Source organism: Streptomyces showdoensis, assembly GCF_039535475.1.
GTDB lineage: Bacteria > Actinomycetota > Actinomycetes > Streptomycetales > Streptomycetaceae > Streptomyces > Streptomyces showdoensis.
This window is the reverse complement of the sequence record NZ_BAAAXG010000029.1, coordinates 115,344-168,676: the sequence shown is the minus strand read 5'-3', so window position 1 is coordinate 168,676 and position 53,333 is coordinate 115,344. Positions and strand designations below refer to the sequence as shown.

The 53,333-nt window shown below is 72.8% G+C and carries 49 protein-coding genes and 8 pseudogenes (1 of these 57 only partly in view); 31 read left to right on the top strand and 26 right to left on the bottom strand.

Annotated features, from left to right (window positions below; translation table 11 throughout):
• Window positions 1–62 precede the first annotated feature (62 nt).
• Both ABD981_RS38710 and ABD981_RS38705 read right to left on the bottom strand, forming a co-directional pair.
• A complete protein-coding gene (locus tag ABD981_RS38710) occupies window positions 63–434 on the bottom strand; it encodes a PadR family transcriptional regulator (protein WP_046907819.1) in 372 nt (123 codons plus the stop codon).
• 98 nt (window positions 435–532) lie between these two features.
• Window positions 533–876, bottom strand: a pseudogene (locus ABD981_RS38705) (ArsR/SmtB family transcription factor).
• A gap of 215 nt (window positions 877–1,091) precedes the next feature.
• Here ABD981_RS38705 and ABD981_RS38700 point away from each other — a divergent pair.
• Window positions 1,092–2,291: pseudogene (locus ABD981_RS38700) on the top strand (hypothetical protein).
• 11 nt (window positions 2,292–2,302) lie between these two features.
• Here the strand turns inward: ABD981_RS38700 and ABD981_RS38695 are convergent.
• Window positions 2,303–2,875: an antibiotic biosynthesis monooxygenase gene (locus tag ABD981_RS38695; protein ID WP_046907817.1), complete on the bottom strand. Its 573-nt coding sequence runs from the start codon at window positions 2,873–2,875 to the stop codon at window positions 2,303–2,305.
• 91 nt (window positions 2,876–2,966) lie between these two features.
• Window positions 2,967–3,377, bottom strand: a complete 411-nt coding sequence (locus tag ABD981_RS38690; RefSeq protein WP_240495218.1) for a PLL family lectin — start codon at window positions 3,375–3,377, stop codon at window positions 2,967–2,969.
• 249 nt (window positions 3,378–3,626) lie between these two features.
• On the opposite strand from ABD981_RS38690, the gene ABD981_RS38685 reads away from it, so the two are divergent.
• Window positions 3,627–3,995, top strand: a complete 369-nt coding sequence (locus ABD981_RS38685) for a BlaI/MecI/CopY family transcriptional regulator (RefSeq protein ID WP_046907815.1) — start codon at window positions 3,627–3,629, stop codon at window positions 3,993–3,995.
• On the top strand, window positions 3,992–4,918 hold the full coding sequence (locus ABD981_RS38680; protein ID WP_046907814.1) for a M56 family metallopeptidase: 927 nt from the start codon (window positions 3,992–3,994) through the stop codon (window positions 4,916–4,918). Before ABD981_RS38685 ends, ABD981_RS38680 begins: the two co-directional genes overlap by 4 nt.
• Before the next feature lie 25 nt (window positions 4,919–4,943).
• Here ABD981_RS38680 and ABD981_RS38675 read toward each other — a convergent pair whose 3' ends face one another.
• Entirely contained in the window at window positions 4,944–5,981 is a 1,038-nt protein-coding gene (locus tag ABD981_RS38675) for a C40 family peptidase (protein ID WP_046907813.1), read from the bottom strand.
• Between the two features lie 258 nt (window positions 5,982–6,239).
• Between ABD981_RS38675 and ABD981_RS38670 the strand changes: the two genes are divergently transcribed.
• Window positions 6,240–6,671 carry a DUF6153 family protein gene (locus tag ABD981_RS38670; RefSeq protein WP_131723865.1) on the top strand — a complete coding sequence of 144 codons (432 nt, stop codon included), beginning with the start codon at window positions 6,240–6,242 and terminating at the stop codon, window positions 6,669–6,671.
• Between the two features lie 113 nt (window positions 6,672–6,784).
• A complete protein-coding gene (locus ABD981_RS38665) occupies window positions 6,785–8,398 on the top strand; it encodes a multicopper oxidase family protein (protein WP_046907811.1) in 1,614 nt (537 codons plus the stop codon).
• Window positions 8,399–8,462: 64 nt separating this feature from the next.
• Here ABD981_RS38665 and ABD981_RS38660 read toward each other — a convergent pair whose 3' ends face one another.
• On the bottom strand, window positions 8,463–9,839 hold the full coding sequence (locus ABD981_RS38660) for an MFS transporter (protein ID WP_205628164.1): 1,377 nt from the start codon (window positions 9,837–9,839) through the stop codon (window positions 8,463–8,465).
• A 218-nt stretch (window positions 9,840–10,057) separates the two neighbouring features.
• Here ABD981_RS38660 and ABD981_RS38655 point away from each other — a divergent pair, with 218 nt between their 5' ends.
• The 8 genes from ABD981_RS38655 (at window position 10,058) to ABD981_RS38620 (ending at window position 16,980) form a co-directional block, all read left to right on the top strand.
• Window positions 10,058–11,446, top strand: a complete 1,389-nt coding sequence (locus ABD981_RS38655; protein WP_046907810.1) for an MBL fold metallo-hydrolase — start codon at window positions 10,058–10,060, stop codon at window positions 11,444–11,446.
• A 159-nt stretch (window positions 11,447–11,605) separates the two neighbouring features.
• Window positions 11,606–12,271, top strand: coding sequence for a rhodanese-like domain-containing protein (locus ABD981_RS38650; protein ID WP_123954474.1), 666 nt, complete (start codon window positions 11,606–11,608; stop codon window positions 12,269–12,271).
• A complete protein-coding gene (locus tag ABD981_RS38645) occupies window positions 12,268–13,110 on the top strand; it encodes a sulfite exporter TauE/SafE family protein (protein WP_046907809.1) in 843 nt (280 codons plus the stop codon). Before ABD981_RS38650 ends, ABD981_RS38645 begins: the two co-directional genes overlap by 4 nt.
• Before the next feature lie 49 nt (window positions 13,111–13,159).
• Window positions 13,160–13,426 (top strand): metal-sensitive transcriptional regulator, encoded by a 267-nt coding sequence (locus ABD981_RS38640; protein ID WP_046907860.1) that lies wholly within the window; start codon window positions 13,160–13,162, stop codon window positions 13,424–13,426.
• Between the two features lie 302 nt (window positions 13,427–13,728).
• Window positions 13,729–13,932, top strand: a complete 204-nt coding sequence (locus ABD981_RS38635) for a helix-turn-helix domain-containing protein (protein WP_046907808.1) — start codon at window positions 13,729–13,731, stop codon at window positions 13,930–13,932.
• A gap of 5 nt (window positions 13,933–13,937) precedes the next feature.
• Window positions 13,938–14,405 (top strand): Clp protease N-terminal domain-containing protein, encoded by a 468-nt coding sequence (locus ABD981_RS38630; RefSeq protein ID WP_205628163.1) that lies wholly within the window; start codon window positions 13,938–13,940, stop codon window positions 14,403–14,405.
• 273 nt (window positions 14,406–14,678) lie between these two features.
• On the top strand, window positions 14,679–15,134 hold the full coding sequence (locus ABD981_RS38625) for a DUF7144 family membrane protein (RefSeq protein WP_046907807.1): 456 nt from the start codon (window positions 14,679–14,681) through the stop codon (window positions 15,132–15,134).
• 442 nt (window positions 15,135–15,576) lie between these two features.
• Window positions 15,577–16,980: a sulfatase family protein gene (locus ABD981_RS38620; protein ID WP_046907858.1), complete on the top strand. Its 1,404-nt coding sequence runs from the start codon at window positions 15,577–15,579 to the stop codon at window positions 16,978–16,980.
• Window positions 16,981–17,203: 223 nt separating this feature from the next.
• Here the strand turns inward: ABD981_RS38620 and ABD981_RS38615 are convergent, their stop codons facing one another.
• Window positions 17,204–17,809, bottom strand: coding sequence for a CGNR zinc finger domain-containing protein (locus ABD981_RS38615; RefSeq protein WP_046907806.1), 606 nt, complete (start codon window positions 17,807–17,809; stop codon window positions 17,204–17,206).
• A 72-nt stretch (window positions 17,810–17,881) separates the two neighbouring features.
• On the opposite strand from ABD981_RS38615, the gene ABD981_RS38610 reads away from it, so the two are divergent.
• Window positions 17,882–18,670: an MBL fold metallo-hydrolase gene (locus ABD981_RS38610; protein WP_046907805.1), complete on the top strand. Its 789-nt coding sequence runs from the start codon at window positions 17,882–17,884 to the stop codon at window positions 18,668–18,670.
• Between the two features lie 266 nt (window positions 18,671–18,936).
• On the opposite strand, the gene ABD981_RS38605 is transcribed toward ABD981_RS38610, so the two are convergent.
• Entirely contained in the window at window positions 18,937–19,575 is a 639-nt protein-coding gene (locus tag ABD981_RS38605) for a response regulator (RefSeq protein ID WP_046907857.1), read from the bottom strand.
• 8 nt (window positions 19,576–19,583) lie between these two features.
• Window positions 19,584–20,846: a sensor histidine kinase gene (locus ABD981_RS38600; protein ID WP_046907804.1), complete on the bottom strand. Its 1,263-nt coding sequence runs from the start codon at window positions 20,844–20,846 to the stop codon at window positions 19,584–19,586.
• A 260-nt stretch (window positions 20,847–21,106) separates the two neighbouring features.
• Here ABD981_RS38600 and ABD981_RS38595 point away from each other — a divergent pair, with 260 nt between their 5' ends.
• Window positions 21,107–21,523, top strand: coding sequence for a hypothetical protein (locus tag ABD981_RS38595; protein WP_046907803.1), 417 nt, complete (start codon window positions 21,107–21,109; stop codon window positions 21,521–21,523).
• 67 nt (window positions 21,524–21,590) lie between these two features.
• Here ABD981_RS38595 and ABD981_RS38590 read toward each other — a convergent pair whose 3' ends face one another.
• Both ABD981_RS38590 and ABD981_RS38585 read right to left on the bottom strand, forming a co-directional pair.
• Window positions 21,591–22,373 carry an oxidoreductase gene (locus tag ABD981_RS38590; protein WP_046907802.1) on the bottom strand — a complete coding sequence of 261 codons (783 nt, stop codon included), beginning with the start codon at window positions 22,371–22,373 and terminating at the stop codon, window positions 21,591–21,593.
• 155 nt (window positions 22,374–22,528) lie between these two features.
• Window positions 22,529–23,107, bottom strand: a complete 579-nt coding sequence (locus ABD981_RS38585) for a TetR/AcrR family transcriptional regulator (protein ID WP_046907801.1) — start codon at window positions 23,105–23,107, stop codon at window positions 22,529–22,531.
• A gap of 80 nt (window positions 23,108–23,187) precedes the next feature.
• Here ABD981_RS38585 and thpR point away from each other — a divergent pair, with 80 nt between their 5' ends.
• Window positions 23,188–23,793: an RNA 2',3'-cyclic phosphodiesterase gene (gene thpR / locus ABD981_RS38580; protein WP_046907800.1), complete on the top strand. Its 606-nt coding sequence runs from the start codon at window positions 23,188–23,190 to the stop codon at window positions 23,791–23,793.
• Between the two features lie 66 nt (window positions 23,794–23,859).
• Here thpR and ABD981_RS38575 read toward each other — a convergent pair whose 3' ends face one another.
• Window positions 23,860–24,450 carry a TetR/AcrR family transcriptional regulator gene (locus tag ABD981_RS38575; RefSeq protein WP_046907799.1) on the bottom strand — a complete coding sequence of 197 codons (591 nt, stop codon included), beginning with the start codon at window positions 24,448–24,450 and terminating at the stop codon, window positions 23,860–23,862.
• 52 nt (window positions 24,451–24,502) lie between these two features.
• Between ABD981_RS38575 and ABD981_RS38570 the strand changes: the two genes are divergently transcribed.
• Window positions 24,503–25,270, top strand: a complete 768-nt coding sequence (locus tag ABD981_RS38570; RefSeq protein WP_046907798.1) for a class I SAM-dependent methyltransferase — start codon at window positions 24,503–24,505, stop codon at window positions 25,268–25,270.
• A 15-nt stretch (window positions 25,271–25,285) separates the two neighbouring features.
• Here ABD981_RS38570 and ABD981_RS38565 read toward each other — a convergent pair whose 3' ends face one another.
• Window positions 25,286–25,870 (bottom strand): hypothetical protein, encoded by a 585-nt coding sequence (locus ABD981_RS38565; RefSeq protein WP_131723864.1) that lies wholly within the window; start codon window positions 25,868–25,870, stop codon window positions 25,286–25,288.
• A gap of 183 nt (window positions 25,871–26,053) precedes the next feature.
• A complete protein-coding gene (locus ABD981_RS38560) occupies window positions 26,054–26,545 on the bottom strand; it encodes a DUF4279 domain-containing protein (RefSeq protein ID WP_046907796.1) in 492 nt (163 codons plus the stop codon).
• A gap of 474 nt (window positions 26,546–27,019) precedes the next feature.
• Here ABD981_RS38560 and ABD981_RS38555 point away from each other — a divergent pair, with 474 nt between their 5' ends.
• Window positions 27,020–27,421, top strand: a complete 402-nt coding sequence (locus ABD981_RS38555; RefSeq protein ID WP_046907795.1) for a RidA family protein — start codon at window positions 27,020–27,022, stop codon at window positions 27,419–27,421.
• Between the two features lie 5 nt (window positions 27,422–27,426).
• Here the strand turns inward: ABD981_RS38555 and ABD981_RS38550 are convergent.
• A pseudogene (locus tag ABD981_RS38550) lies at window positions 27,427–27,904 on the bottom strand (transposase family protein); the annotation flags it as partial.
• A 148-nt stretch (window positions 27,905–28,052) separates the two neighbouring features.
• On the bottom strand, window positions 28,053–28,766 hold the full coding sequence (locus ABD981_RS38545) for a hypothetical protein (protein WP_131723863.1): 714 nt from the start codon (window positions 28,764–28,766) through the stop codon (window positions 28,053–28,055).
• 69 nt (window positions 28,767–28,835) lie between these two features.
• Between ABD981_RS38545 and ABD981_RS38540 the strand changes: the two are divergent.
• The 3 genes and pseudogenes from ABD981_RS38540 to ABD981_RS38530 form a co-directional block, all read left to right on the top strand.
• Window positions 28,836–29,246 (top strand): annotated as a pseudogene (locus ABD981_RS38540) (helix-turn-helix domain-containing protein); the annotation flags it as partial.
• 43 nt (window positions 29,247–29,289) lie between these two features.
• A protein-coding gene (locus tag ABD981_RS38535; RefSeq protein WP_123954483.1) for an IS5 family transposase occupies window positions 29,290–30,098 on the top strand; the annotation gives its coding sequence in 2 pieces (ribosomal slippage) (window positions 29,290–29,629 and window positions 29,629–30,098; 810 coding nt in all).
• Window positions 30,099–30,857: 759 nt separating this feature from the next.
• Window positions 30,858–31,027: pseudogene (locus ABD981_RS38530) on the top strand (IS5/IS1182 family transposase); the annotation flags it as partial.
• Here ABD981_RS38530 and ABD981_RS38525 read toward each other — a convergent pair.
• Window positions 31,017–31,400, bottom strand: coding sequence for a DUF7677 family protein (locus ABD981_RS38525; RefSeq protein ID WP_205628161.1), 384 nt, complete (start codon window positions 31,398–31,400; stop codon window positions 31,017–31,019). The pseudogene ABD981_RS38530 and the gene ABD981_RS38525 sit on opposite strands and share 11 nt — an antisense overlap.
• Before the next feature lie 247 nt (window positions 31,401–31,647).
• On the opposite strand from ABD981_RS38525, the gene ABD981_RS38520 reads away from it, so the two are divergent.
• Window positions 31,648–31,989, top strand: coding sequence for a hypothetical protein (locus ABD981_RS38520; protein ID WP_046907794.1), 342 nt, complete (start codon window positions 31,648–31,650; stop codon window positions 31,987–31,989).
• Window positions 31,990–32,076: 87 nt separating this feature from the next.
• Here the strand turns inward: ABD981_RS38520 and ABD981_RS38515 are convergent.
• Window positions 32,077–32,630: pseudogene (locus ABD981_RS38515) on the bottom strand (transposase family protein).
• A gap of 352 nt (window positions 32,631–32,982) precedes the next feature.
• Here ABD981_RS38515 and ABD981_RS38510 point away from each other — a divergent pair.
• On the top strand, window positions 32,983–33,501 hold the full coding sequence (locus ABD981_RS38510) for a hypothetical protein (protein WP_131723862.1): 519 nt from the start codon (window positions 32,983–32,985) through the stop codon (window positions 33,499–33,501).
• A 239-nt stretch (window positions 33,502–33,740) separates the two neighbouring features.
• Here the strand turns inward: ABD981_RS38510 and ABD981_RS38505 are convergent, their stop codons facing one another.
• Entirely contained in the window at window positions 33,741–34,454 is a 714-nt protein-coding gene (locus ABD981_RS38505) for an alpha/beta fold hydrolase (protein WP_046907792.1), read from the bottom strand.
• A 193-nt stretch (window positions 34,455–34,647) separates the two neighbouring features.
• A pseudogene (locus tag ABD981_RS38500) lies at window positions 34,648–35,584 on the bottom strand (GNAT family N-acetyltransferase); the annotation flags it as partial.
• A gap of 217 nt (window positions 35,585–35,801) precedes the next feature.
• On the opposite strand from ABD981_RS38500, the gene ABD981_RS38495 reads away from it, so the two are divergent.
• From ABD981_RS38495 to ABD981_RS38480, 4 genes are all read left to right on the top strand, one after another.
• Window positions 35,802–36,932, top strand: a complete 1,131-nt coding sequence (locus tag ABD981_RS38495; protein ID WP_046907791.1) for an FtsX-like permease family protein — start codon at window positions 35,802–35,804, stop codon at window positions 36,930–36,932.
• Window positions 36,929–37,612 carry an ABC transporter ATP-binding protein gene (locus ABD981_RS38490; protein WP_046907790.1) on the top strand — a complete coding sequence of 228 codons (684 nt, stop codon included), beginning with the start codon at window positions 36,929–36,931 and terminating at the stop codon, window positions 37,610–37,612. Before ABD981_RS38495 ends, ABD981_RS38490 begins: the two co-directional genes overlap by 4 nt.
• 262 nt (window positions 37,613–37,874) lie before the next feature.
• A complete protein-coding gene (locus tag ABD981_RS38485) occupies window positions 37,875–39,398 on the top strand; it encodes an alpha/beta fold hydrolase (RefSeq protein ID WP_123954471.1) in 1,524 nt (507 codons plus the stop codon).
• A gap of 57 nt (window positions 39,399–39,455) precedes the next feature.
• Window positions 39,456–40,379: a crotonase/enoyl-CoA hydratase family protein gene (locus tag ABD981_RS38480; RefSeq protein WP_240495216.1), complete on the top strand. Its 924-nt coding sequence runs from the start codon at window positions 39,456–39,458 to the stop codon at window positions 40,377–40,379.
• A gap of 200 nt (window positions 40,380–40,579) precedes the next feature.
• Here the strand turns inward: ABD981_RS38480 and ABD981_RS38475 are convergent, their stop codons facing one another.
• From ABD981_RS38475 to ABD981_RS38450, 6 genes are all read right to left on the bottom strand, one after another.
• Window positions 40,580–41,122, bottom strand: coding sequence for a GNAT family N-acetyltransferase (locus ABD981_RS38475; protein ID WP_046907789.1), 543 nt, complete (start codon window positions 41,120–41,122; stop codon window positions 40,580–40,582).
• A 66-nt stretch (window positions 41,123–41,188) separates the two neighbouring features.
• Window positions 41,189–42,823 (bottom strand): hypothetical protein, encoded by a 1,635-nt coding sequence (locus ABD981_RS38470; RefSeq protein ID WP_123954470.1) that lies wholly within the window; start codon window positions 42,821–42,823, stop codon window positions 41,189–41,191.
• A gap of 49 nt (window positions 42,824–42,872) precedes the next feature.
• Entirely contained in the window at window positions 42,873–44,519 is a 1,647-nt protein-coding gene (locus ABD981_RS38465; protein WP_240495215.1) for a serine/threonine-protein kinase, read from the bottom strand.
• The gene (locus tag ABD981_RS38460; RefSeq protein ID WP_165590933.1) at window positions 44,516–46,423 is read right to left on the bottom strand and encodes an FHA domain-containing protein; all 1,908 of its coding nucleotides are present in this window, start codon (window positions 46,421–46,423) and stop codon (window positions 44,516–44,518) included. The genes ABD981_RS38465 and ABD981_RS38460 overlap by 4 nt, the downstream gene beginning before the upstream one ends.
• Before the next feature lie 39 nt (window positions 46,424–46,462).
• Complete coding sequence (locus ABD981_RS38455) at window positions 46,463–48,052, bottom strand: hypothetical protein (RefSeq protein WP_165590932.1); 1,590 nt, start codon at window positions 48,050–48,052, stop codon at window positions 46,463–46,465.
• A gap of 243 nt (window positions 48,053–48,295) precedes the next feature.
• Window positions 48,296–49,207 carry a LysR family transcriptional regulator gene (locus ABD981_RS38450; protein WP_046907787.1) on the bottom strand — a complete coding sequence of 304 codons (912 nt, stop codon included), beginning with the start codon at window positions 49,205–49,207 and terminating at the stop codon, window positions 48,296–48,298.
• 317 nt (window positions 49,208–49,524) lie between these two features.
• On the opposite strand from ABD981_RS38450, the gene ABD981_RS38445 reads away from it, so the two are divergent.
• The 4 genes and pseudogenes from ABD981_RS38445 to ABD981_RS38425 all read left to right on the top strand — a co-directional run.
• Window positions 49,525–50,901, top strand: coding sequence for an MFS transporter (locus ABD981_RS38445; RefSeq protein ID WP_046907786.1), 1,377 nt, complete (start codon window positions 49,525–49,527; stop codon window positions 50,899–50,901).
• A gap of 144 nt (window positions 50,902–51,045) precedes the next feature.
• Window positions 51,046–51,657 carry an NUDIX domain-containing protein gene (locus ABD981_RS38440; protein ID WP_123954468.1) on the top strand — a complete coding sequence of 204 codons (612 nt, stop codon included), beginning with the start codon at window positions 51,046–51,048 and terminating at the stop codon, window positions 51,655–51,657.
• 108 nt (window positions 51,658–51,765) lie between these two features.
• A pseudogene (locus tag ABD981_RS38435) lies at window positions 51,766–52,647 on the top strand (pentapeptide repeat-containing protein); the annotation flags it as partial.
• A gap of 336 nt (window positions 52,648–52,983) precedes the next feature.
• A protein-coding gene (locus tag ABD981_RS38425; RefSeq protein WP_046907785.1) for a hypothetical protein crosses the window boundary here: on the top strand, window positions 52,984–53,333 show its 5' portion. It continues 187 nt past the right edge of the window; 350 of the gene's 537 nt are visible here — the first part of the coding sequence; it begins with the start codon at window positions 52,984–52,986; its stop codon lies off the right edge, out of view.

Sequence of the window (53,333 nt, the reverse complement as noted above, 5' to 3'; positions counted from 1 at the left end):
TCCGGCGGTCTCGCGGGCGACGCTGTCGAGATAGGCGGTCACCAGCGGGTGGTCGATGGCGTTCATGCGGATTCCCCCTGCGGGTCGTTGAGAAAGTGGTCGACGGCGTCCCGGAACGACGGCCACGCCTGCGTGAACTCGGTGAGGGCCGCACGGCCGAGGCCCGTGAGCGTGTAGTAGCGGCGCGGCGGCCCGCTGGGGGATTCGCGCAGCTCGGTGTCGACGAGCCCCTCGCGGCGCAGCCTCGACAGCAGGGGGTAGATCGTGCCCTGACTGGTGGTCATGACGCTGACCGCGGAGAGTTCGGTGAGCAGCTCGACGCCGTACCTCGGCCCGTCCCTGAGCAGTGCGAGGACGCAGTGCTCCAGCACCCCCTTGCGGAGCTGGCTGGGGACCCTGCCTCCCGCCTCGTTCTTTGCGTTACCAGGAACCATGCAATGCAAGATAGTGCGGCCGCACGTCCTTCCGCAAGGCGGGGCGGCTGGCACGACTGCCCGCCCGCCCGGCCGGCCGCGCGGTCCGCGCGGGTGGGTCAGTCGCGCGGGCGGGCCGTCGACGCCCGCAGGTCGGCGAGGAGTTCGGCCTGACCGGCCAGCACGCCGGAGAGGATCGAGCGGGCGACCGCGAGCAGGTCCGCGACCTCCGGTCCACCAGGGAGTAGTGCACGGTCGCCCCGTCACGCCGGGCGACGACCAGATTGGCCCGGCGCAGCACCGCGAGCTGCTGGGAGAGGTGCGCCGGCTCGACACCGACCTCGGGCAGCATCTCCGCCACCGCGTGCTCGCGCTCGCTGAGCAGCTCCAGCACGCGGATCCGCACCGGATGCCCCAGCGTCTTGAAGAACTCGGCCTTCAGTCGGTACAGCGGCGCACTCACCCGCGCCACCCCCGCCGCGCCCGAGCCGTGCACCGTGTCCGTCGTGCTCTCATCGCCATGGCTCCATCCTCGCGCCCGGACGCCGACAGGACGACATCGGGAACTTCCGCGACGGGCCGTGCGTCGAGTTCGCCGGCCGGGTCCGGGCAGAGGTGGGCGTACCCTCCACTGACCAGGCGCATCGCGAGACGCGCGCTCATCACGGGGGACGGCACATGACATACCGGCGCGCGGCGATACCGGCACTGGTCGGGGGACTTCTGCTCACGGCCCTTCTCTGGTGGGCGGGTGCGAGCGCCGACGCGCTCCACCTGCCGGGCAGCGGAAGCGTCCTCGGCGGACAGGCCGTCACCGAACTCGAACGCTGGCTCGCCCCCTTGGGCGTACGACCCGCCGGCCGCGCTCCGGCCGGGCGCCGGGACGTACGACGGGACCGGCGACGCGGCCGTCACCGACGGCGGGCGCTACCTCTCGCTCCACACCACCGCCCTGCAGATCCGCTTCTGCGCGGTCTTCGCCTTCTTCGTGCCCGGAGCCCTGTTCCTCGTCCGCCGGCTGCCGCCGGTGCACGGACGGATGCCCGCCGCCCTGCTCACGCTCTGGGCCTGGGGGATGGTGGCGGGGACCCTCGCGGTGGGCGTCTCCACCCCGTGGCTGATCGCCGCGGGGGGGCCACGGCAGTTACCGCTTCCTGCCGCAGCTCGCCGGCCTGATCTCCTCCGGCCGCCAGATGCTCGTGGTGACCGCCCTCGTCGCGGCGACCGTGACCGCCCTCGTCGCCCGCGCGACCGCCCAGGGCGCCGGCCCCCTCCCGCGCACCCCCGTCCCGGCCCGCCCCGCGCGCCTGGCCGCCACCGCCGGGACGGCCGCCGTCGGATTCTCGCTGCTGGTCCTCTCGTACGAGACGGTGGCCGCCGCCATCCAGACGCTGCCGTCCCCCGGCGGCCTCCTCGACGAACCGGGCGACCTCCTGCGCCAGTGGCTGCTCCTCGGCGCCGTGACGAACCCCGCCGGCGCGCCCCTGGGGGGACTGGCTCCTCTACCGCGCCGTCGACGTGCTGGTCCTCGTCCTCGTCTGGTGGGCCCTGCGCCTGCTGCCCGGCCTGCTCACCCGGGTCACCGTCCCGGCGATGGCGGCGGGCGCGGTGAGCGCGACGGTGCTGGGACTGCTGGTGAGCCAGGTGCTGAGGATCGCGCTGGACGCCCAGGGCATGCGGTACGGGCTGCTGTACGCCTCCGGCAACCTCGGCAACGGCGTGCCGGCCGCGCTGACCTGGGGCGTCGTGGCGGGGCTGGTGGCGACGGCGACGCTGCGGGCGGCGACGAGCGGGGAGGAGCCCGCGCAGCCCGCGGAGTCGTCCGAGGCGGGTGGGTTCCCCGAGCCCGCGTCCGCGACGCCCCCGGTCGAGCCGTGACCCCGGACCGACTACCTCCCGAGCCAGCCGCGCAGCAGCCTGCTCACCGTCGGCATCGTCACGTACGTCATGAGGACGTTGAACACGCAGGCGGTGACGAGGGCGCTCACCGCGAGGGGCAGTGCGGTGAGGCGGGGCACGAGGAACACGCCGCCGAGCAGGGACACCGGATAGATCGCCACGGTCGCGCTGATCGCCATCTTCCACCGGGGCGGCGCCGGACGGGTGGAGCCCGGCTTGGCGAACCAGGTCTCCATGCCGGTGAGCTTCCGGCGCGCGATCTCGGTGTGGTGGTGCCCCTCGCAGTGCGCGAACCAGGCCGCCCGCTCCGGCGACTCCTGCCACACCCGGCAGGCCTCGGCGTCGCGGAAGCGGTGCACGAGGAACCAGGGGGCGTCGCCGCCGGACGAGCGGAACAGCCCGTAGCCGAGATGGCCGGGGAACGCGGCCGCGCTGTCGAGGATGCCCCTCGCCCACTCCTCGAAGGCGGCTTCGTAGCCGGGCTCCACCCGCCGGGCTATCAGCAGCGTCACCTCGCCGGCGTCGGCGGGGACGGTCGCGTGCTCAAGGCTCACCGCGGTCACTGCTACTCCTGAAGATCACGCCGCGCCGCCCGCCACCTTACGCGCTGTGGAAAAGCCCCCGCCGGAGCGGGGGTCCGGCGTCCCGGGGCGGTCAGCGCGGGTCGCGGTTGCGGGCCCAGTCGCTCCAGGAGCCGTCGGCGCCCCGCTCGCGGAACCATCCGTAGCCGTCCCGGCCGATGACGTGGATCGAGAACTCCCAGGGCCTCGAGTTGTCCCAGACGGTGGTCTGGACGGCGCTCATCGCGACGCCGCCCATCGACACCCAGCGGCTCCAGTCGCCGTCGGAGTCGGTCCAGCGCGTCCACACGCTGCGGTCGGCGGCGTCGACGAGGAAGACCTGCTTCGTGCCGTCCGGGAGCACCTTGGTGGTGACGCCGAACTCGCACATGTAGGCGTGACCGCCGGTCTTGCAGCCGTTCGCGGCCTGGGCGGTGGACGGGACCGCCACACCGAGACCCGCGACCGCGGCGAGGGTGAGGATGCCGGCCTTGAGCTTGTTCATGAGGGAGAGATGTCCTGACATGGGTGGGGGAATGGCAACAACACCGATCTTGCGTCACCCCTCTAACGCCCCGCTCACGTTCCGCTCACGTCTCACCGCCACCTCCCGGAGCGGTCCACGGCGCCCGCGTCCACCGGCGCCGGCGCCGGCACGGAGGCGGGCCTCGGCGCCCGGGGCCCGGTGGTCCCGCCGCTACGATGGGGGGACCGCGGCCCGACGGTGCGGCCGCCGGTGTCGAAGGGAGCGGGCGTGCGTCAGTTGGGTGAGCTGGAGGCCGAGATCATGGACCGCCTGTGGTCCTGGGGCCGCCCCGCCACCGCGCGCGAGGTGCTCAACGACCTGAACAAACAGCGGCCCCTCGCGTACAGCACCGTCAAGACCGTCGCCGACATCCTCTACGGCAAGGGCATGCTGACCCGCGAGAAGGACGGCCGGGCCTGGCTCTACCGACCGACCTGCACCCGGCAGCAGTACACGGCCGCGCGGATGCAGGACGCCCTGGAGGGCAGCCCCGACACGGCCGGAGTGATGGCGAGCTTCGTCGAGCAGATCTCGCCCGACGAGGTGGAGGCACTGCGCGCCGCGCTCCGCGCCGCCAAGCGCCGGACCGAGTCGTGATCACCTCCGCCCTCCTGGCGGGCTACGCGCTGCTCGTCGGCGCTGTCGTGCCCCGCTTCCTGGCCCGCGCGCCCTGGCCGCACCGCGCGCCCGCCCTGGCCGTCGCCGTCTGGCTGCTCCTGATGCTGACCTTCGTGGTCTCGGCCGCGCTCGCCGCCCACCACCTGGTGATGACGGACCGTCATGTGCACGAAGGTCTCGTCGGTCTGCTCAGCGCCTGCGGGCTCCTCGCCGACGCCACGGGCGCCACGGAAACCGTCGTCGTCGCGGACCCGACGCTCTGGGACGCCGCCGGACTCGCCGCGGCGGGGTCCGTCGTCGCGCTGCCCCTGTTCTGGCTGCTGCGCACGGCATGGACCGCGCGGGCCGAGCGCCGCCGGCAGCTCGACACCCTGCGTCTGATCGGGCGCCCCTCACCCGCGTACGGGGCGACGGTCGTCGAGCACCCGGTGGCCGCCGTGTACTGCCTCCCGGCCCGGCCGGCCCGCGTCGTCGTCACGCGGGGCGCCCTCGACGCCCTGGACGACGAGCAGCTGCGCGCCGCCCTCGCACACGAGCGCGCGCACATCGACGGCCGCCACCACCTGGTCCAGATGCTCCTGCGCGCCTTCGCCCGTGCGTTCCCGAAGCTGCCGCTCGCCCGGCACGCACAGGAACAGTCGCTGCTCCTGCTGGAGATGGCCGCCGACGACACCGCCCTGCGCCTCCACTCGCGGGACGCCCTCGCGACCGCCCTGTGCGAGGTGGCGGCGGGACGCGTGCCGCGGCCGGCCCTCGGGATGGGCGGCCCCAGCGCCCTGATCCGGCTCCGCCGGGTCCTCACCCCGCAGCCGAGGCCGCACGGCGCGACCCGGTTCGGCGTCGCCCTGGCCGCGGCGGGCGCCCCGCTGTTCCCCCTGCTGCTCGGCTGCGGCCCGTTCTGAACCACGCGGGGGAGCGGGGGCGGGGTCAGATCCGGACGCCCCACATGAACGGCATGCCGCTGCGCGCGATCGACTCGTAGCGCACCTGCGCCCCCGGCTTGGGCGAGTGCAGGATCTGCCCGTTGCCCGCGTAGAAGCCCACGTGGCTGAGGTCGGTCCGCATGATGACGAGGTCGCCGGGCCGCAGGTCGCCGAGCGAGTCGATCCGGGTGCCCGCGCTCGCCTGCGCCTGGGACGTACGGGGTATGTTCACGTTCGCCTGCCGGAAGGCCCAGGACGTCAGCCCCGAGCAGTCGAAGGACCCCGGGCCGCTCGCCCCCCACACGTACGGCAGCCCCACCCGGCTCTGGGCCGCGGCGAACGCGGCGGCGGCGCGCGAGGAGGCGCTCTTCTCGTCGCCGAGGTCCGCGCGGGCGCCGGCCCGGTTGGCCCGGTCCGCCTCCTGGGAGATCCGGGCGCGCTCCTTGGCGCTGAGGCTGTTCAGCAGCTTCTGCGCCTTCGCCAGCTTGCCCTGCACCTCCGCCTTCTTGCGGCGCTGCTCCCCGCGGGTCTCCTCCAGCTCGGCGAGCTTCCGCGCGGCCTCCGTCCGCTGCTGCTGGAGGTCCCGGCGCTGCGCCTCGAAGAGCTGGAGGGTGTTCACGTCCCGCTCGCTGAGCCGCTGCTGCAGGCTCGCGCGCTCCAGGAACGAATCGGGGTCGGCGGAGAGCATCAGCTGCATCGACGGTTCGAGTCCGCCGCCCCGGTACTGCGCGGCGGCCAGCGAACCGACCCGGTCGCGCAGCCTGTTGAGCTCGCCCTGCTTGCGGGCGGTGGCGTTCTGGAGGGAGTCCACCTGCTTCTGGAGGGCGTCGGCCTTCTCCTTGGCGCCGTTGAACTTCTCCGTCGCCTGCGTGGCCGCCTCGTAGAGCCGGTCGATCTCGGCCTGGACGCCCTTCTTCCGGGGATCGGGCGCGGGGTCGGCCCACGCGGACTGCGCGGACAGCGCCACGGCCGCCGCCGCGGTCGTCGTGAGAACGCCCGCGTAGCGGGGGCGCGAGGGCTTGGGACGGCGGTGGGACGCCACGATGGGCCAGCTCCTTCTTCCTCGGGAGGGCTCCCCCGGCCGGGGCCGGGGCACGGGCCCGGCAGGCGGCCGGAGGAGCGATCGAATACTAAGCGTCTTAGCTGAAGAGTGACAACCGTCGATCTTCGTGCGGCGGCGCGGCCCGCTGTCGTCCTCCGAACCCCGGTTCATGGAAGCTCGCATGCCGGCGAGGACCTCACTCGTGGACGGGCGAGGTAGCCTACGGATCGGTACACCAATGTGAATCCACTTAGCGGCTTGGCTTTCAACGTGAACGGCCAAGGGGAGACGGCCGATGGCCGACGGTCAGGGGAGGAGGTCGACGTGGTGGAGCGTGGTGGAGCCGGGCGAAGGCTCGGTGTGCTGTTCATGCTGCTCGTCGCCTTCGCCGTGCTCGTCCACCACGAGGCCGCGCCGGCGGCGGCAACCCCCGCCCGGGGCATGACCCACGCCATGCCGAGTGACGCCTCCTCGGCCGAGGAGGCGAAGGCGGCCATGGGGGTCTGCCCGAGTCCCGGCGCGGGACACTGTTCGGCCCCGGTCGTCGATCCGCCCACGGTCGCCGCGAAGGCGCTCGGGGAAGCCGACCGCACCCGTCGTGTCTCCGGTCCGAGCGCACGGCCGGTGCTCGGCGCGACGCTCGGGCGCGCGCCACCCGATCTGTCGATCCTGTCTCAGCTGCGCATATAGGCCCCGCCTTCGGACGGCGACCGCCGTGCCCCCCCCGGCCCTGCCGAGGCGCCGACCGCCGCCGCGCACGCGCACACCTCCACGTCGCCCGCTTCTGAGACGAGGCTCCCCAGATGACCCGCAAGCCCCCCATCGCCCGCCGCTCCCTCCTGCTCGCCGGGCTCGGCGCGGCCGGCGCCGGCGCGCTCACCGCGTGCTCCGGCTCCGGCTCCGGTTCCGGTTCCGGTACGAGCGGCGGCCCGACGCTCGTCGGCGCCTCGGGCCCCGAGGTGGCCAGGGCGGAGAAGGCCCGAGCCGACACCCGTACCGGCACCGGCAAGGAGCGGAAGCACACCCTCACGGCGGCGTCGGCCAAGGCCGACCTCGGAGCCGGGATCACCGTCAGGACCTGGGCGTTCGACGGCCGGGCCCCCGGCAAGGAGATCAGGATCGACGCCGGCGACACCCTGGTCGCGTCGCTCGCCAACCAACTCCCGGACCGCACCACCACCTCCCTCCACTGGCACGGGATCGCCCTGCGCGGCGACATGGACGGCGTGCCGCCCGCCACGCAGACCGCCGTCCGTCCGGGATCCACGTTCACCTACCGGTTCATCGCCCCCGACCCGGGCACGTACTTCTTCCACCCGCACGTCGGGGTCCAGCTTGACCGCGGCCTGTACGCGCCGCTGATCGTGGAGGACCCCAAGGAGCCGCTGGCGTACGACGCGGAGTGGGTCGTCGTCCTGGACGACTGGCTCGACGGCGTCACCGGCACCCCGGATCAGGCCTTCGCGGAACTCTCCAAGGGGATGGGCCCGCACGCGGGCATGGACATGGGGGACGGAGGAACCGGCGGGAGCGGCATGCCCGGACATGACATGGGCGGCGGGTCCGCCCCTCCGTCCAGGGGGTTCACGCTGATGGGCGCGCGGAGCGAGCTGCTGGGCGGTGACGCCGGGGACGTGGCGTACCCGCACCACCTCGTCAACGGCCGCGTCCCCGCCGACCCCGACGTCCACCGCGGCGAGCCGGGCCGGAAGGTGCGCCTGCGCATCGTCAACGCAGGGTCCGACACCGCGTACCGGGTGGCGCTCGGCGGCCACCGGATGACGATCACCCACACCGACGGATTCCCCGTGCGGCACGAGGAGGTCGACGCGCTGCTCGTCGGCATGGGGGAGCGGTACGACGTGCTGGTCACCCTCGCCGACGGCGTGTTCCCGCTCGTCGCGCTGGCCGAGGGCAAGAACGCCACCGGCATGGCGCTGGTGCGGACCGGTTCCGGCGCCGCACCGGCCCCGACCGTGCGGCCGAAGGAGCTGGACGGGCGGCTGCTGACGGCGACGCAGCTGCGCGCCGCCGACGCCGTACGCCTGGAGGCGGCGAAGCCGGACATCGTGCACCGCGTCGACATCAGCGGCACGATGGCTGCCTACGACTGGGCCCTGAACGGCAGGCGCTTCGACATGGACGACCCGACGGCGAACCCCCTGCTGATCGAGGAAGGCCGCCGCGTCCGCCTGGAGTTCGTCAACCGCACCGAGATGTGGCACCCGATGCACCTGCACGGCCACACCTACCAGCTCGGCGCCGCCGGCCCCCGCAAGGACACCGCCATCGTCCTGCCCGGCAGGACCCTGTCGGTGGACTTCGACGCCGACAACCCCGGCCAGTGGATGCTCCACTGCCACAACGCGTATCACGGCGAGGCCGGGATGATGGCGCTGGTCGCCTATCGCTCCTGACGGCCGCGCCGGGCGTCAGGACCGGCAGGGCTACGGTGCCTTGCCGGTCCTGGTCGGCCACCGCTCATCGCGGTCGTCGGTCGGGGTCGCTCACCCAGCGCGCCGCCAGCAGGCCGGAGGCGGCGGTCAGGGTGGCGGCCGTCAGGATCGTCGCGTTCAGGCCGATCGCGTCGGCCAGTACGCCCGCCAGGAGTGCGCCGGCCGCGTAGCCGAGGTCGCGCCAGAAGCGGTACGTGCCGAGGGCGTTCGCCCGCCAGGACGGGTGGGCCCGGTCGGAGACGGCGGCGATGAGGGCGGGGTACACCAGCGCGGTGCCGATGCCCAGGCCCACGGCGGAGAGCAGTCCGGCGAACAGGGGGCGGTCGAGGAGGGCGACGGCGGCGAGGAGGCCGGCGGCCTGGACCAGCATGCCGGAGACGATCAGCGGCTTGCGGCCGATCCGGTCGGCCAGGTGGCCGGCCGGGATCTGGCCGAAGCCCCACAGGAGCGGGTAGAGCCCCTTGATCAGGCCGATCGCGGCGATGCCGAGCCCGTGGTCGGCGAAGAGCAGCGGGAAGACGCCCCAGGTCAGGCCGTCGTTGAGGTTGTTCACCAGGCCCGCCTGGCTCGCCCCGCGCAGGGAGCGGTCACGCCACGAGGTGCGGGCGAAGGCGGCGGCGAACGGGACCTCGCCCGCATCAGGCCCGACGGCTCCCGCCGGGGCGGGGTGCCGGGCGAGTTCCAGTGCCAGGTGGGCGGCCGTGTCCTTGGCGAGGAGGGAGAGGACCAGCCCCGCCCCCACGAAGACCGCGCCGATGAGTTCCGGTGCCGGACGGAGCCCGTAGTGGGTCGCCAGCCAGCCCGTGAGCAGGGCGGACGCCCCGACCGCCACGTAGCCGGCGGCCTCGTTCAGGCCCGTGGCCAGGCCGCGGCGGGCCGGCCCCACGAGGTCGATCTTCATGTTCACGGTCATCGACCAGGTCAGACCCTGGTTCACGCCGAGGAGCACGTTCGCCGCGACGATCCACCACCAGGACGGCGCCCACGCCAGCACGAAAGGCACCGGCACGCCCGCGAGCCAGCCCGCGAGCAGCAGCTGCCTGCGCCGGAAGCGGGCCGTCAGGGCGCCGGCCGCGAGGTTGGTGAGGGCCTTGGTCAGGCCGAAGGCCACGATGAAGGAGAAGACCGCCAGGTTGCTGGTGAGCCCGAAGGCCTCGACCCCGATGAGCGGCACCGTGGTGCGCTCCAGGCCGACGAGTGCGCCGACCGCGACCGTGACGACGACGAGCAGCGCGAACTGCGCCCGGTTCTCCCGCAGCCCCAGTCGCACCGCGCCGGGGGCTGCGGCGGGGATGGCGGCGGCGGGGATGGGGACGGCGGGGATGGGGACGGATCCGGGCGCGGTCTCGGTCTCGGGTGTCGTGGTGTCCGACACCGCCCTCGGCTTCGTCCGCTCGGTCATCTTTCCGTCCCGTCCCGTCCGCCCCGTCCTCGTTTCAGCTGGCCAATATACCCCCATGGGTATTGTGGGGATGTGATCCAGGATACCCAGGGGGGTATTTGACTCGCGAGGGTCGACCTGTTTACGGTCGGATGCATCGATACCCAGGGGGGTATCCAGAATCGGCGCGTCCGCCCTTCGTAACCGACCGGACGCGCGTCCCCGATGGAGGAATCGCCGTGTTCTTCGCCCAGTACTACCTCGACTGCCTCTCCCAGGCGTCGTACATGATCGCCGACGAGACGACGGGCCAGGCCGTCGTCGTCGACCCCCGCCGCGACGTGTCCGAGTACCTCGCCGACGCCGCCGCGCACGGCTTCTCCGTCGTCGGCGTGATCAACACCCACTTCCACGCCGACTTCGTCGCCGGCCACCTGGAGATGGCCGACCGCACCGGCGCCTGGATCGGCTACGGCAGCGGGGCCGAGACCGAGTACCCCATCCGCACGCTCGCCGAGGGCGAGCGCATCGTGCTCGGCGACGTCACCCTCCGGATCCTGGCGACGCCCGGCCACACCCCCGAGTCGATCAGCGTCCTCGTGTACGAGCGCGCCGCCGACGCCGTGCCGTACGGCGTGCTCACCGGCGACGCGCTGTTCATCGGCGACGTCGGCCGACCCGACCTGCTCGCCTCCGTGGGCGTGACCGCCGAGGAGCTCGGCGCCATGCTCCACGACAGCGTCCAGAACAAGCTCATGGCCCTCCCCGACGAGGTGCGGGTCTTCCCCGCCCACGGGGCCGGCTCCGCCTGCGGCAAGAACCTCTCCACGGAGAAGCAGTCCACCATCGGCGAGCAGCGCGCCACCAACTACGCCTGCGCCCCGATGGGCCGGGAGGAGTTCGTCGCCCTCGTCACCGCCGGACAGTCCGCCGCGCCCGGCTACTTCGCCTACGACGCCGAACTGAACCGCAAGGAGCGGCTCCTGTACGACGCGGCGGCGGCGCCGCGACCGCTCTCCCTGGACGAGTTCGCCGAACTGCGGCGCTCCGGCGCGGTCGTGGTGGACGCCCGTTCGCCGCAGGACTTCGCCAACGGGCACCTGCGGGGCGCGGTCAACGTGCCCGCCGAGGGACGGTTCGCCGAACAGGCCGGCACCGTCCTCGACCCGGCCGACGAACTGATCGTCATGGCGCCGGAGAACCGCGAGGAAGAGGTCGTCACCCGCCTCGCCCGCATCGGCTTCGACCGGGCCGTCGGCTACCTGCGCAACCCGGAGGACGCCCTGACCGCCCTCGCCGACGAGGTCGCCCCCGCGAGCCGTCTGACCGCCGCCCGCCTGCGCGCCGCCCTCGCCGGCGACGAACCCCCGCTCGTCGTCGACGTCCGCACCTGCGGCGAACGCGGAGCGAACGGCTTCATCGAGAGCGCCCTGCACATCCCGCTGAGCGAACTCCCCGCCCGGACCGACGAGCTGCCCACGGATCGTCCCCTGGTGCTGCACTGCGCCGGCGGCCACCGGTCGTCCATCGCGGCGAGCCTCCTGCGCCACCGCGGCTTCGGCGACGTCTCCGACATCCTCGGCGGCTACGCCGCCTGGGCCCTGTCGACGGAACCCGCCGACGCCTGACCGGCCGTCGGGAGGGGGACGCCTGATCCCCGTCCCGTACCGCCCCCTTCCGTTGATCCCCGTCCCGTACCGCCCCCTTCCTCGCCCACGGGATCCCGGGGCCCCCTACACCCCCGGAAATACCCCCCTGGGTATTTCCCCTCTGAACAGGAGCCACGCATGACCGAGAGCCGCGCGAACCCCGCGAGCCCTGCGAACCCCGCGAACCCTGCGAAGCCCGAGAGCCCCCAGGGCTCCGCGAGCCGAGAGGAGCCCGGGAGGAACTCCTCGATCGCCCCCGCCGTCCTCCACGCGCTCGTCCGTGAAGGGCGTGCGCCGCGCCTGCTCGACGTGCGGACCCCAGGCGAGTTCCGGACCGTGCACATACCCGGCTCGTACAACGTGCCCCTCGCCACCCTGCGCGAGCACCGCGCCGAGCTGCTGTCCCACCTCGACGAGGAGGTCGTGCTCGTCTGCCGCTCCGGCGCCCGTGCCGCCCAGGCCGAGAAGGCCCTCGCCGAGGCGGGCCTGCCGAACCTCCGCGTGCTCGAAGGCGGCATGAACGCCTGGGAGGCGGCCGGAGGCCCCGCGAACCGGGGTGCCGAGCGGTGGGACATGGAGCGCCAGGTCCGGCTGGTCGCCGGCTCGATCGTGCTCGTCACCGGTCTCGTCGGCGTGTTCGTGCCCGGCGCGCACCTGGTCGGCACCGCGATCGGCGCCGGCCTGACGTACGCGGCGCTCAGCAACTCCTGCGCCATGGGCGTCCTGCTCTCCAAGCTCCCCTACAACCGGGGGCCGCGCACCGACATCCGCACGGTCATCGCGGAACTGCGGAGCACCCCGTGACCGCCCTCGTCATCGCGGCCTCCCTGCTCGTCGGCGTCAGCCTCGGCATCCTCGGCGGCGGAGGGTCGATCCTGACCGTGCCGATCCTGGTCTACCTGGCCGGGCAGGACACGAAGGAGGCGATCGCGACCTCCCTCTTCGTCGTCGGCGTCACCAGCCTGGCCGCGCTCGTACCGCACGCCCGTGCCCGCCGGGTCCGGTGGAGGACCGGCCTGCTCTTCGGCGCCTTCAGCATGGTCGGCGCCTACGGCGGCGGACGGATCGCCGAGTACGTGCCCGGTACGGCGCTCCTCGTCGCGTTCGCCCTGATGATGCTCGCCACGGCGGTCGCGATGCTCCGCAAGCCGCGGCGCGGCGGCGAGCCGAAGATCCGGCACCGCGACCTGCCGCTCAAGCACATCGCGGTCGAGGGTCTGGTCGTCGGCGCCGTCACCGGCCTGGTCGGCTCCGGCGGAGGGTTCCTCGTGGTCCCGGCGCTCGCCATCCTCGGCGGCCTGCCCATGGGCATCGCCGTCGGCACCTCGCTCCTGGTCATCGCCATGAAGTCGTTCGCCGGCCTGGCCGGACACCTCTCGGGCGTGCAGATCGACTGGGGCCTGGCCCTGATGGTGACCGCGGCGGCGGTGGCGGGCAGCGTCATCGGCGCCCGCTTCGCGGGGCGCATCCCGCAGGACGCCCTGCGCAAGGCCTTCGGGTGGTTCGTCGTGGTGATGGGCGTCTTCGTCCTGGCCCAGCAACTGGACACCGGCCTGTGGGCCCACCCGGCGACCTGGGGCGTCCTCGGCGCCGCGGTGCTCGCCGCGACAGCTGCCCGATTGCGAACGAAAAGTAGTGGTTAATACCCCTAGGGGTATCCTGGTTGAGGGGGTGAGAGTGGAGGAGATCTCCGTGCAGGTGGAAGAAGGGGCCGTGCGCCCCGTACTGAATCGGCTGCGCCGCGCCCAGGGGCAGCTCGCCGCCGTCATCGCCATGATCGAGGCGGGTCGTGACTGCAAGGACGTGGTCACTCAGCTCGCCGCCGTCTCCAAAGCCCTCGACCGGGCCGGATTCAAGATCGTGGCCAGCGGGATGAGGCAATGCCTCGCCGAGAGCGCCGCCGATGCCCCGCCCATGTCGGAGGAGGAGCTCGAGAAGCTCTTCCTGGCCCTGGCCTGACCGGCGCCGCACCTCCGCCCCTGTCCCGCCGCGCCCTCGTGGCGGCTCCCCGGCGACTGATGGGGGGCGGATGTCGCGGACGCGTGCGACACGCACACCGGAGAAAACGCACCGTCGGCGAACGGTGCGGACCATGCTCGCCGTCAGCGCTGCGCGGCGACGCCGGATCGGTGATCGGCGCGCATCCGAGGCAACTGCCGGGGCCTGGGAGAGGGCCGGCAGGAACACCGCGTCGGGCGCTCCGCGCTCCGGCGTGTCAGTCTGGGTTGACAGCGCCGTGGTGTCAGCCCAGACTGACATATATGAAGGACCTCACCCTGACCGACCGCGTCGGCGCCGCCGACCCCGCCACCGGCCTGCGGGCCGCCCAGGCCCTGCACCGGCTGGCCGAGCAGATCGAATCGGCGGCGGTCGACCACGCCCGCTCCCAGGGCTGGTCCTGGGAGCAGATCGGCGACGCCCTGGGCGTCTCCCGTCAATCCGTCCACAGCAAGTACCGGAGGTGACCGGCGTGTTCGACCGACTGCTGGACAGGGGCCCGCTCGGCACCGTGATGAAGGCGGCCCTCGACGAGGCCTGGCGGCGCGGCGACCGCCGTCTCGGGACCGAACACCTCCTGCTCGGACTGCTCCACGACGAGACTCAGGCCCGGATCCTCGGCGTCACGCTCGAACAGGCGCGCGCCGCGCTCGATGCCCTCGACCGCGCCGCGCTGGCCGCCGTGGGCATCCGCACCGACCACGCGTACCCCGGCGCGGTCAACCCGACGAGCAGCCGCCCGCCGCTCAGCGTCGGCTCGCTGACCTCCAACGCCAGAGCCGTCGTGAGCCCCGGCGCGGGCAAGCGGCCCCGTACCACCGAAGCCGTCCTGGAGTCCTTGCTGGACTGCGCGCTGCCGGATCCCGCCGCCGAACTCCTCGCGGCGCTGGGCGTGGACCCGGTGCGGGTGCGCCGGCGGTCGGCCCATCCGGAGTCCTGACGGAAGCGACGGGCGGGCGCGGCGACATCATCCACGGCCGTCTGCCGAAGCTGGTCGTGGTCGCGGTCGCGTCGTGATCGTGGTCGCGGTCGTGGTCGCGTCGTGATCGTGAACGTGGCGGTGATCGCGGTCGGCATGACCGTCGGAGCCACGCCCGTACCCGAACGCCCTCCCACCCCATGACGCGGGATCACCTGTTCGGCGGATTCCATGTGGTTCGGAGGCGGCTCCCCGAGGACGCTCGAAGCAGGAGCACCAGAAGGGAACACGGGCATGGGCCAGCAGGCAGCGCAGCCGTCAGGGACGCCCGGGGGCGGCCGGAACAGCCAGGACAGCAGGGGCTGGGTGGCCGGCGGGGTGATGTTCGCGGCGGTGCTGATGCTGTGCAGCGGCATCCTCGCGGTCCTGCAGGGCATCGCCGCCGTGGCCGAGAACGAGGTGTACACCCGCATCGGCACGTACGTGTACGAGCTGAACCTCACCGGCTGGGGCTGGATCCACATCGTCCTCGGCGCGCTCGTCGCCCTCACCGGTGCGGGCCTGCTGAAGGGCCGGACCTGGGCACGCTTCGCGGGCCTGCTCCTCGTCTCGCTCAGCCTGCTCGCACAGTTCCTCTTCCTGCCGTACTCGCCGTTCTGGTCGATCCTGCTGATGGCGATCGACGTGTTCGTGATCTGGGCGCTGGCCAGCAGCCTGGACGACCCGGGCAGCCGGACCACGGCGAGCTGACGCCTCCCCGGGCGGGCCATTTCATCTGCCGTACATGGAACCGCCGTTCCGCTCGGCCTACGCTCTTCGTCATGGCAGCAGGAATCCTCACTGCGCGCCGCCACGTCGACCAAGGGCACCTGGCGAGCGCCCTGTGTACGGTCGCCCCGGCGCGCTGACGCGCCCCGTTCCCCCACGGGATCCCCACCTGGCGGCACCCGCCTGACTCCCGTCTCTTCCCTTCCCGTACGTACGGCCACCGCACGGCCGCCGCACGGCTCCCGCAGCCGTCCGTCCGCCGTGCGCCCACGCGCGGTCGCGTGCCCGGAAGGCAGGCTCCCCGGCAGCGCATGTCATGCCCATGACTGAATTTGCCTGTGTGCCGGCCTGCTCGCCCCAGCCCGCCCCGCCCCAGGCGTCCGCGCGTGCCCCGACCCAGACGCACCCAGGAGGAATGGACATCATGAGCGAGAACCGACGCCCCCCGGTGAGCCGCCGCGGCTTCATCGGAGGCGCCGCCGCGGTGGCGGCAGCCACCGCCGTGCCCGCCCTCGCACAGGTCGCCGGAGCCGGCCCCGCTGCTGCCGCGGGCCGCCCGAACATCCTGCTGATCGTGACCGACGACCAGCCGAAGCACACCGAGTGGGCCCTGCCCAAGACCCTCGCCTGGCTCGCCGACCAGGGCGTGAAGTTCACGAACGGGCACGTCGCCACCCCGCTGTGCGCCCCGTCGCGCTCCAGCGTGTTCTCGGGCCGGCACGCCCACCACCACGGCGTGCGCAACAACAAGGCCTCGTACGCGCTCGACCAGAGCACCACCGTGCAGAAGTACCTCGCGCAGGCGGGCTACCGCACCGGCCTGTTCGGCAAGTACCTGAACTCGTGGACGCTGGCGGAGAACCCGCCGCACTTCGAGGAGTTCGCCCTGCTCCAGCCCGGGTACGTCGACGCCCGGTGGAACGTGGACGGCACCGTCCAGACGATCAACGGCTACACGACCACCATCGTGAAGAACCGCACCCTGAAGTTCCTCGACAAGGCCGCCACCGACCCCCGCCCGTGGTTCGCGTACGTCACCCCGTACGCCTCGCACGGCCCGCGCACCCCCGAGGCGAAGTACGCCGGCACCCCCGTCCCGGACTGGAACGGGCGGCCCTCCGTCCCCGAGGGCGACCGCTCCGACAAGCCCGGGTACATCAAGAACGCCACCGGCACCCTCGCCGACGGCCGGAACATCCGCGCCGAGCAGCTGCGCACGCTGCTGTCCGTCGACGACGCCGTCCAGGCGTTCAAGGACAGGCTCCAGGACCTGGGGCAGCTCGACAACACGCTCGTCATCTACATCGGGGACAACGGCTTCAGCTGGGGCGACCACGGCTGGACCGCCAAGTCGGTGCCCTACCGACCGGCCCACGAGGTGCCCTTCTACCTGTCCTGGCCGGCCGGCGGGCTCGGGGCGGGCACCGTGGACGACCGCATCGTCGCGAACATCGACATCGCCCCCACCATCCTCGACGCGGCGGGCATCACCCCGAGCGCCCCGCAGGACGGCAGGTCGCTGCTCTCCTCGTACAGCCGCGACCACCTCCTCGTGGAGTGGTGGAAGCAGGGCACCGCCGCCGGCGGCGTGCCGACCTGGTCCTCCTACGTTGCCAAGGACAAGCAGTACACCGAGTACTACGACCTGACGACGGACGGGAACGGCACGGTCTCCGGCACCGGGCAGGTGAAGTTCCGCGAGTACTACGACCTGGTCGGCGATCCGCACCAGCTGACCAACAAGCTGTACCAGGCCACGCCCTCCGACGAGCAGGCGCTCGGCATCCCCGCCCTGGCCGCCCAGCTCGCCGCCGACCGCACCGCCTGATCCGTACCGCCCCCCCCGGTAGGCCCGGCCGGTACGGTCTGACCCGCACCGTCTGATCCGTACGACCGGGCCCGCCGTCGCGGCCGGGTGCCCCGCCAGGAGACAGGTGCCGGCGCCCGGCCGCCGAACGACGGCGTCGGGCTCACGAACGCCGGCCTGTACGGGCCGAAGCCTTTAGGGGCCGACGCCTGTGTGGGGGCCGGGTCCGCTGTGACCGGCGCGGTCAGTCCTGGCCGGACCGGGTGCGGCGGGCGTAGGCGCGGGCAGCGCGGGCGCGGTCGCCGCATCGGACGGAGCACCAGTGGCGGCGGCCGTGCCGCAACAGGTAGCGGGTGCACGGGGGAGAGCCGCAGGCGGTGAGCCGGTCGGCGTCGGGACCGGTGAGCAGGTCGGCCGCGTCGGCGGCGAGGACGGCGAGCGCGTGCTCGACGATCTGGGTGACGGGGTGGGCCGCCTCCCGGTAGTGGCCGCGGTCCGGGTCCCAGTGGAGCAGGGCGGCCGACGGGGCCCGCGTCAGCGCGTCGTTGACGGCGGTCAGCGCCTGGGCGGGGGCCGGGGCACCGGCGACATGGGCGCCGAGCAGGGCGCGGACCTGTTCGCGCAGAGAGCGCAGCAGGCCGGCGCACAGCTCCCTCATGCCGGTGTCCACCGGGGCGAGGCCGCGGTCGACGAGCCACTCTTCGGCGCCGGCCGGGGTGGCGAGGAGATCGGCGAACTGCCCATTGGGCAGCGCGACCGCGCTGTTGGCCAGGTCGAGGGCGGGGTAGCGCTCGGCGCCGGGTGCGGGCGGCAGCGGTTCGGTGGTCGCGGTCTCCTTCATGTCTCTCATGGTACGGGTTGCGTCGATCCGTGAGACGCCTCTACTGTCACGGTTTACGAGCTCCCTATCCGTGAGGTTCTCATGTCTGTCACCAGCCCCGTCGGAGAGCAGTTCCCCGTCCGCGTCTTCGGCGGCCCGACCGCCCTCTTCGAGTACGGCGGCCTGCGCTTCCTGACCGACCCGACCTTCGACGCCCCCGGCGAGTACCCGACGCCCGCCGGCCCCCTGGTCAAGACGGCCCCCGCCGCCGGCACCCCCGCCGACCTGGGCCGCGTCGACGTGGTCCTGCTCTCCCACGACGAGCACCCCGACAACCTGGACACCTCCGGCCGGGCCCTGCTCGCCGACGTCCCGCTCACCCTCACCACCCCCGGTGGCGGGCAGCGCCTCGGCGACCGGGCCAAGGGCCTGGCCGACTGGGAGTCCGTCGACCTGGACCGCCCCGGCGGCGGCACCGTCACCGTCACCGCCGTGCCCGCCCTCCACGGTCCCGGCGCACGCGAGGCGATCGAGCCGATAGTCGGTCAGGTCGTCGGCTTCGTCCTGACCGGCGAAGGACTTCCCACGGTCTACGTCAGCGGCGACAACGCCTCCCTCGACCTGGTCAAGGAGACCGCCGTGCGTTTCGCCCCCGTCGACACCGCCGTCCTCTTCGCCGGCGCACCCCGCTTCCCCGTCCTCTTCGACGGCGCGACCATCGTCCTGGACAGCGCCCAGGCCGCCGAGGCGGCCGTGATCCTCGACGCCCGCCGGGTCGTCCCCGTCCACTACGACAGCTGGGCCCACTTCACCGAGGGCCGTGACGAGGTGATCGCGGCCTTCGCCGCCGCGGGCCTGGCCGACCGCCTGGACCTGGGCGAGCGTGACTGACGGCGGTTCGGCCGGCTGGAGTTGCTCGGAGCCGGCCGTAGCGGGCCGGAGCCGTGTGGCGCAGTTCGGGACGTCCCTGGCGGCGGAACGGATGGCGGAACGGGCTAGGGAACGGGCTGCGGAACGGATGGCGGGATGGGCGAGGGAACGGACGACGGGCGCTCGCCGCGCCGGTCCTGGCCGGTGTGAAGACGAACGCCGGGGCGACGGGACGCTCCGGCCCTACTCGGGGTGGCGGACGTGGTGAGGGCGGGGGGAGGAGAACGTCAGCCCGCCACTCCCAGGAACCGCAGCACCGCCAGCACCCGGCGGTGGTCGGCGTCCGCCCGGGGGAGGTCCAGCTTGGCGAGGATGCTGTTGATGTGCTTGGCGACGGCGCTCTCGCTGACCACCAGCTGCCCGGCGATGCCCGCGTTGGAGCGGCCCTCGGCCATCAGGGCGAGGACGTCCCGCTCGCGGGCCGTCAGCCGCTCCAGCGGATCGCTCGGCCTGCGGACCAGCAGCTGCGCCACGACCTGCGGGTCGAGCGCGGTGCCGCCGTCGGCCACCCGCCGCAGCGCGTCGACGAACTCCTCGACGTCCGCCACCCGTTGCTTCAGGAGATAGCCGACACCGCTCGTGTTGGTGGCGAGCAGCTCGGCCGCGTAGCGCTCCTCGACGTACTGGGAGAGCAGCAGCACGGCGGTCTCCGGCCGGTCCCTGCGGATCGAGAGGGCGGCGCGCACCCCCTCGTCCGTGAAGCCGGGCGGCATCCGGACGTCCACGACGGCGAGATCGGGCCGGTGCTCCGCCACGGCGGCCAGCAGCCCCTGGGCGTCGCCCGCCTCGGCCGCCACCTCGAAGCCGGCCATCTCCACCACCTTGACCAGGCCGATCCGCAGCAGCACGGAATCCTCGGCGATCACGGCACGCCTCACGTCGGGCACGGCAACTCCACGCTCATCATGGTCGGTCCCCCCACGGGACTGCTCATCCGGAATGTCCCGTCCACGGACCGCACGCGCTGGGCGAGCCCCCGCAGACCGCTTCCCCTGGACGGATCGGCCCCGCCCACCCCGTCGTCGGCGATCACCACCCGCAGTATCGCGCCCAGGCGGGTGACCGTCACATCCGCCCGGGTCGCCTCCCGCGCGTGCTTGGCGACGTTCGTCAGCGCCTCGGAGACCACGAAGTAGGCGACGGCCTCGACGGCGGACGCCGCCCGCTCGCCGTCCCCCGATCCCGGCTCCCCGCCCTGCGCGCCCGTCCGACGGGGCGGCAGGTCGACCCGCAGCCGCACCGGCAGCGGCGACCTCGCCGCGAGCCCGGACAGGGCGGCGTCGAGGCCCAGTTCGTCCAGGACCGCCGGATGCAGTCCGCGCACGAGGTTGCCGAGCTCCTCGATCGCCTCCTTCGCCTCCTGGTGGGCCGCCTCGATGACGGCCCGCGCCTCGGGCGGCAGATCCTTCAACGTGGCTTTGGCGATCCCCAGGTTGAGCGCGAGCGACACCAGTCGCTGCTGGGCGCCGTCATGCAGATCCCGCTCGATACGGCGCCGTTCGGCATCCGCGGCGTCGACGGCCCCGGCCCGGCTCTCGGTCAGGTCGGCGACCCGCCGCGCCAGGTCCTCGCTCTCGTCGGGCCCCAACAGCCGGGGCCCGAGGTGGGTCTCCACGCGCACCAGCGCCTCGGCGCAGGCCGGCACCGCGGCGAGCGCGCCGAGCCCTGCCACCGTCACGTAGAACGCCTGGCTGCTGTACCCGTGGTGCTGGATCCGCCACTCCCAGGGCACCGCCCAGATCCACACGTACACCGTGGCGGCGGCCACCCCCGCCACCAGCAGCGCCAGCAGCAGCACTTCGAGCGCGCCGAGCAGCAGGCCGGTGAAGCAGTGGTAGCCGGCCTGGCGAAGCACCCGCCGCGGTCCGGGGCGCGGTATGTCGATGCCGAGCAGTCGCCGGAAGCGCCATATCTGGGCGACCGTCAGCGCGGGCACGGCCAGGACCGCGAGCACGACGACGAGGCCCATGATCACCGGAGCGTCGGCGTCGCCGCCTCCGACGGTCTCCCACAGAAGGCCGGAGAACACGAACAGCAGGAAGCCCAGGAGGAGATGGAGCGGTGCCCCCAGGGCGAGGAATGACGTGTCTCGGGCCACGCGGGTGAGCGCGCGCCGCGTCCGGGGCGGGACCTTCATGATCCAACCGTACGTGCCGGAGCCCGCCGCCCGGAATGCACCTGGTGTCAGGGCCGGGGGTATAGCCAGTGCCACCCCAAGTCGGACAACGGTGTTACTGACCCGCGCGGTGCCGCGGAGGAGTGTTGATCACGAGCCCGGACACGGGGTCCCGGCCTCGATCCCCAGGCATCTCGACGCGCCGATATCCCGATATCCCGATATCCCGAGGCCCCGAGGCCCCGACATCCGACATCCGACATCCCGAGAGGTGCCCCGCCATGGCCCTGACCGCCACCCACCCCGCCACCGCAGCCGAGGGGCTCCGCACCCGCACCCGCACCCGCCTCCAGGGCCGCATCCTGCTGGGCGCGGGCCTGGTCCTGCTGCCCTGGCTCGGCTACCTGGCCGGCACGCTCCCGCCCGCCGAAGCCGCGGCCTGGGTCACCCTGGACGCCCTGGAAGCGGCGGCCCTCCTGGCGGCCGGCACCCGCCTCCTGGCCGGTGACCCCCGCCACCGCGCTCCCGCGGCGGCCGCCGCCACCCTCCTCCTCGCCGACGCCTGCGCGGACCTCGCGACGGCCGCACCGGGCCCCGAACTCGCCACGGCCGTCGCGATGGCCGTACTCGCGGAGCTTCCGCTGGCGGCCCTGTGCGTGAGGCTGGCGGCCGGAGGACGCCGGGCGGGGGAGAGGTGAGCGGCGCGTCCCGAGCGGCGCCGGCCGAAGCTGTCCACACACGCCCCGGCCCTCAAGTGGCTCCGGATCACACCGTCTTGATGCCTCCGCCCTCGACCACGTAGTCGGCACCGGTCACGCTGGCCGCGCGGTCCGAGGCGAGGAAGGCGACGACGGCCGCGACCTCCTCCGGCTCCACCATGCGGCCGGTGGTCAGGCCCATCGCCGCGGGCACCCCGGCCAGGAACGCGCGGTGCTCGACGCCCTGGGCCTCGGCGAGGCGGGCGCCGAAGCCGTTCTCGTCCTCCCACAGGCCGGTACGGGTCGGGCCGGGGGTGACGGTGTTGACGCGCACGCCCCGGGGCCCGAACTCCTCGGCGAGGGCCTTGCCGAACGCGTTGAGCCCCGCCTTCGCGGCGGCGTACTCGACCGGTCCGGTGCCGGGCAGGCGGGCGGTCATGGAGGAGATGTTCAGCACCGTGCCACGGCGTTCCACGATGCTCGGCAGCAGGTGTCGGGTGACCCGGACCGTGCCGAACAGGTTGACCTCGAAGCTGTGCGCCCACAGGTGGTCGTCGGTCGCGAGGAAGCCCCCGAAGGCGAACGCGTCGCCGCCGCCCAGGTTGTTGACCAGGATGTCGACTCCACCGAGGTGCGCCAGCGCCTGGCTCCCCAGTTCTTCGGCCCCTTCGGGGGTGCTCAGGTCGGCGGCGACCGGATGCGCGCCGACCTCCTCGAGTTCGGCGGTGACCGTGCGGGACGCGCCGACCACGCGTACCCCTTCGGCGACGAGCTGTCGGGTGATGGCGAGGCCGAGCCCTCGGCCGGCTCCGGTGACGACGGCGGTCTTGCCGGTGAGACGGAGGTCCATGCGATTCTCCTCACATATATTTGACTCTGAAGTACAAAATAAGGGCGAGCGAAGGGCGCCGCCGGGAGCGGCGCCAGGTGGGGGAGGGTGGGGCGAGACCGGGGCGAGACGGGGCGAGGCGGGGTGAGACCGGGGCGGGGAGGGCCTTTCGGGTCCTACAAGGAGGCGATCGCCGCGCCGACGACCCGCTTGAGCTGGGTGTCGTCCTCGGCGGTCTTCGCCAGCACCCGCATGCCGATGACGGTCGCGAGCAGCCACGAGGCCACGTCGGCCGCGTCGCGCCCGCGGTCGATCTCGCCGGCCCGCTGCCCCTCCTCGACGGTCGCCCGGAAGGCGCCCTCCGTGCGGGCGAACATCCCGCGGACGGTGTCGGTCGTACCGGCGTCCGAAGGGGCCGACTCGGCCGCGGTGTTGACGGCCATGCAGCCCCGCCGGTCCGGGTCGCCGAGGTCGAGCTCGACCAGCGCCTCCAAGGCGCCCCGCAGGCGTTCCTTCGCGGAGCCGGGGTGGTCCAGCAGGGCCTCCAGCCAGGCGGCCTGCGCGTCGCGATAGCGGGCGAGCGCCCGCTCGAACAGGGCGTGCTTGCTGCCGAAGGCGTTGTACAGGCTGCCCTTGCCGATGCCGATCTCGTCGACGAGATCCTGCGGCGTCGTGCCCGCGTACCCCTTGCGCCAGAACACGCCCATCGCGCGCTCCACCGCCACGTCCGGATCGAACTGCTTCGGCCTGCCCATGGGGCAACGGTAGCAGTATTCTTGACCTGTAGGTCAAGTAAGGGTGACCCGGACGGCCCCGGCAAGGTACGAAGTCTTCTGTGAACGAAGAGACCCAAGAGGCGACCGTCCGGGTGTTCATCGCCCTCGCCCCGCCCGACGACGCGAAGGACGAACTCGAGCGGGAGCTGCTCCCCGCCTACGAGGCGTACCCCCGCATGCGCTGGAACCGCATCGAGGACTGGCACATCACCCTCGCCTTCCTCGGCGAGCTCCCCGTCACGGCCGTGCCGCCCCTGCGCGGGCCCCTCGCGGAACTCGCCGCGACCCGCCGCCCCCTCGAACTGGCGCTGCGCGGTGGCGGCCACTTCGACGAGCGGGTCCTCTGGAGCGGCATCGACGGGGACCTGGAAGGGCTCCACCGCCTGGCGACGGACGTACGCGCCCTGGTGCGGGAGTGCGGCATCCCCTACGAGGGACGCCCCCTGCGCCCCCACCTGACCCTCGCCCGGGCCCGCCGCGACGACCTGTCGAGCGTGGTAGAGACGGCCTCCGCGCTCGCGGGCTTCGAGGGCCGGGCGTGGCACACCGAACGCCTCCACCTGGTCGGCAGCAACTTCGGCCGCGGCCCCGCGCCGATCCGTTACCGCGACATCGAGGCGTGGACGCTGGGCGGGCGGACGGGGGCGGAGGGCCGACCCTCGTGAGTCGCGGGTGACGGGTGGCGGGGGTCGCGGGTGGCTCGGGCTGCGGCCGGGAGACCTTCAGCCGGGCTACGGGCGGGTCACGCCGCCGAGGGCCGCGACGGCGAGCCGTACGGCTCGATCGGTGACGGCGTCGTAGTCGGCGCCGGCCTCCAAGGCGGTGGTCGCGGCGTTGACGAAGCCCTGGAGAAGCCGTGCGGTCATGAGCGGGGCGTCGTCGCCGAGTTCCTCAAGGGCGCCGACGAGGGGGTCGAGCAGGGCCCGGTGCGCCTCGTCGGCGCCCGCGCGCAGGGCGGCGGCGTCCTGGTCGTCGGCGGTGGCGCGGGCGATGCGGTGCTCGCCGTCGCGGACCATCTCCAACTGGGCGGTGACGTAGGCGGCGACCCGTTCCTCGGGGGAGTCGCCGGCGGCGGCGAGGGCGGCGTGGATGCGCCCGGTCCAGTGCGGAGCGGCTTCCCGGACCACTTCGGTCAGCAGGTGCTGCCGGTCGGGGAAGTACTTGTAGACGCTGTTACGGGCCAGCCCGGTGCGCCGGGCCACCTCCGCGAAGGTCACCCGTGAGGCGTCGCCCTCCGCGAGGAGCTGCCGCGCGGCGTCGAGCAGGGCGGCACGCTGCTGGGTGCGGTGGTCGGCGACCGTGGCAGCGTGGATCTTTGGCACGAGCCCAGTCTAGGCCTGCCCGACGGGATCATGTGACCACTACGCTCCGCCGATGGAACGCACACCAGACGTCTCCGAGAGCCTCACCGGGTCCGGGGACCGAATCCGGGCGAACGACTACGACAGCTTCGCCGAGGCGTACGCGGCCGAGGCCGAGCACAGCCTCGTGAACGCGTACTACGAGCGGCCCGCGATGACGGCTCTGGCCGGAGACGTGGGAGGCCGCCGGATACTGGACGCCGGCTGCGGCGCGGGCCCCTTGACCGCCGCGTTGCGCGACCGGGGCGCGCTCGTGACCGGTATGGACGCCAGTGCCGGGATGCTCGCGTTGGCCAGGCGGCGGCTCGGCGACGCCGTGCCCCTGCACGTGGCCGACCTGCGCGACCCGCTGCCGTTCGCGGACGGCGCGTTCGACGACGTGGTCGCGTCGCTCGTGCTGCACTACCTGGCGGACTGGGGGCCGACGCTCGCCGAGTTCCGCCGCGTGCTCCGGCCAGGCGGCCGGCTGATCGCGTCGGTGGAGCACCCCTTCGTGGCCTACACGTTCCAGGAGCCGCGGCCCGACTACTTCGCGACCACCCGCTACACCTTCGACTGGATGCTGGGCGGCCGGTCCACCCCGATCAGCCTCTGGCGCAAGCCGCTGCACGCGATGACCGACGCGTTCACCGCCGCCGGCTTCCGGGTGACCGCCATCAGCGAGCCCCGGCCCGACCCGGCCGCGCGCGCCCTGTTCCCCGACGCCTTCGACGACCTGGCGAGCAGGCCGTGCTTCCTGTTCTTCGTGGTGGAGGCGCCGGAGGCGGCGGGTCCCTCGTAAAGCCCGCGGGACACGTCAGGTCGGCTTCCGGGCGGCGGCGGTAAGGGCGGCCCGCACCTGGCGGTACCCGGCGTCGTCGCGAGACCACACGCGCGTCAGGCGGCGCGGCTTCACGCGATCCCAGCCGCCGCAGTCCATGACGGCGACGGCGTCCGAGAGCCGCCACCGCGAGGAATGCCACGAGGCTTCGGGCACTTCGCGCAGGCCGTCGAGCAGCGCGACGGCCGAGGCCGTGAGGTTGCCCATGGGCCACGGCCGCCACGTCGCGACGGCGTCGGTGAGGGCGTGCGATTCGATCAGGTGCGGGATGGACGGGGCCACGGGGAGGTAGGGGCTGCCGCCGTCGACGTCGGTGCCCACGCTGCCGTCGGTGTGGACCAGGTCCCGGCACGGCTTCGACACGCGCTCACCGGTCCACACGAAGTACCAGCCCCCTCGCCGGGGGTCCTGCCAGGCCTGCGTGTTCACGCCGAGGTGGTCGTACTCCCACCCGCGTGCGGTCTCGTACCGCTCCCCGCCCACGACCCAGCTGTGACGCACCTCGTAGCGCAGGCCTCCGAACCTCTGCTCGAACCCCTCGAGCCGGATGATGAGCTCCATGGGTGCAGGAACCGACTCCCCGGCCCGGTCGCGCACTTTCCAGAATTCGATCGGTATCCCGATGCGGGCGGGACACTCCCGCCGGCCGGTGCGGCGCAGGAGATCCTGCGCGCGGGCCGAGAGCGGGGACGGGTCTTCCAGGATGTGCATCCTGAACTTCATTTCCGGAGGGACGTAGGGAATTCACTCCGACTGTGTGTCAGGGGTCAGATCGTACTCGTCGACGTCCAGATATGCGCCGGTGGCGGCAAGGAAGGCGATCGCCTCACGGTCCAGCCACCAGCCGAAGAGGTTGGGCTCGTCCTGATCGTCCGGCAGCACGGCCTCGCCCTGCTGTTCGGTGTCGTTGAAGTAGCGGACGACCTCTAGCCTGGCCTCGAGGCCCTGATCCGGGTCGTCGTCTCCTGCGTTGAACCGCTTCATGAGTTCGGCGATGCGCGCCGTCTGCGGCCGGAGGCGGTCCAGAACGTGCGCGATCTGTTCGTCCACTCGCAGGCCGGGTTCCCTGCACACGACTTTCCAGCTTTGCCTGAACGGTTGGGCCGGGTCGGCGGGGAGCCGACGGGGGTTGTGGACCCGTGTCTCGTCGGGCGCGATGCCCAGTGCTTCGGTGATCTCCTGCGGTGTGATGCGTCGGCTGCTCAGAGCGAAGTAGACGTACTGGTGGAGCGGCATCCCGGGAGAGTATCGGCGTCACGACTTCCACCGGGGGCACCTGGCGGGGACCGTGGCGGTGGAGGGGCGCGAGCCGCGGCCGACGCGGCGGCGCGAGCGCTCGCCGACAGCTACGTCCCGGAGGGCATAGCCCGTGCCCGCGGCGGTATTCGCCCACAGCGACAGCTCGGCCGACGACCTCACCGGCCCGCCACCACACAGAACCGCATCCGTGAGCCTCTTTCATCCCCTGCTGAACGGTGAAACGGGCTGGCCGACGGGTGTGGCGTGGAGGCAGGGGCCCTCATCGTCGGCGTCGTGGTCCGTTCATCACATCGGCGCCCGGAAGAGCCCACGGCAGCCAATTTCGTGCGCGCAGAGGACACGGGAGTGGCGCTACCGGACAAGCATCGTGCGTACGAACCCGTAGCTTCAGCATGCAAGGGGGCCTGCCTGTGACGGTCGGCCCCGCGCACCGCATCGAGGGAGTGAACCATGGGTTCTCAGGTGAAGACGTTCGGGTTCGGCATGCCGTGGGAGTCGTTGTACGGCTACAGCCAGGCCACCCAGGTCGGTGAAACGGTCTATGTGTCGGGGCAGCTGTCTCATGACCGTCACGGCGACTTCGTGGGCGCCGGTGACTTCGAACTGCAGGTCCGCACCACGCTGGAGAACCTGGACCTGGTGCTGAGGCAGTTCGGGGCCGAGCGTGGCCAGATAGTGGAGACCACGGTTCTGGTGAGGAACCTGCGTGAGAACTTCGACACGACAGCACGCCTCCACGCGGAGTACTTCGGAGAGCACCGGCCCGCCAGCACGGTCATGGGCGTTTCCGACTTGGCGCTGCCGGACCAGCTCGTGGAGATCGGCGCGCTCGTGCGTCTCGATGTGAGGTGACGTTAGTACGGGGTGCGGAAAGGGGCGCCGACGCCCTGGTAGGCGCGATCCGCGAGGACGAGAATCTGTCGGGTCAGGCAGGCCTGGACGATGCCATGGGCGCGGGCCGCGGTGAGGCCGTGGGCGCGACCGGGTGTCGCGCGGGGGAACCACAGCGGTGTGCCCTCAGGACGGGTGGCGACCTGCACGTTCATGCCATGCTTGCGGTGCTTTAGCGAGTACGAGGGCTCATCGGCGTGGATTCGGTCGGTGGGGATCAGAGAGAGTGCCGTCAACGACGACGTGGTCGCCCTCACCGAGGCCGGTAGGCTTCGCGGAGGCCGGGCGCCCAGGAGACCAGGACGTCCGGGGTTTCGTCCACGTACGCCAGGCAGTGGCCAGCCAGGCACCATGTTCGACGAGCTCATGCGGGACGTCGAGCGTGGCAGGGTGCGGAATCAACAGGGCCCCTCCGATCGCGGGCGTGATGACTGGGATCACCACGCCAACGACCTCACGGCCTTTGCGCTGGATGTCGGTGTTGCTCGGTCGGGCCGCATGTTCGGACGAAGGCCGCTTCCACGTACGGCGATTACCGAACCGAGTGAGCAAGTGTGACGCACCGTTCGAGATCGGATGTCAAAGAGCCAGCTCAGCCCTGGTTCGCAGCACAATCGGTCGGACGGAGCACAGCGCCGGGGGCTACTGCGGACCTGGCTGTTCCCGAAAGTCGTAGGAATGCCGCGCCATCCTCATCTGCACCGCCGTACTCCGCCTCGGCAGCAGGCACCGCGACGATGGTGCGACCGCTGTGCAGCTCTGCCTCACACGACCGCTTGGGAAGTCGCCCTGTGAGGGTGCCGAACACCGTGACGTCCTTGCCGTCGGCCGCGACCACCTCCTCCACCGTGAACCACCAGTGCCTGTCAGTAGCCCTCAACAGTTCCTGGCCTGATGGACCGTGCCCCCGCAGCATGCTCTGTCGGTCCCGGATGTGATCGGCAATGGCGCAGCACAGGCGAAAGCCAGCGGTCTGCGTGGCGTCGACCCGGCTGAATTCGGACGCCGGCGGTAGGCCGAGGATTTCCCAAAGAAGGTCGATGGCCGCGGAGCGGGCCCGAGGATGCCCGCGCTCGATGATGTCGAGGAGGACCGGCGCAGCAGCGACTGCGGCAGGCTGCACTTCTCTTTCAAGATCATCGATGAGGGCACTGTCGAGCAGCGCCGTCATCGCGCCGGCCGCCTGGTTCAAGGTGGCCGCCTCGGCCAGCGCTTGCAACTGTGCCGCAACGTCACGTGGCGGGTGCGGACGCCAGGGCCTGGGAAACGAGCTCCAGTCGATCGCGGCTATCGATTCGAATCCCACACCTGCATCATCCCAGATCGCCGGCTAGGGCTGTCCCGTAAGTGATCTCGCTTTGCGATGATCTCGGCCGTGTCAGGCGTGATCACGGAGTCCGAGCCGTCCTGGATTGCCCCGTTCACCGGCCTGAGCCCTCGCGTCTTCGGTGAGTTGGTGACCGCGCTGCGTCGCGAGGTTGTCGACTTCCGGGCCGGGGCCGGCCATGGAAGCTGCCGTCGGAGGACCGGGTGCTGCTGGTCGCCGCGTAATGGCGGACGAATGTGACGACGCGGCAACTGGTTCCGCTATGCGGGGTGTCGAAGTCGGCCGCGGACTGGGTGATCGCAACCACTGCCGGGCCTGGGCGGAGTCTGGAGCGAAGGCGCTGTCGGCAACACGATGAGCATCGCCGATGGCGGCTACCCGGGTACCGGGCTCGTCATGCCGCACCGCCGCCGCCAAGGAGAGGATCTGCCTTACTGGCCGTTTCAGAATGAGTCGAGCCGTGGTCTTGCGTTTGACGATCTTGGTCGGCAGGGTGTTCGGGGTGCGTGCTGATCTTGTTCCTGACGACCTGTGGGAGCGGGTGGCCCCGCTGCTGCCGCCCGCTCCGGAACGGCGCCGCCGGTATCCCGGCCGGCTTCGCGTTCCAGACCGGGCGGCACTTGCTGGCGTCCTGTACGTGCTGCGGACCGGCGTCGCCTGGCGCGACGTTCCTGCGGAGACCGTGGGCTGCTCCGGGGTGACGGCCTGGCGCCGACTACGGGACTGGACCGAGGCCGGCGTCTGGCCACGCCTGCACGCTGCCCTGCTGACCGAGCTGCGCCGCGCCGACTTGCTGGACCTGGACGACTGCGCGGTGGACGGGTCGCACGTCCGGGCCCTCAAAGGGGGGATCGTGTCGGCCCCTCGCCCGTCGACCGCGCCCGCCCCGGCTCCAAGCACCACGTGATCGTCGACCGGCACGGAACCCCGCTCGCCGTCACCCTCACCGGCGGCAACCGGCACGACGTCACCCAGCTCCTGCCACTGCTCGACGCCGTCCCGCCGATCCGTGGCCTGCGAGGACGCCCCCGCCGCAAACCCCGGCGGCTGTACGCCGACCGAGGCTACGACTTCGACAAGTACCGCCGCCTGCTGTGGAAGCGAGACATCAAACCGCTGATCGCTCGGCGCGGCGTCGCCCACGGCTCCGGACTGGGCAAGGTCCGCTGGGTGGTCGAGCGCACCTTCGCCTGGCTGCACCAGTTCAAACGGCTCCGCATCCGCTACGAGCGTCGAGCTGACCTTTACCACGGCCTGCTCGAGCTTGCTTGGAGCATCATCTGCCTGCGGAAACTTCGACTGCAGATCTGAGCGGGTTCAGCGGTAATCACTAATTGAACATATTCAAAACGTGTGGAAGGCTGGCTCCGGCCGTGCTCGGCTCTTCCTGCAGAAGCGGCTACCGGGCGCAAGTAGCGAGCAGTCTCGAACGGGCAGGGTGGCATGGACTCGGCAAGCAGGAATCTGGCCCCAGACCAAGAGGGCCGAGGCAGCCGGTCCACGCTGATGCCAGATGGCTGGATGCGTCGCCCTCTCATCAGGCCCTTCGGACAGTTGGCCACGGTCCTCGGCTTTCTACTTCTTGCGTGCACAGCATGCGCTGGAGCCGGCGGCGACGCTGCCGTGATCCAGCAGGCGGAGCTCGTCGGGGACTGGAGTAATGCCAACGGCGCCAAAGTGCATGTGTCAGCTGGACATAACTTCTCGGCAAGTGGGACTAAGCATGCCGTCCCCGACTACGAGTGCCCTACGGAAATAGCTGGTACGTGGCGGTTCTGGGCACAGGACGGCCCGCCGTCGAGCTTCGTAGCCTCGGACTCGGCGACCGAAGGAGAGTCGTTCGTCGTGTCGGTGAACGCTGACAGTCCGGCCAGCTGGTGCGACCTCCAAGGCCAGGTCCAGCGTGATGACCAAGGCTTCAGCATCTGCCTTGTCCTGGATCTTGACCAGTCCTGCACTGCAGATGAGCTCCTCCGCAAGGACTCGACGCGATCCCGGTAAGCGTGAGTGCAGCCCGATCCGAGGCCAATGAGCAGGGTCACATGTCGCCATTCTGAAACGATCAGTTATTGGAAACAGGCACACAACAGGTCCCATAAGCAGGTTCGTGCCCGCGGTGTGCACACCTTCGCCCGGATGAAGACCTGGAAGGTCCTGCGCGACTGCCGTCTGTGAGGCGATGGAGTGCCACACGCGATGCACGGATCGCGCGCCTGCACGACCTGGCCCTCACCGGATAGACCAGTCCTGGGAGCGGGATCGCGGGTGGCGCCGGCCGTACTCGAATGGCGCTGCGCGGCGACGGTCAATAAAGCCTACACTCCCAGGACTCGATGGCCGGCTCTCCGGGGGCAACTTCCCGGTGCAGTATGTGTAGAGATAGGTGGCAGCCCGGCGCTCCGCGTACTTCTCATTGACCGGCTCACCCTGCTCGTCCAGTTCGAGGACGTTGGCGAAGATTGCGACGCAGATCTCCATCTGGGAGGGCGACTCGCGTAGCTCTTCCCAGTAATCGATCCCTTCCAGCATCGGATGGCCTACCGACCCTCGGGCAATCCATCCGGCGAAGCGCCGCAGGGCTCCCGAAGCGCCATGACTGAGATGCGAAGACATGCCAAGGAATCTAGTCCCGGGCTTCCCCGTTTGCCGAGTCAGGTCCGTACGACGAGGGAACAAGGTTCCGCGACGCTGCGGCGCTAGAAGTGGCCGGGAGTTGGGGAACCTTGGAGAGGACCCGCGTGGTGCTTCGCAAAGGCGGAGCGGCGCCCGGTCGGCCTTGTCCGGTATGGTGCGGCGGATCCCGCGGCGGTGCAGGGCCTCGACCTGAGGGGGCAGCGTTGCTGCCTCCTATACTCCTGGCGTGCCTGATACCTCGAACCTCTTCCACGTTTCGTCCGTGCTCAATCGGCAGTCGATTGCACAGCATGGCCTGGATTGGACCCGGATGGGCGCCGCACGGGGAATCGCCGGCAGCCGCCGCCCTGAGGTGGAGGGGATCTTCGTCTGTCGAGGCGAGGAGGAAGTCGGGTTCTTCCTTCAGATCAACAACACCGGTGGGCCGGTTGATATCTGGTCCGTGGACGGCGTCGATGAGGGGTCGCTCCTCGACAACGGCAGCGGACTCGTCTACCTGCCCGGCCGCATCCCAGCCGCGGGAGTCCGCCTCGTGCGATCGGACGTTCCTCCGCAGCTTGGTTCTTGACTTCGCGCGGCGGGACGGCTGCGGGCAGGTCCGCGCGGAGGTGGGCAGATGCGCGCCCGGAGGGTCGGCAACGAGTCTGTTCCAACCTCACTTTGAGCAGGTCTGATGCGGGGTGAGGGCGGCTCGGACGATGTTGGTGATGCGGATGGTGCTGCATCGCAGCTTCCGCAGGAAGCGCCAGGTCTTCAGGGTGGCCATGCAGCTCGCCCAGGACCCGGATGCGTGCGTGGGAGCGATTGACGGCCTCAGCAGTCGGCCGTGTGGATCGGCAAGGACCTGCACGTTCATGCCGTGCCTCTTGTGTTTTCCGGAGTAGCAGGGCCGGTCGGCGGCGATTCGGTCGATCGGCAGCAGGGTGCCGTCCAGGATCACGAACGCCTTTTGGGTCGCGGTCTTCATCGCGGTGGTCAGGTCCGGGGCGAGCTCGGCCAGGAGCTCGACGGCCTCGGTGACGTACCGGTAGGCGGTGGTGGTGCCGATACCCTGCCGGCGGCGAGCTGGCCGTAGGTATGGCCGCACCGCAGGTGAGCCAGGGCCAATAGGGCCTGGCGGCCCGCAGTCAGCCGGCGCCAGCGGGTGCCGTGTTGCCGACGATGGGCCCGCAGTCGGGCGGACAAGAAGCGCAGGGCCGAGCTGGGCACGTCGGTCCCAGACGGGTAGACAAGCGTGCGAAGCCTCTGGTGGAAACGGTTCTCTTGGTCGAAAGCCCATCTACCAGGGGCTTCACTGCGTTGTCAGGCCAACTGGCCAACAGCCAGCCCAGCTTGGGAAGGGGCTCGCTGTTCCCCGTCATGCTTGACCGGGCGCCGTCACCAGCCCCGCGCCCTCGAGACACGCACAGCCGATAGCCAGGCACCGTGGCCGTTCGGATTCCTTCGCGTACCCGTAAGCGCGTACGGTGCTCTGCTGTGATGCCAGTTCTACTGGCGTAGCCGGAATCAAGAAGTGAGCTGCTGGGGGGGCTAGATGGGCGACTTTCGCGTGAGTCGAGAAATGCCGTTCGTGGAGTGGAGGAACCCGGCGATCGGTGCCGATGTCTATGCGAGGTGCACCACTCCTCGCGGTGAGGTGACCCTGATCCGGGAACGCGGCCCACGGACCCATCCGGAGGACCACGCCTATGCGGTGGAGAGCTGGACGGTGTCCCTGCGGGACGGAGAAACCGCACTCAAGGTCTACCGGCTCGTACCAGAGCCGCTGCCGATGCGGGGGCGGATCCGGCAGGGTTGCGAGGGCGAGGTGGACGGGGAACCGTTCCGTTTCACCGGCACGTCCGCGATACGGCGCTCTCGCCGATCGGTCACGTACGAAGGGCCCACGATCGATGTCCGGATCGTGCCGCGCGCGTTCAGCCTCCGTCTTGTCGAGCAGGGGGAGGAGATCGGATTCCGCTCGTTCAGCAATCAGTGGGAGCTGCCGAACCCCTCGGATCACGCCGTACTGGCCGTCTGTCTCTTCGAGTGGGCTGGGTTGGAGGACCTGCTCAGGACACCCGTGCTCCGGGACCTGTGACGGGCCAGTGCATGCTTTGTCATTGCCCTGCCAGGAGCTTGGTCCTTCAGCACCGCCGGGGTACCTCAACCCGACCAGCTCGTCGGCAGGTGGGAAAGGCTCAATGACCCGGGTCTCTGGATGAGGCTCATGGCCCAGCGGTCCGCTATGAGGCGACCGTCCTCATAGCGGCCATCGGCGGGTGGCTGTGACCAGCACGCAAGCGCGTCCAAGGCCAGCCCGCAGCCATGGAGGTGCTCTTAGTCCACTGCAGCGTCGAGGAGAATCTGCGCCAGCTCGCGCGGCTGGGAGAACATCGGCCAATGGCCGGTGTCCATCGTGACCAGCCGCCAGCACTCGCTGCTCAGCAGTTCGGCCACATCGTCGTCGGGCTCGGCGTCCTCCGGCTCGGTTCCCGGCATCACGCACAGGATGTACGTCGCCGGAAGTTCGCCGAGCGGCCCAGCCAGTACAGCGGGCTCGGTCAGCGTGGCACCGGGGTGAGGCGTCGAGTCGCGCACGAGGCGTGCGATCTGGTCATCGGTGAGACCTTCGCCGTCGTAGTGAGCGGCTGACGCGAGCGGCCAGAACCCTCCGTTCTCTGCGATCGAGGCCTCGACCGCCGCCCCACCGTCCGGCCAGGCGGAGGCGAACGACTCGCCGTCGGTGGGAACGCTCGAGTCGACGAATACCACGCGGGCCAGTCGGTCACCGATCCGCTGCGCGGCCTGACCGACCGGGATGCCTGAGTAGCTGTGCCCCACCAGGACCACGTCACGCAGACCCTGGCGTTCGACCTCGGCGACGATGTCCTCGACGTGAGTCGCCTGCCCCGCCGGTACGCCCCGCTTGTCAGCAAGGCCGGACAGCGTCAACGGATGGACGCCGTGGCCGGCCGCACGCAGATGCGGCACCACGTCGCTCCATGCCCACGCCCCGAGCCGTGCACCTGCAACCAGTACGAAATTCACCATGCGCGCACCGTATCCGGGCAGCCTGGCAACATCCTAGAAAATACTTTCGATACGCGTTTTGGGGGGTGCCGAGGCACCGACCCCCCGGTCGCGGACCGGGATCGGCGTGCCGTCCGCGATCCGCGGCCGTTCAGTCTCCGCCACCGGCCCGCGGAGCCGGCTCCAGCGCCGGCAGCGGACGGAGCCGTCGGATCAGGAGGCATACCCGCAGCCAGTCGGTCTCGCCGCTCGGCTGTCCCGTGCGGAAGTCCGCGAGCTGCCGGCGCAGCGGGTGCTCGGGCGGGAGGTGCCTGAACACGACCTGGTCGACCAGGTCGTGGCCGAGCAGGAACCGGGTCAGGGCGGTGAAGACGGCGTCATCGGTGGCGATGGTCTCGTCGACCGTGAGGGTGGCGGCCCAGGTTCACCGAGCGAGCAGCTCGCGTACCCGTCGGGGACGCCACCGGCGTCCCGGTGCACGGCTACGTCACGCGGCGTCCGGGAGGTCGGCGGCTGCCCCGCGCCCCGCGCCCCGCGCCCACCAGGGAGGCGGCCGGGACAGCGCGCCGGGCTGGATGCGGCGGTAGGGGTCGTAGACCACCTCCAGGATCTCGCGGCACTCGGCACGGCGGAGGACGTCGGTCGAGCCGGCGGAGTCCGGGTCCGACGTCGGCGTCCCGGACTTGCAGCGCGCCCGGGGCGTCGCGAAGGCCGCCCGGTGGCGCGGCACGGTCAGCCGTCGCGTACAGGTCGCCCGCCCGTAGCCGAACCTGCCGTAGATCCCGGCCTCGGAGGCCAGCGGCACGGAGAGGTACGCGCCTCGGGCCCGCAGGTCGGTCAGCTGATGCCGCATCATCGCGCCGAGCACGCCCCGGCGCCGGTGTGACGGCGGGACGCCGACGGCGGTCACCCCCCCCGGCGACCGGGGCGAGCGCCTCGCCGGGCAGGGTGAGCTCGAAGGCGTACGTACCGGCGGTTCCGGCGGGCCGCCCGTCCGGCGTCAGGGCGAGCGGGCAGCGGTCCATGTCCAACGTCGCCCGTCACACGCCGCCACCGTCCTCGGCCGGGATTTCGGGGAAGCGCCCGCACGCGGCATGGAGCGTGTCGACGAAGACGCCTCGGTCCTGGTCGGTCGAGGGGCGGATGCCTATCGGGGGCGCTGCCTTCCGGAGTCGCGGGCGCCATTGCCCGCGGTGGTGCCGGTCCCCGTGCACCGTCGCCGCGTGAGTGGATCAATCGAGTTCCGGCGTCCGTGGGAAGGCGGCGTCCGAGGTCGACCGACCCCCCACTTAGGGACGCAGCGTCGCCATCATCTATCTTGGGGACGCCTTGTCCCCATCCTCACCCTGGACTCCTGGAGGGAACACCGTGTTCCTGGCCCTGCTGGAACTCAAAGCGGCCCGGGGCCGCTTCCTGCTGATGGGCAGCGTCGTCGTCCTCGTCGCCGCGCTCGTCGGCATCGTCTCCGGCTTCACCACCGGTCTGGGCGACGACACCGTCTCGGCCCTGCGCAGACTCCCGGCCACCCACATCGCCTTCGCGGCGGGCTCGGACTCCGACCAGTTCGCGCGCGGACTGATCGACCCCCCGAGCGCCACCGGCTGGCGTGAGGACGAGACCGCCGCCGAGGCCACCCCGCTCGGCGTCTCCCTCACCCGCGGCACCACCGACCGCGGCACCGAGGTCGACCTCGCCGCGTTCGGCGTCGAACCCGGCGCCTTCACCGACCCCGGCGCCGACGAAGGCAAACCCCTGGACGCGTCCAGGCCCCTGGGCGTCGTCGTCTCCCGCCAGCTCGTCAACGAAGGCGTACGGATCGGCGACACCCTCGTCGTCGACCGCCTCGGCGTCAGCCTGACCGTGGTCGGCACGACGGGCCGCTCCTCCTACGGCCACGTCCCCGTCGCGTACGTCACGACGGACACCTGGCGCCGCATCCGCTTCACGACCCCCGGAGCCAAGGCCGCCCCCGCCGACCTCCCGCTCCAGTACAGCGCGATGGCACTCCGCCTCCCCGAAGACGCCGACACCACGGCACTCGCGGCGGCCGACCGGCGCCACGACACGAACACCGTCCCCCTGGAGACGGCCTTCGCCGCGGCCCCCGGCTACGAGGGCGAGCGCCTGACCATGACCTCCATCCAGACCTTCCTCTTCCTCATCGCCCCACTCGTCGTCGGCGCCTTCTTCGCCGTCTGGACCGTCCAGCGCACCCCGGAACTCGCCCTGCTGCGCGCCATGGGCGCCTCCCGGCGCCGCCTGCTCGGTCACACCCTCGCCCAGGCCGCCGTGGTGGTCGCCGCAGGCACCGCGGCCGGAGCGGTACTGGCCTCCAGCGTCGGCCTGCTCGTCGGCGAACAGGTGCCCTTCAGCCTTCCCGCGAGCACCCTCGCGACGACCATGGCCGCCGTGGCCCTGGTCGGCCTCGCGGGTTCCGCCCTCACCCTGCGCCGCGTGACCACCGTCGACCCGATGACCATGCTGGGAGCCGCCCGATGAGCCTCCACCTCCACGACATCACCGTCACCCTCGGCCAGGGCGACTCCCGTACCACCGCCTTGAGTTCCTTCACCGCGGCCTTCGAACCGGGCGCCCTCACCGCCCTCGTCGGCCCCTCCGGCTCCGGCAAGTCCACCCTCCTCGCTGTCGCCGGCGCCCTGCTGCGCCCGGACAGCGGACAGGTCCTCCTGAACGGCGCCGACCTCGCCGCCCTCACCGACCGCGAACGCGCACGGACCCGCCGCGAGCGCATCGGCTACATGTTCCAGAGCGGCAACCTCCTCACCGGACTCACCGCCGAGGAACAACTCCTCGCCGCGGCCTCCCTCACGGGCCGACCGTCCCGCTCCCTGCGGCCCCGAGCCCGCGACCTCCTCGCCGAAGTGGGCCTCGCGCACCGGCTCACCCACCGTCCCGACCAGCTCTCCGGCGGCGAGCGCCAGCGCATCGCCCTCGCCCGCGCCCTCCTCCTCCAGCCCGAACTCCTCCTCGTCGACGAACCGACCGCCGCCGTCGACCGCACGCGCGCCGAGGACCTCACCGCCCTCATCGCCCGCACCACCCGGCAGTACGGCTGCGTCACCGTCGTCGCCACCCACGACCCGGTGGTCACGGGCATGGCGGACGCCACCCTCGACATGCTGGACCGGGCCGCACCACGGACGGCGGCGGTCGGCTGAGCGCCTGAGCACCCTGAGCGCCTGAGTGCCTGAGCGCTTGAGCACCCTGAGTGCCTGAGTGCCTGAGTGCCTGAGCGCTTGAGCACCTGATCGTCCGGCTGCCGGGCCGCCGCCTGCCGCCCGGCCCTGCTCCGCGTCGTACCCGTTTCCGGACAGGTCGGCGCGGACGGGCGGGATCCCGCCCCGAGTCCGGCACGATGGCCGTGCCGGCCGAGCAGGCCGGGTCCGAGCGGTTCGATTCCTCGACTAGGGGAGCGCGACCATGTCCTTCCTCTTCAGAGCGGCCACGGTCATGGCGGCCGTACTGACGGCCACGGCGTGCGCGAGCGGCGCGCCGGGCTCGGGCCCCGCCGCGAGCCGGACCGCGGGCCAATCCGCCGGCCGACCCGCCGACGGTCCGCCACCCGGCGCGTCCAGGCTGACCGGTCACCGTCCCTGCCCCGGACAACCCGACGTGACCTGCGCCGATCTGAAGGTGCCGCTCGATCGAGACCGAGACCGAGACCGAGGCCGGGACCGCGACGGAGCGCGCGACGGGGGCCGAGCTCCCGACGGAGGCCGAACTCGCGACGGAGACCACGCCGTCCCGGCCCCGGCGACCCTCACCCTCCGGACCGCGATCTACGGGAAGGCCGACGCCCCGCGCGGGACGCTGCTCTTCCTGACCGGAGGACCGGGCCAGCCCGGCGTCCCGTTCGTGGCGAAGATCCGGACCCGGATGCCCGCCGCCCTGGCCGGGTACCGGCTCGTGATGGTCGACCAGCGGGGGACCGGCGGCGGGGCGATCGACTGCCCCGTCCTGCAGAAGGAGGTCGGCAGCAGCGACACCGTCGTTCCCACCCCCACCGCCGTCACCTCCTGCGCCGAAGGCCTGGGCCGGACGCGGAACTTCTACACCACCGCCGACACGGTCGCCGACCTGGAGGACCTGCGCCGCGCCCTCGGCGTGCCGGACTGGACCGTCGACGGCGTCTCGTACGGTACGTTCACCGCCGCCCGGTACGCCCTCACCCACCCCGGGCGCGTGCGCCGGCTCGTGCTCGACTCCGTCGTCCCGCCTGAGGGCGCCGGTGTGCTGTACGAGGCGGCGTTCGGCCACTCCGGGCAGGTGCTGCGCGCCGCCTGCCGCGAGCAGAAGTGCGGCTTCGACCCGGCCCGGGACCTCGCCCAGGTCGTGCGCCGGGACGGCAACGGGGTCGGGGTCTTCAACCTGCTGGTCATCGCCAGCATCATCGACCCCAAGCTGGACAACCCCGACTTCGGCATCCTGAACGCCCTGCACTCCTCGGCCGGCGGCGACCCCGCGCGCCTCGACGGGCTGGTCGCCGGCTTCTCCGCCCCGTCCGACGAGCCCCCGGAGGACTTCAGCTCCGGGCTGCACGCCGCCACGCTCTGCGCGGACTCCCACTGGCCCTGGGGCGATTCGTCCACCCCCGTGGCAGGACGGCGGAAGGCACTCGACCGGGCCGTCCGGCGCATCGACCCGGCGGCGGTGTGGCCGTTCGAACGCCGGACGGCGGGCGAACAGGGCATCCCGCAGACCTGCCTCCCCTGGCCCGTCTCACGCCCCAACCGCCCGGCCCCGGGCCGCACCCTGACCATGCCCGTCCTGCTCCTCGCGGGAGACCGGGACCTCTCCACGCCGGTCGCGTGGGCCAGGGACCTGGCCGCGCGAACCCCGAAGGCCCGACTCGTCGTCATCGAGGGAGCCGGGCACTCCACCCAGAGCCGAAGCGCCGCCGGAGCCCGCGCGGCGGAGGAGTTCCTGCTGAGCCGGGACGGATGAGAGCGGGTTCCGGCCAGGGCGGTGGCCGAGGCAGGGCCGCCGCGTGAGAATGCCGCCATGACCGACGCCCCCTCGACGCCACCGGAGCCGGACACCGGCCCCGTGGGCCTCACCGACGCCACCGCTCACGCCGGCTCCGTCGACCCTGCCGGTCCTGCCGGTCCTGCCGTCCCCGCTCACGCCGGCTCCGTCGACCCTGCCGGTCCCGCCGCCCCCGCCGTCCGCGTCGAGCGGAACGGGCCCGTGACGACCGTCGTGCTGTCCCGCCCCGCCGCCCGCAACGCCGTGGACGGACCGACGGCCCTCCAACTCGCCGACGCGTTCCGGGCGTTCGAAGGGGACGACGAGGCTGCGGTGGCCGTGCTCTGGGGGGAGGGCGGAACGTTCTGCGCCGGCGCCGACCTGAAGGCCATCGGTACGGAACGGGGCAACAGGGTGGGACCCGACGGCGACGGCCCGATGGGCCCGACCCGGATGGAGCTGTCCAAGCCGGTCATCGCGGCCGTGGCCGGCCACGCCGTGGCCGGCGGGCTCGAACTCGCCCTGTGGTGCGACCTCCGTGTGGTCGAGGAGGACGCCGTCCTGGGCGTCTTCTGCCGCCGTTGGGGCGTTCCGCTGATCGACGGCGGCACGGTCCGGCTGCCGCGGCTGATCGGTGAGAGCCGTGCCATGGACCTGATCCTCACCGGCCGGCCGGTCCAGGCCTCCGAGGCGTACGAGATCGGGCTCGCCAACCGCCTCGTGCCCCCGGGCCGGGCGCGCGCCGCAGCGGAGGAACTCGCCCGGGAGATCGCCGGGTTCCCCCAGCTCTGCCTCCGCCACGACCGCCTGTCGGTACGGGAGCAGCACGGCCTGCCCGAGCGGGAGGCCCTGGCGGCGGAGCTGCGTCACGGCATGGTGCCCCTGTCCGCCGGCGAGACCCTCTCGGGCGCCGCCCGCTTCGCGTCGGGGGCGGGACGACACGGGTCCTTCGGTGATTGAGCTCGACGCGGAAGCGCGCCGTGCCCGACGGCGGTACGGGTGCGCCGCACGGCGGGCCCGCCGCGACCAGCCCCGGCGTCACCCGGCCCGGCGCGACCAGCCCCGGCGTCACCCGGCCCGGCGTCATCCGGTCCAGCGTCGTGCCACCCGGTCCCCGGGCCACCCGGTCCCCGGGCCACCCGGTCCCGTGCCACGCGGCGCTACGCCGCCCGGCCCGCCTTCCACTCGTGGTCGAGCAGACCGAGCAGCACCTCGTCCAGGAACTCGCCCATCACCCAGGCCGAGGAGCGCAGCACGCCCTCGCGGACGAAGCCGTTGCGCTCGGCGGCGCCGAGCATCGCGGCGTTGTCCTCCAGCGTCTCGATCTGGAGCCGCCGCAGCCCGCGCACGACGAAGCCGTACTGGCACAGCACGTCGACCACATCGGTCCCGTAACCCTTGCCGCGGCTGGCCGGCAGGAGCCCGAGACCGATGTGCGCGAGCCGGTTGTGGTTGTCGATGCCCCAGAGCGAGGCGCTGCCGACGAGCGCGCCGCCGTCCAGCTCCACCACGGAGAACGGGACGTGCCGCTCCTGCGTGTCGTCGACCACGAGCCGTGGATCCTTCGAGCCGGGCGAGACCGGTCGCCACGGCCCGGCCTCGGCCCGCGAGGAGTTCACCACGTCGTCGTAGAGCCCGGTCCGCAGGATCGGGATGTCTTCCTCGTACCGGGCCCGGAGCGCGATTCTGTTGCCTCGAAGCATGCGAGCTTCCTATCCGACCGCGCCGAACGGCAGCAATCGAATTAGCCCCGGCCAGGACGTGCGGGGTCACGCACAGGCGTAGCTGAAGGTGCCCTCCGCCTCGATCGGCAGGCCGCCCGGACGCAGGACCTGGAGGCGGGCGGTCCCGCGGAACAGACCGTGGCCCCGCACCGTCCACTGGAGGTGGACCGCGACCTCACGCTCCCCGCGGCGGGCCATACGGGTCAGGTCTCCGGACGCCTGACCGTCGCTGCGCAGCCAGCGGTACGTGAAGGGCCCGCCCCCGCCGTCGGTGGTGACGACACCGGTCACGTCGGCGGTCTGACCGCAGCCCAACTGCCGTGCCGGGGCGTCCACCCGGACCCCCGCCACCGTCGGCCCGGCCGTCGGGCGCAGGAGCAGCCACAGGGCGACGGCGACGGCCGCGAGCACCGCGACCGCCCCGATGAGCCGGGGTCCCCGCCTTCGCTTCCGCCGCGTCCGAACGGGCGGGGGAGCCGCCCACAGGGCGCGCAGGCTCTCCTCCTCGGTCAGGGGGACGCCGGGGCCGAAGCGGAGCAGGATCTCGTCGTCGGCCTCGAGGTCGGCCTCGTCGTCGGCCTCGTCATCCGCCTCGGTGTCGCTGTCCTCGCCGCTCTCGGCGGTGGCCGGGGGAGTGGTGCTCCGGTTCCGTCGGCCGAGGACGGTGGCCAGGTCGTCCGAGGGAGCGGCCCCTTCCGGCCCGTTCCCGGGGGAGTCCACCGCGCAGGCGGCTCCCGCGTCCGCGACGGTCGTATCCGCGACGACCTCGTCGGCGACCGCGGGGCTCGCGACGGCCGTACCCGTGACGGCCGAGTCCGCGACGGCTTCACCCGTGACGGCCGAGTCCGCGACGGCCGAGTCCGCGACGGCCGCCCCCGTGACGGCCGAGTCCGCCGGAGCCGCCTCCACCGCCCCCTCCCGTCCCGTGAGCTCCGCCCACGCCGCGACCGCCGCCGTGCGCAGCGCCGCCCGCTCCAGGAAGTCCCGGGGGAGGGCCGCCCGCCCCGCCGTCAGCGTCGTACGGGCCGCGGCGAGGTCGCCGGAGTCGGCGGTCGTGGAGCAGCGGGCGAACAGCTCCGCGGCCGGTGTGCCTGCGGGCGCCCAGGCGGCGCCCAGGGCGCGGGCGAGGGCCGCCCAGGCCGTGATGTCGTCCCGCTGGGCGGAGACGGGTGAAGAACGGTCGCCCAGCGCGGTGGCCAGTGCCGCCTCCATGAGCAGGGCGGTGCCGTCGGCGCCGAGCACGACGGACCCGGGCGAGAGCGAACCATGGGCGAGGCCCGCCGCATGGAGGGCGAGCAGGGTCTGTGCCGTCTCGTTGAGGACGCTCGCCGCGCTGCCCTCGTCCGGCCCGGGTGCGCCCTCCCTCAGCAGATCGGCGATCGTGCGCACCGGCGGGCGCGCCACGATCAGCCAGACGTCGCCGGACTCGGCCACGAGGTCGACGGTGGCCGGCACCCCCGGCAGCCGCAGCCTCGCCACCGCCACGACCGCCGCCTTCAGCCGGTCCCGCGCCCCCTGCGGAGCGAGCAGGGCGCGGTCGACGCGCAGCGCGCCGTGGGGCGGCCCGTCCGCCTCGCCGCCCGGCCGCTCCAGGGCGTGCCAGGTGCCGAACCGCCCCGCGCGCGACCAGGCCGACAGGGCGCGCCCGCTGACCGTGGCGGGAGTCGGGGTCGTCGTCATCGTGTGCGGGTTCCGTTCTCTCGGTGGCGGGAGCGGTGGTGGCGGCCGTTCAGCACGGCGGCGCGTCCACGGAGGCGGTCCGGCGGCCGTTCGCCGATTCCGGGCTGCTGCCGAGCGCGACGACCCAGCTGCCCCGGCACGGGTGGTTCGAGAAGTCGGCCTCGAAGCTCACCGAGTAGTCCGTGGCGCCCGAGAGGCGTCGCGACTGCGAACCGTACGGCTGGTCGGGTGTGTTGACGTAGAAGTCCGCGGTGAGCGTCAGCGGTCCCGTGCCCGTGGTGTGGACGGTCACGTCGGCGATCAGGGTGCTCGGCCCGGGCCCCCGTCGCCAGGAGTCGATGACGAGCGAGATCGTCCCCGGCGTCGGGGCCGAGGTCGCCGTCGGGGGCGGAGTCGGGGGCGGGGTGGGCGGGGCCGTCGTCCCGGCGGGTGTGGTCGGAGCGTCCGTCGAGGTCGAGGGCGGGGTGCCGGGGCCGCCGCCCGCGGGAGGGGTGGTGGAGGCGGAGGGGCCGGCCGAAGCGCTGTCGGAAGGTGGCCCGCCGGCCGAAGCCGACACCGAGGGAGCGGCCGGGAGGGGCGTGGAGGCGGCCGGGGTCCCAGGGCCCCCGCCCGGCCCGGACGGTACGGAGTCGGCCACCGTGGTCGTCGTGTCGTCGTCGGTACGGGCCGTCGCCACCGTCACCGCCCCGGCGGCCACGGCCAGCGCGGCGGCCCCCACGACCGCCTTCCAAAGGTGCCGCTTCAGGCCGCCGAGGACGGTCAGGGCGGGCGTCACCTCGTACACGGCCGAACCCATCGCGAACGGGAACAAAAGAGCCAGCAGGGCGGATAGTTCGGCGAGCCTGCGACGCCCGGCCTCCTCCCAGCCCGGGCCGTAGCCGTGGGTGGCGGCGCGTTCGAGGTCGGTGAGGAAGGCCCCGATGGCGGGGCGGTCGGCCGGGTCCTTGGCCAGTCCGGCGCCCAGGAGTCCGCGGACGGCCTCCGGCACGTCGTCCATGTCGACCGGCGCCCGCAGGTGCTGCAGCCGCAGGGCGATCAGGTCGTCGGCGCGGAACGCCCGCCGCCCGGTGAGGCACTCGTAGAACACGGCCGCCGCCGCGTACACGTCGCTCGCCGGACCCGCGGGCTCGCCGTCCCACTGCTCGGGCGCCATGTACGCGGGCGTCCCGGCCGCCTCCGCCTCCCGGCCCGCGCGCACGGCGACGCCGAAGTCGGCGAGGGCGCTCGAACCGTCCGCGCGGACCAGAACGTTCTCGGGCTTGTAGTCGCGGTGCACCACGCCGGCGGCGTGGGCGGCGCCGAGCCCGAGCAGGGAACCCTTGAGGAGCACCAGAGCCGCCTCCGGCCCGGTGCCGCCGTGCGCGCGCAGCACCTCGCGCAGGGTGACCCCGTCCACCGCCTCCATCACGATCGCCGCGCCCCGCCGGGCCTCCACGTACTCGTACAGGCGCACCACGCACGGGTGCCGGAGCTCGCCCAACAGCCGTGCCTCGGCGCGGAACCGGGCCAGGAAGGCCCGGTCGCCGTGGAGCCGGCCGCTCAGGTACTTGATGGCCACGGGCACGCCCGTCGCCTCGTGCCGGGCCAGCACGACCCGCCCTCCGGCCCCCTGTCCGAGCGTCCGCACGGCGACGTAGCCGGGCACCGCCCAGCCGGCGACGCTCCCCATACCGTCGGTGCCCCGTCCCACGCTCATGCCGTCCCCTCCACCGTCGTGCCGTCGTCCGCAGGTCGCGCCGCGTCCCCGCCGCTCGTCCCACGCCGCCGTTCCGTGCTGCCCCGGCCTTCCGTGCTGCCCCGGCGTTCCGTGCTGCCCCGCCGTTCCGTGCTGCCCCGGCGTTCCGTGCCACCCCGCCGTTCCGCGCCGCGTCGCCGTTCCGATCCGTGCCGCCGTCCCGTGCCACGCCTTCGTGCCGACCCGCGCCTGACCGCCCGCATCAGCCACCGCCCGGCCGCCGCCCACACCGGGAAAGCCACCAGAGCGACGACCACCGCCACCACCACGGTGTCCCACGGGGCGGGCAGCCACCCCTCCAGCCACGCGCCGAGGCGGGAGCGCCAGGCCAGCAGGGCGAGGAGCAGGAAGCCGTACGTGCCGACGACCACGGCGAGTCCGTACGCGGCCAGGCCGGCCTGGCGCGGCCCCGGCCGGCGGCCCGACCGCAGGTCCCGCCACAGGCCCTTGCGGAAGTACGCGCTCGCCTCCTCGCGCAGGCGCGGTACGCGCAGCGCGTCGGTCAGCGCCTGGTAACCGTCCAGCGGCATCAGCGGATTGAAGTTGTACAGGGTGTTCAGATACAGCCCGAACGCCAGGTGGAACAGCACGGCCGAGACGGGTCCGACCGGCAGGAACGCGGCGCCCGCGGCGCACCAGCCCGCCAGCGCCGCGGTCGACAGCGGCCCCGACAGCGCCACCACCACCCGCGACCAGCGGCCGCCGAACCACATGTCGCTCGTGTCGACGAACGCGAACGGCATCCCCATCATGAGCAGGAACCCGCCGCGCCGGACCTTCCGGCCGTACGACTTCACCGCCAGCGCGTGCGCCAGCTCGTGCGCGACGAGCGCGGAGACGTATCCGGCGGCCAGCGCCACGGGACCCCAGACCCCGGCTCCGCCGAAGTCCAGCAGGCGCTGGCGTCCCTGTGCCGCGCCGAAGAACACCACCAGGCCGCCGACCACCGACAGCCATAGGAGCGCCACTCCGGTACGGGTGAAGAACCGCCAGCCGCCGCCCTGGTAGAGACGGGTCACGGCGCCGTCGAGTCCCGGCACGGACACCTCCAGCCGGAGCAGGGCCCGGTACACCGCCCGCCACGCCCGGCGCAGCCCCGAGGCCGGCCGCTCGTCCCGCTGCCCGGGCATCCCGCGCAGCAGCCCCGCCCCGGCGAACGCGGCGAGGGCGGCCTCGATCCGCGGCAGCGCCAGCTCGCCGAAGCGGTCGGCGTACGCGAAGAGGAGGTCGCGGACGGTGGTGTCGCCGTCGAGGGAGTTCCACAGGAACACCTCCCGCTCGTCGAGCTGGAGGTATCCGCCGGTACGGGTGTTGCTCAGCACCCAGGGCGGCTCCCCGGGCCCCGTCGCGGGTACCTGCTTGAGCGCCCAGCCGCTCCGGCGGCGCGGGCGCGCGGTGAGCGGCCCGTTCGCCTCCGGCACCTCCTCCTCGGGGGCGGCGCCCGGCACCTCGGTGAGCTGAGTGGCGACCACCATGGTCCGGGAGCCGATCCGCGCGTCCCGGGGCTGCTCGAAGACCAGGCGCACGTCGCCGACGGACAGCTCGACGCCGTCGGCGAGCCGCGCCGACGCGCCGTGGAGGTCGACGCCGGCTACGGCGGTGCCGTTGAACGAGTCCAGGTCGTCGACCCGGAACCCGGACGCGTCACGGACCACCCGCGCATGACGGCGCGACACGCTGCCGTCCGGCAGGACGACGTCGTTCTCGGCGCCACGGCCCACTGTCGTGACCTCGCCGTTCAACGGGACGAGCAGGCCTGGGTCGTCGAGGCCGCGCAACCGGGGCGCGGCGAACGACGCCGGCGCCGCGCCGCGGCGGAGCGTGCCGCAGCGCAGGCAGTACGGGAAGTCGCGCCGGACGTGCACGCGACAGGCATGGCAGAGCATCGTGACGGATCCGCCGCCTCAGGAACCGCCGGCGAAGCCGCCACCGGTCAGGCCGCCGGGGGAGCCGTGCCCGGGGCCGTCGGTGTGGACGCCGGCATGGCCGAGCCGGTCGAGCCCCGGACGGATCAGCCCGCCTCCGCCCGCGCCGTCGGAGTCGGGCGCGGAGACGTCGTGGCGCCCACCACCGCGCCCGCCCTGCCCGTCACCGCCCGAGTCGCCCCCGCCGCCTTCGCCTCCTCCTCCGCCGGTGCCGCCGCTGCCGGGGCGGCGGCCGTTCTCGCTGCTGCTCCCGCTGCCGCCCGAGTCACCGCCTCCGCCCGAGTCGCCTCCGCCGCCTTCGCCTCCTCCTCCGCCGGTGCCGCCGCCCCCGGGCCGACGGCCGTTCTCGCTGCTTCCGCCGCCCGAGTCGCCCCCGCCGCCGGAGTCGCCGCCGCCGGACTCGCCCCCGCCTCCGCCTTCACCGCCACCTCCTCCGCCACCGCCGGATCCGCCGCCTTCGCCACCGCCGGATCCTCCGCCGGGGCGGCGCCCGTTCTCGCTGCTTCCGCCCCCGGAGTCGCCCCCGCCGCTGTCGCCCCCACCCCCGCCGGAGTCGCCGCCGCCTCCGTCACCGCCCCCGGATCCTCCGCCGGGGCGCCGCCCGTTCTCACTGTTCCCGCCCCCGGAGTCGCCGCCGCCGCTGTCGCCGCCACCGCCCCCGGAGTCGCCGCCGCCGTCCTCGCCGCGCTCGTAGATGCCGCCGTGGCCGAAGGCACCGCCATGGCCGCCTTCACCGCCGAACCCGTCACCGGTTCCGCCGCCGAACTCACCGCGGGGGCCACCGTCATGGCCGCCGTCGTGGCCGCCGATTCCTCCGATCCCGCCGCCGAAGCCATCGCCTTCGTGGCCGCCGAAGCCGCCACCAGGCCCTCCGCCGAAGCCGTCACCGAACCCGTCGCCCGATCCGCCGTCCCCGAATCCTCCGCCGAATCCGCCGCTCTCGTCGAACCCACCCGGGCCCTCGTCCCCGAGTCCGCCGGGTCCGTGGCCGCCGAATCCGTCGGCGTCGCCGAAGGAGCCGAAGTCGCCGGAACCACCGAATGCGCCGGGACCACCGAAGTCGCCGAAGCCGCCCGGATCCACCTGACCGCCCAGATCCCCCGGGCCGCCGAAGTCGCCGAAGTCGCCGATGTCGCCCAGCAGGGAGCCGCTGTCGTCGAAGGACGCGTCCGCGAGCGCGCCGTCGCCGAGTCCGGCCAACGCGGTGGCCGGTACATCGAGGCCGGTCGTGGGGTCGGTGGTGAGGTCCGGGGCCAGGTCGGCGGCGTCGCCCGGCCCGGCGGTGGGCTCGACGTCGTGCGGGACGGGGGAGAGCGGCACGTCGTGGTGGGCCAGGGCGTGGGCCGCGTTGCCGAAGAAGAGCGACGACTTGGACAGCCGCGGGTCGAGCGTGGCAGGCCCGTCCGCCGTACCGGACTCCACACGGAGCCGCCGCAGTTCGGCCACCTGCTCGGGGGTGAGGCCGAGCGCGCGCGCCACCTCCTCCACGTCGCCGTCGAGCCGGGCGGCGAAGTCGGGGTCGACCGCGAGACGGGTCATGGCATGGCGATAAGCGTCGTTGTCGGTCATGGCCTCACGTTCTCCGTCGGTGTGCGTGCGTGCGCGCGGTGCTTCCGGCGGGAAGTGGAGGGTCCCCCTGGTCGGCGGCATGGATGCCATTCCGGCCATCCCAACCGATGCCTGCAGCATTCTTATAGGGTCTGCCGACCGACTTGGCAAGGCCGGAGAACGGGCTTCGACGGGCCGAATGGGCGCCCCCGGCGGCAGTCGCATTCCGGCCAGCCGATTCCCCGGGACGGCCGGTGCAGAAGTTCAGCCGAGGAGCTCCCGCACGGTGGCCCGCAGCCAGATGTGCGCCGGGTCCGCGTCGTGCCGCGGGTGCCAGGCGAGGCCGAAGGGAAGCGGCGGCAGGCGAAGCGGAACGGGGAGCAGGACGAGCCCGAGGTCCTCGGCCAGCGGCCGTACCCATGAAGGCGCGACCCCCACCAGCTCGGTGCGGAGCAGGATGAACAGCGACGCGGGGAAGGACCCGACGCTGCCCACGACCCGCCGCTCCAGGCCGATTTCCGCGAGGGCGGTGTCCAAGGGGCCGTGCAGGCGCCCGCGAGGGGACACGTTCAGGTGGTCCGCCGCGGCGAACCGCTCGGGCGTGACCTCGTCGCTCAGGAGCGGATGCCCCGGCCGTACGACCGCCAGCATCCGGTCGTCGAAGAGGCGCTCCACCCGCACCTCGGGCGCGACCGTGTCGATGACGCCGACCTCCAGGTCCGCGCTGCCGTCCCGCAGCGCGGGCGCCTCGGACGGCAACTCCCCGAGGAAGCGCAGCCGGACGCCGGGTGCCTCGCGCGCGGCGCGCTCGAAGAGGGCGGGTCCGAGGGAGGCGGCGATGGCGTCGTGCCCGAGCACGCTGAACGTCCTGGACACCGTGCGCAGATCCACCGCGCCCGGTCCCGTGAACAGCGCCCGGGCCCGCTCCACCACGGCACTCACCTCGGCGTGCACCGCGAGCGCGTGCGGCGTCGGAACCATGTGCCGGCCCGCCCGTACGAGAACGGGATCGCCCATCGCCTTGCGGATGCGTCCCAGGGTGCGGCTCATCGCGGGCTCGGACAGATGGAGGCGCCGCGCGGCGCCGCGCACGCTCCGCTCGTCGAGGAGGGCGTCGAGGGCGACGAGGAGATTGAGGTCGAGCCCGGAGGGGGCTCCGTCCGCGGAATGCGTCATACGCAATCACCACCTGCACAAGTTGCACTGGATTCAGGTCCGGTGGCGACCCTACGGTGACAGCGGATCCCCTCACCACCCGGTGCCTCGCGAGCACCGCACCTTCTGATCCCGGGGCCGGCCCCCTCCCTCCCGAACCGCATCTCTCACATCCCTTGCACCCCTTGCACCCCTTGCACCCCTGACACCCCTGACGTCCCTGCTCCCAAGGAGAGGCCTTGCCTTCGCCTGCCCCCGCATCTTCGTCCGCCCCCGGGTCCGCGCCCGCCCCCGGTCCGCTGCGCCGCTCGACCCTTCTCGCCCTGTGCGCCTGCGTCATGGTGGCCCAGTCCATGGTCGCCGCCATCAACCTCCTGCTCCCGCAGCTGAGTTCGTCCTCCGTCCACCCCTCCCACACCGAACTCCTCTGGACCGTCGACGCGTACGTCATCGTCTTCGCCGGCCTGCTCATACCGTGCGGCGCCCTGGGCGACCGCTACGGCCGCAAGGGAGCGCTGCTGGCCGGGCTCGGCCTGTTCGCCGCGGGCGCGGCGACCAGCGCCCTGTCCACCGCACCCGCACTGCTGATCGCCGGCCGGGGCGTCTCCGGGGCGGGCGCGGCCCTGGTCATGCCCGCGACGATGTCGATCCTGACCCACCTGGCCCCGCCCGAGCAGCGCCCCCGCGCCCTGGCGTCCTGGACGCTCGCCGTGGGCCTCGGCGGGCTCGCGGGCAACGTCGGCGGAGGCCTGATCGGCGCGTACCTGCCCTGGCAGGCGCTGTTCTGGACGATGGTGCCCCTGGCGGCGTTGCTCGCCCTGGTCGTGACCCGCACGACCCCCCGCACGGCGAAGTCGACCGGCACCGACCGCACCGGACGCCCGTCGCTGGACCCGGTCGGCACCCTGCTGCTCACGGCCGGCCTGGTGGCGCTGCTCTTCGGCATCATCGAGAGCCCGCTGTACGGCTGGACCTCGGCGCGCATCCTGCTCGCCCTGGCGCTGGGCGCGGCGCTGCTCGGCGCCTTCACGCTGCACGCCCTCCGCTCCGGCACCCCGCTGTTCGACCCGCGGGTCTTCCGCTCCGCCCGGCTGCGCGCATCGACCCTGGGCACGGCCGCGAGCTTCTTCGGCCTCTTCTCGCTCTTCTACGTCAACTCGCAGTACCTGCAGTACGTGAAGGGGTACGACGCCGCCCAGGCGGGCCTCGCCATCGTGCCGCTGACCCTGGGCATGGCCCTCGTCCCCCGCCTCGCCGCCCGCTGGTCCGCGCGCCCGGCGCCGGTCGCGGGCGGCGGGCTGCTCCTCATCGGCCTGGGCCTGCTCGGCGTCTCCACGGCCGACGCGGGGACCCCGTACCCGCTCTACGCCTGCTGGCTCCTCGTCATCTCGATCGGAACCGGCCTGTGCATGCCGGCCCTGACCCTCGGGGTCGTGTCGTCCCTGCCCCGCCACGCGGCGGGCCTGGGCTCGGGCCTCAGCACCTCGACGCGAGAGACGGGCGCGGCGCTCGGGGTGGCGGTGACGGGCACCTTGCTGGCCGGGCACGCGGACTTCACCGACGGCATGGCGGTGGCACTGCGCGGGGTGGGCCTGGCGGTCATCGCGGCAGCGGCCCTGACGGCGCTCGGACTGCGCAGGCGAGCCCCGCGGGAGGGTCAGGCCGAACCGCGACCGGACCGGTCCCCGACACCCGCTCCGTCGACCCGGCCGTGAACGCCCGGCCGCCCGGACGCGTCGCACGTCCGGGCGGCCGGGCCGGGCGGGTCGGACGAGGCGGGTGCGGCAACCCACCGGTCCCGGCGCCACCCGCACGGGCCCGCCCGCCGCGGGCCCGCCACGCACGCGCATACTCGCCGCATGACGAACCCTCAGGAGCATCCCGAGCATCCCGAGCATCCCGAGCATCCCGAGCATCCCGAGCACCCCGAGCACCACCCCCAGCACCCCGAACCTGCCCAGCCCTTCAGCACGCTGAAGATCCGCGTCGGAGCCCTGGTCTACTGCGGCGACGAGGTCGCCCTCCTCCGCCGCGACCGACCCGACTCCGTGCACTACACGCCCATCGGCGGCAACGTCGAACCCGGCGAGGACCTCAAGGCGGCCCTCGCCCGCGAGCTGTACGAAGAACTCGGGCTCGACGTCTCGCAGGCCGACGGCGGTGAACTGATCTGGATGGTCGACCAGCGGGTGAGCCGTCCCGGCCCCACCCCTCCGCCGCGCAAGCTGCACCTCGTCCACCGCTTCCGCGTCACGCCGGAGGTCCGCGCCACCCTGGCCACCGAGGAGCTCGACGAACTGCCCGACGGCAGCCACGAGACCGGCCACATCGAGTGGATCGCCCACCACAGGACCCACGACCTGCCGATCTTCCCGCCCCTCGGCCCCCATCTGGCCCTGCTCGGCCCGCACACACCCGTCACCGACGCGGCACTTCCCGCCGTCACCGACGCCACCTACCGCTGGGTGTAGCCGGGGCGGCGTCGAGTCGGCCTACCCGGCGCTGCGCTTCGCCCGGGCATGGGCTGACATGCATACGTGGGCACCTCATCCACGATCAGAACCGCAGCCGTGCGACGGATGGACCGCGCCGCCCATAGGAGGGCGGCGACGCGCCGCCGCCGCAGGCGCTTGCGCCTGTCCGACGGCCGCCGCGGGGACGGGCGCGCGACGCAGCGGCGGATCTGGCCCGGACTGTTCGTGGCCGCCCTGCCGGGACTCGCCGCGGTGGCCGCGGTGCTCTTCACCTTGATCTCGGTCGGGCAGACCAAGGAGGAGCTGAGGATCAGCCGCGAGGCGCAGATCACCGGGCGCTACACGGCCGCAGTGGCCGGCCTGGGCTCCGCCTCCGCGGACGTCCGGGTCGGCGGCATCTACGCTCTGGAACGCATCATGCGCGACTCGCCGCGCGACCAGGCGACGGGCCTGTCGGTGCTGGCCGCCTACGTCCGGGCGCACGCCCGCCTGCCCGCCACCGACGGCGCCCGGAGGGCGACCCCCGCCTTCCCGGAGCCCCTTCCCGTGGACCTCCAGGCAGCCGTGACGGTGCTGGCCAACCGGCCCGTCGACAGCCGTGACACCACGCGGCTCCGGCTGCGCTACGTGAGTCTGCGGGGTCTGGCCGACATGGGCGATCTGGACCGTGCGCGGCAGGACCTCAACGCAGTGCACTACGGGGGGATGACCCTACGGTCTCCCGAATACCGGGCCAACCTCCTCCGGGCGGACCTCGCGGGCGCCGACCTGAGGGAGGCCTCTCTCGTGCGCGCGGGGCTCGGTGAAGCGCTCCTGGCCGGTGCGGATCTGCGCAGGGCGGACCTCCGGGAGGCGGACCTCGGCAACGCGGTCCTGGCCGGTGCCGACCTCCGGGGAGCGAATCTCACGCAAGCCGGCTTCTCGAGCGATGACCTGCGCGGGGTCCGACTGGGCGACGTCAAGGCCCAGAGAGCGTTCTTCACCAGCGCCGACCTGCGCGGTGTCGACCTCCGCGGCGCCGACCTGCGCCACGCCTTTCCTCGACGGGGCGGACCTGAGGGGAGCCGACCTGCGCGGCGCCGATCTGTCCGAGGCGGATCTGAGCGGCGCGCGTCTCGCGGGCTCCAGACACGAGGGCGCGAACCTGAAGGGGGCGAAGCTCGAACGCGCCGAACTGGAGCCGGACGAACCCTCGGCCGCGGGCCGGAACGGCCCTTGATCCCGTGCGGGTGGTCTTCCCGAAATCGCCCGGCCCCCGCATCCTGGGCGGTCTACGGTGCGGGCATCGCCGCGCTGCCTTCCGCGGTCACGGAGGAGGATCCTGTGCCATCGCCCTGCGACCCGAAGTACGCTCCCGCCGGTGATGTGGGCGGAGCGCTCATGGTGATCGACTCCCGGCTCAGGTCCGTCTACGAGGAGCGGGCCCGGCCCGATCCCGAACAGCAGCGTCTGATCCGCCAGTTCACCGCGTCCCTGGGTCCGAGCGAGGTCCAGGACCTGCTGGACGGCACGTGCACGGTCATCTTCATGTTCATGAAGTGGCTGCGGCAGGCCCATGAGGAACACGACAAGGACGTCATCGAGTACGTGGTGCCCGGCGTCGTCGCCGCGATGCGCTCGATGCCCAAGAGCGTCCGCGCCGAGGCGATCCCCACCATGGCGGGTCTGGTCGT

Coding starts and splice junctions, on each gene's coding strand:
- ABD981_RS38710 (WP_046907819.1), bottom strand. CDS start 434: ATGGTTCCTGGTAACGCAAAGAACGAGGCGGGAGGCAGGGTCCCCAGC.
- ABD981_RS38690 (WP_240495218.1), bottom strand. CDS start 3,377: ATGAACAAGCTCAAGGCCGGCATCCTCACCCTCGCCGCGGTCGCGGGT.
- ABD981_RS38665 (WP_046907811.1), top strand. CDS start 6,785: ATGACCCGCAAGCCCCCCATCGCCCGCCGCTCCCTCCTGCTCGCCGGG.
- ABD981_RS38660 (WP_205628164.1), bottom strand. CDS start 9,839: ATGACCGAGCGGACGAAGCCGAGGGCGGTGTCGGACACCACGACACCC.
- ABD981_RS38650 (WP_123954474.1), top strand. CDS start 11,606: ATGACCGAGAGCCGCGCGAACCCCGCGAGCCCTGCGAACCCCGCGAAC.
- ABD981_RS38635 (WP_046907808.1), top strand. CDS start 13,729: ATGAAGGACCTCACCCTGACCGACCGCGTCGGCGCCGCCGACCCCGCC.
- ABD981_RS38625 (WP_046907807.1), top strand. CDS start 14,679: ATGGGCCAGCAGGCAGCGCAGCCGTCAGGGACGCCCGGGGGCGGCCGG.
- ABD981_RS38620 (WP_046907858.1), top strand. CDS start 15,577: ATGAGCGAGAACCGACGCCCCCCGGTGAGCCGCCGCGGCTTCATCGGA.
- ABD981_RS38615 (WP_046907806.1), bottom strand. CDS start 17,809: ATGAGAGACATGAAGGAGACCGCGACCACCGAACCGCTGCCGCCCGCA.
- ABD981_RS38610 (WP_046907805.1), top strand. CDS start 17,882: ATGTCTGTCACCAGCCCCGTCGGAGAGCAGTTCCCCGTCCGCGTCTTC.
- ABD981_RS38600 (WP_046907804.1), bottom strand. CDS start 20,846: ATGAAGGTCCCGCCCCGGACGCGGCGCGCGCTCACCCGCGTGGCCCGA.
- ABD981_RS38595 (WP_046907803.1), top strand. CDS start 21,107: ATGGCCCTGACCGCCACCCACCCCGCCACCGCAGCCGAGGGGCTCCGC.
- ABD981_RS38590 (WP_046907802.1), bottom strand. CDS start 22,373: ATGGACCTCCGTCTCACCGGCAAGACCGCCGTCGTCACCGGAGCCGGC.
- ABD981_RS38585 (WP_046907801.1), bottom strand. CDS start 23,107: ATGGGCAGGCCGAAGCAGTTCGATCCGGACGTGGCGGTGGAGCGCGCG.
- ABD981_RS38570 (WP_046907798.1), top strand. CDS start 24,503: ATGGAACGCACACCAGACGTCTCCGAGAGCCTCACCGGGTCCGGGGAC.
- ABD981_RS38565 (WP_131723864.1), bottom strand. CDS start 25,870: ATGGAGCTCATCATCCGGCTCGAGGGGTTCGAGCAGAGGTTCGGAGGC.
- ABD981_RS38560 (WP_046907796.1), bottom strand. CDS start 26,545: ATGCCGCTCCACCAGTACGTCTACTTCGCTCTGAGCAGCCGACGCATC.
- ABD981_RS38555 (WP_046907795.1), top strand. CDS start 27,020: ATGGGTTCTCAGGTGAAGACGTTCGGGTTCGGCATGCCGTGGGAGTCG.
- ABD981_RS38525 (WP_205628161.1), bottom strand. CDS start 31,400: ATGTCTTCGCATCTCAGTCATGGCGCTTCGGGAGCCCTGCGGCGCTTC.
- ABD981_RS38510 (WP_131723862.1), top strand. CDS start 32,983: ATGCCGTTCGTGGAGTGGAGGAACCCGGCGATCGGTGCCGATGTCTAT.
- ABD981_RS38505 (WP_046907792.1), bottom strand. CDS start 34,454: ATGGTGAATTTCGTACTGGTTGCAGGTGCACGGCTCGGGGCGTGGGCA.
- ABD981_RS38490 (WP_046907790.1), top strand. CDS start 36,929: ATGAGCCTCCACCTCCACGACATCACCGTCACCCTCGGCCAGGGCGAC.
- ABD981_RS38485 (WP_123954471.1), top strand. CDS start 37,875: ATGTCCTTCCTCTTCAGAGCGGCCACGGTCATGGCGGCCGTACTGACG.
- ABD981_RS38480 (WP_240495216.1), top strand. CDS start 39,456: ATGACCGACGCCCCCTCGACGCCACCGGAGCCGGACACCGGCCCCGTG.
- ABD981_RS38475 (WP_046907789.1), bottom strand. CDS start 41,122: ATGCTTCGAGGCAACAGAATCGCGCTCCGGGCCCGGTACGAGGAAGAC.
- ABD981_RS38470 (WP_123954470.1), bottom strand. CDS start 42,823: ATGACGACGACCCCGACTCCCGCCACGGTCAGCGGGCGCGCCCTGTCG.
- ABD981_RS38465 (WP_240495215.1), bottom strand. CDS start 44,519: ATGAGCGTGGGACGGGGCACCGACGGTATGGGGAGCGTCGCCGGCTGG.
- ABD981_RS38455 (WP_165590932.1), bottom strand. CDS start 48,052: ATGACCGACAACGACGCTTATCGCCATGCCATGACCCGTCTCGCGGTC.
- ABD981_RS38450 (WP_046907787.1), bottom strand. CDS start 49,207: ATGACGCATTCCGCGGACGGAGCCCCCTCCGGGCTCGACCTCAATCTC.
- ABD981_RS38445 (WP_046907786.1), top strand. CDS start 49,525: ATGGTGGCCCAGTCCATGGTCGCCGCCATCAACCTCCTGCTCCCGCAG.
- ABD981_RS38440 (WP_123954468.1), top strand. CDS start 51,046: ATGACGAACCCTCAGGAGCATCCCGAGCATCCCGAGCATCCCGAGCAT.